This is a genomic window from Klebsiella sp. 4_1_44FAA (genome assembly GCF_000238715.1).
Lineage (GTDB): Bacteria > Pseudomonadota > Gammaproteobacteria > Enterobacterales > Enterobacteriaceae > Klebsiella > Klebsiella pneumoniae.
In genome coordinates this window covers 1-40,778 of the sequence record NZ_JH414806.1, presented here as the reverse complement: position 1 = coordinate 40,778, position 40,778 = coordinate 1, and the positions used below count along the sequence as shown (strand labels likewise).

The 40,778-nt window shown below is 55.4% G+C and carries 34 protein-coding genes, 1 tRNA gene, 3 rRNA genes and 4 pseudogenes; 17 read left to right on the top strand and 25 right to left on the bottom strand.

All coding sequences use genetic code 11. The features are described from left to right. Positions 1-113: 113 nt before the first annotated feature. The 7 genes and pseudogenes from HMPREF1024_RS0127480 to mdh form a co-directional block, all read right to left on the bottom strand. Positions 114-364 (bottom strand): annotated as a pseudogene (locus HMPREF1024_RS0127480) (oxaloacetate decarboxylase subunit gamma). 141 nt (positions 365-505) lie between these two features. Then, positions 506-1,123, bottom strand: a complete 618-nt coding sequence (ttdB, locus tag HMPREF1024_RS04000) for a L(+)-tartrate dehydratase subunit beta (protein ID WP_004181426.1) — start codon at positions 1,121-1,123, stop codon at positions 506-508. Continuing rightward, a complete protein-coding gene (ttdA, locus tag HMPREF1024_RS04005) occupies positions 1,123-2,022 on the bottom strand; it encodes a L(+)-tartrate dehydratase subunit alpha (protein ID WP_004181427.1) in 900 nt (299 codons plus the stop codon). The genes ttdB and ttdA overlap by 1 nt, the downstream gene beginning before the upstream one ends. Positions 2,023-2,054: 32 nt before the next feature. Further along, the gene (locus HMPREF1024_RS04010) at positions 2,055-3,323 is read right to left on the bottom strand and encodes an SLC13 family permease (RefSeq protein WP_004181428.1); all 1,269 of its coding nucleotides are present in this window, start codon (positions 3,321-3,323) and stop codon (positions 2,055-2,057) included. Between the two features lie 211 nt (positions 3,324-3,534). Then, positions 3,535-4,200 carry a GntR family transcriptional regulator gene (locus HMPREF1024_RS04015; RefSeq protein ID WP_009309621.1) on the bottom strand — a complete coding sequence of 222 codons (666 nt, stop codon included), beginning with the start codon at positions 4,198-4,200 and terminating at the stop codon, positions 3,535-3,537. Next, positions 4,187-4,816 (bottom strand): GntR family transcriptional regulator, encoded by a 630-nt coding sequence (locus HMPREF1024_RS04020; protein WP_009309620.1) that lies wholly within the window; start codon positions 4,814-4,816, stop codon positions 4,187-4,189. The genes HMPREF1024_RS04015 and HMPREF1024_RS04020 overlap by 14 nt, the downstream gene beginning before the upstream one ends. 130 nt (positions 4,817-4,946) lie before the next feature. Then, the gene (mdh, locus tag HMPREF1024_RS04025; RefSeq protein WP_002918570.1) at positions 4,947-5,885 is read right to left on the bottom strand and encodes a malate dehydrogenase; all 939 of its coding nucleotides are present in this window, start codon (positions 5,883-5,885) and stop codon (positions 4,947-4,949) included. A gap of 414 nt (positions 5,886-6,299) precedes the next feature. Between mdh and argR the strand changes: the two genes are divergently transcribed. The 3 genes from argR (at position 6,300) to yhcN-B (ending at position 7,774) form a co-directional block, all read left to right on the top strand. Next, positions 6,300-6,770 carry a transcriptional regulator ArgR gene (gene argR, locus HMPREF1024_RS04030; protein WP_002918625.1) on the top strand — a complete coding sequence of 157 codons (471 nt, stop codon included), beginning with the start codon at positions 6,300-6,302 and terminating at the stop codon, positions 6,768-6,770. Between the two features lie 375 nt (positions 6,771-7,145). Continuing rightward, the gene (yhcN, locus tag HMPREF1024_RS04035) at positions 7,146-7,409 is read left to right on the top strand and encodes a peroxide/acid stress response protein YhcN (protein WP_002918626.1); all 264 of its coding nucleotides are present in this window, start codon (positions 7,146-7,148) and stop codon (positions 7,407-7,409) included. A gap of 98 nt (positions 7,410-7,507) precedes the next feature. Further along, positions 7,508-7,774, top strand: coding sequence for a DUF1471 family stress response protein YhcN-B (yhcN-B, locus tag HMPREF1024_RS04040; RefSeq protein WP_002918627.1), 267 nt, complete (start codon positions 7,508-7,510; stop codon positions 7,772-7,774). A gap of 50 nt (positions 7,775-7,824) precedes the next feature. Here yhcN-B and HMPREF1024_RS04045 read toward each other — a convergent pair whose 3' ends face one another. The 4 genes from HMPREF1024_RS04045 to aaeX form a co-directional block, all read right to left on the bottom strand. After that, positions 7,825-8,100: a barstar family protein gene (locus tag HMPREF1024_RS04045; RefSeq protein WP_002918629.1), complete on the bottom strand. Its 276-nt coding sequence runs from the start codon at positions 8,098-8,100 to the stop codon at positions 7,825-7,827. Positions 8,101-8,179: 79 nt separating this feature from the next. Continuing rightward, positions 8,180-10,147 carry a p-hydroxybenzoic acid efflux pump subunit AaeB gene (gene aaeB, locus HMPREF1024_RS04050; protein ID WP_002918632.1) on the bottom strand — a complete coding sequence of 656 codons (1,968 nt, stop codon included), beginning with the start codon at positions 10,145-10,147 and terminating at the stop codon, positions 8,180-8,182. A 5-nt stretch (positions 10,148-10,152) separates the two neighbouring features. Next, positions 10,153-11,085, bottom strand: coding sequence for a p-hydroxybenzoic acid efflux pump subunit AaeA (gene aaeA, locus HMPREF1024_RS04055; RefSeq protein ID WP_002918639.1), 933 nt, complete (start codon positions 11,083-11,085; stop codon positions 10,153-10,155). Positions 11,086-11,092: 7 nt separating this feature from the next. Next, entirely contained in the window at positions 11,093-11,296 is a 204-nt protein-coding gene (aaeX, locus tag HMPREF1024_RS04060; protein ID WP_002918640.1) for a p-hydroxybenzoic acid efflux pump operon protein AaeX, read from the bottom strand. 131 nt (positions 11,297-11,427) lie between these two features. On the opposite strand from aaeX, the gene aaeR reads away from it, so the two are divergent. After that, positions 11,428-12,357, top strand: a complete 930-nt coding sequence (aaeR, locus tag HMPREF1024_RS04065) for an HTH-type transcriptional activator AaeR (protein ID WP_002918641.1) — start codon at positions 11,428-11,430, stop codon at positions 12,355-12,357. Between the two features lie 35 nt (positions 12,358-12,392). Here the strand turns inward: aaeR and tldD are convergent, their stop codons facing one another. From tldD to HMPREF1024_RS0127475, 9 genes are all read right to left on the bottom strand, one after another. Then, on the bottom strand, positions 12,393-13,838 hold the full coding sequence (gene tldD, locus HMPREF1024_RS04070; RefSeq protein ID WP_004144958.1) for a metalloprotease TldD: 1,446 nt from the start codon (positions 13,836-13,838) through the stop codon (positions 12,393-12,395). A gap of 88 nt (positions 13,839-13,926) precedes the next feature. Further along, positions 13,927-17,724, bottom strand: coding sequence for an AsmA2 domain-containing protein YhdP (gene yhdP / locus HMPREF1024_RS04075; RefSeq protein WP_009309619.1), 3,798 nt, complete (start codon positions 17,722-17,724; stop codon positions 13,927-13,929). 37 nt (positions 17,725-17,761) lie between these two features. Further along, on the bottom strand, positions 17,762-19,231 hold the full coding sequence (gene rng, locus HMPREF1024_RS04080; protein WP_002918644.1) for a ribonuclease G: 1,470 nt from the start codon (positions 19,229-19,231) through the stop codon (positions 17,762-17,764). Between the two features lie 2 nt (positions 19,232-19,233). Next, positions 19,234-19,815, bottom strand: a complete 582-nt coding sequence (locus HMPREF1024_RS04085; RefSeq protein WP_002918646.1) for a nucleoside triphosphate pyrophosphatase — start codon at positions 19,813-19,815, stop codon at positions 19,234-19,236. A gap of 7 nt (positions 19,816-19,822) precedes the next feature. Beyond that, a complete protein-coding gene (gene mreD, locus HMPREF1024_RS04090; RefSeq protein WP_002918648.1) occupies positions 19,823-20,311 on the bottom strand; it encodes a rod shape-determining protein MreD in 489 nt (162 codons plus the stop codon). Next, positions 20,311-21,303: a rod shape-determining protein MreC gene (gene mreC, locus HMPREF1024_RS04095; protein ID WP_004149974.1), complete on the bottom strand. Its 993-nt coding sequence runs from the start codon at positions 21,301-21,303 to the stop codon at positions 20,311-20,313. The genes mreD and mreC overlap by 1 nt, the downstream gene beginning before the upstream one ends. Positions 21,304-21,373: 70 nt before the next feature. Next, positions 21,374-22,417, bottom strand: coding sequence for a rod shape-determining protein MreB (gene mreB / locus HMPREF1024_RS04100; RefSeq protein WP_002918653.1), 1,044 nt, complete (start codon positions 22,415-22,417; stop codon positions 21,374-21,376). A 305-nt stretch (positions 22,418-22,722) separates the two neighbouring features. Then, on the bottom strand, positions 22,723-24,663 hold the full coding sequence (csrD, locus tag HMPREF1024_RS04105) for an RNase E specificity factor CsrD (RefSeq protein WP_009309618.1): 1,941 nt from the start codon (positions 24,661-24,663) through the stop codon (positions 22,723-22,725). Positions 24,664-24,742: 79 nt separating this feature from the next. Continuing rightward, the gene (locus tag HMPREF1024_RS0127475) at positions 24,743-24,934 is read right to left on the bottom strand and encodes a hypothetical protein (RefSeq protein ID WP_004144963.1); all 192 of its coding nucleotides are present in this window, start codon (positions 24,932-24,934) and stop codon (positions 24,743-24,745) included. A gap of 228 nt (positions 24,935-25,162) precedes the next feature. On the opposite strand from HMPREF1024_RS0127475, the gene msrP reads away from it, so the two are divergent. From msrP to fis, 10 genes and pseudogenes are all read left to right on the top strand, one after another. Continuing rightward, complete coding sequence (msrP, locus tag HMPREF1024_RS04110; protein ID WP_009309617.1) at positions 25,163-26,164, top strand: protein-methionine-sulfoxide reductase catalytic subunit MsrP; 1,002 nt, start codon at positions 25,163-25,165, stop codon at positions 26,162-26,164. Continuing rightward, complete coding sequence (msrQ, locus tag HMPREF1024_RS04115) at positions 26,164-26,772, top strand: protein-methionine-sulfoxide reductase heme-binding subunit MsrQ (RefSeq protein ID WP_004181434.1); 609 nt, start codon at positions 26,164-26,166, stop codon at positions 26,770-26,772. The genes msrP and msrQ overlap by 1 nt, the downstream gene beginning before the upstream one ends. Before the next feature lie 223 nt (positions 26,773-26,995). Next, positions 26,996-27,448, top strand: a complete 453-nt coding sequence (gene aroQ / locus HMPREF1024_RS04120; protein WP_004174104.1) for a type II 3-dehydroquinate dehydratase — start codon at positions 26,996-26,998, stop codon at positions 27,446-27,448. Positions 27,449-27,470: 22 nt separating this feature from the next. After that, entirely contained in the window at positions 27,471-27,938 is a 468-nt protein-coding gene (accB, locus tag HMPREF1024_RS04125; RefSeq protein ID WP_002918736.1) for an acetyl-CoA carboxylase biotin carboxyl carrier protein, read from the top strand. 10 nt (positions 27,939-27,948) lie between these two features. Further along, positions 27,949-29,298 (top strand): acetyl-CoA carboxylase biotin carboxylase subunit, encoded by a 1,350-nt coding sequence (accC, locus tag HMPREF1024_RS04130; RefSeq protein WP_002918738.1) that lies wholly within the window; start codon positions 27,949-27,951, stop codon positions 29,296-29,298. Positions 29,299-29,408: 110 nt separating this feature from the next. Further along, positions 29,409-29,651 carry a YhdT family protein gene (locus HMPREF1024_RS04135; RefSeq protein ID WP_002918740.1) on the top strand — a complete coding sequence of 81 codons (243 nt, stop codon included), beginning with the start codon at positions 29,409-29,411 and terminating at the stop codon, positions 29,649-29,651. Next, a pseudogene (gene panF, locus HMPREF1024_RS0127470) lies at positions 29,641-31,091 on the top strand (sodium/pantothenate symporter). The gene HMPREF1024_RS04135 and the pseudogene panF overlap by 11 nt, the downstream one beginning before the upstream one ends. A gap of 11 nt (positions 31,092-31,102) precedes the next feature. Next, positions 31,103-31,983: pseudogene (prmA, locus tag HMPREF1024_RS0127465) on the top strand (50S ribosomal protein L11 methyltransferase). A gap of 357 nt (positions 31,984-32,340) precedes the next feature. Continuing rightward, positions 32,341-33,349, top strand: a pseudogene (dusB, locus tag HMPREF1024_RS04140) (tRNA dihydrouridine synthase DusB). Beyond that, positions 33,331-33,627, top strand: a complete 297-nt coding sequence (fis, locus tag HMPREF1024_RS04145; protein WP_000462905.1) for a DNA-binding transcriptional regulator Fis — start codon at positions 33,331-33,333, stop codon at positions 33,625-33,627. Before dusB ends, fis begins: the two are co-directional and overlap by 19 nt. An 84-nt stretch (positions 33,628-33,711) precedes the next feature. On the opposite strand, the gene envR is transcribed toward fis, so the two are convergent. Then, positions 33,712-34,365, bottom strand: a complete 654-nt coding sequence (gene envR / locus HMPREF1024_RS04150; RefSeq protein WP_004185881.1) for an acrEF/envCD operon transcriptional regulator — start codon at positions 34,363-34,365, stop codon at positions 33,712-33,714. A 377-nt stretch (positions 34,366-34,742) separates the two neighbouring features. Between envR and HMPREF1024_RS04155 the strand changes: the two genes are divergently transcribed. The 3 genes from HMPREF1024_RS04155 (at position 34,743) to HMPREF1024_RS04165 (ending at position 39,519) form a co-directional block, all read left to right on the top strand. Continuing rightward, entirely contained in the window at positions 34,743-35,882 is a 1,140-nt protein-coding gene (locus HMPREF1024_RS04155) for an efflux RND transporter periplasmic adaptor subunit (RefSeq protein ID WP_002919101.1), read from the top strand. Between the two features lie 12 nt (positions 35,883-35,894). After that, positions 35,895-39,005: an efflux RND transporter permease subunit gene (locus tag HMPREF1024_RS04160; protein WP_009309612.1), complete on the top strand. Its 3,111-nt coding sequence runs from the start codon at positions 35,895-35,897 to the stop codon at positions 39,003-39,005. A gap of 292 nt (positions 39,006-39,297) precedes the next feature. After that, the gene (locus HMPREF1024_RS04165; protein WP_002919103.1) at positions 39,298-39,519 is read left to right on the top strand and encodes a membrane protein; all 222 of its coding nucleotides are present in this window, start codon (positions 39,298-39,300) and stop codon (positions 39,517-39,519) included. Between the two features lie 408 nt (positions 39,520-39,927). On the opposite strand, the gene rrf (HMPREF1024_RS04170) is transcribed toward HMPREF1024_RS04165, so the two are convergent. From rrf (HMPREF1024_RS04170) to HMPREF1024_RS0127460, 4 genes are all read right to left on the bottom strand, one after another. Further along, positions 39,928-40,043, bottom strand: a 5S ribosomal RNA gene (gene rrf / locus HMPREF1024_RS04170). Between the two features lie 38 nt (positions 40,044-40,081). Then, positions 40,082-40,157 (bottom strand) — tRNA-Thr (locus HMPREF1024_RS04175). Between the two features lie 14 nt (positions 40,158-40,171). Further along, positions 40,172-40,287 (bottom strand): 5S ribosomal RNA (gene rrf / locus HMPREF1024_RS04180). A 96-nt stretch (positions 40,288-40,383) separates the two neighbouring features. Continuing rightward, positions 40,384-40,778, bottom strand: a 23S ribosomal RNA gene (locus HMPREF1024_RS0127460); the annotation flags it as partial.

Here is a 40,778-nt window from a genome sequence, read left to right as displayed (position 1 = left end):
GAGCGGCAACGGGGCAGCATATCGTCGAGACGCAGACGGGTGGCGAACAGGGACTGGTGGGCGTCGCGCAGGACGACATCGGTAATGGCAACGGTCATGAATTCCTCCGTGAATTAAGGGTGAAGACGGCGATGGTGGTGAATGGCGGCGACAATCGCCGGCTTCAGGCGGGCGAAATCGTCGGCGGGCGCGACGGCGGCCGGCGCCGGTTTGGGGGCGCGGGCGGCTCGGGAAACAGGCGGTTGACGGCGAGGGACATTCCCCGGATGGCAAAGATGAGCAGCAGCAGGAACACCAGCACAAAGCCCATGCCGAGAAACATCAGGGTGAAGCCTTCGCCTAACAGGACGGCATTGTCAGTCATAAAATGGCCTTTGGGGGGCGCGCAATAATGGCTTACGGTAGCCCACGTCAGCAGAGTGGATTTCCCCGGACCGCCTGGTCAGAAGCCTCGGTTTAGCAGTCAGCTGCCGCTGCCATTACTGCGCGATATATTCAATCGGGGTTATTTAATAAAGCTCACGTGTTTGCAGATTTCATCGGCGACAATTTCTTTGCGCTGATTAAAGATCACTTTATTCTGCTCAAACAGGTTATTGCCGTGAGTATCGATCGATACAATTAACGGCCCGAACTCTTTCACCCGGCAAACCCATAACGTTTCTGGCATGCCTAAATCACGCCATTGCGCATCTTCAATCTCTTCCACACAGACCGCGGCGACTACCGCGCAGCCGGCAGGGAACACACAGTGCAAGGCTTTATGTTCCATACAGCCCTCTTCGGTTCCTTTGCCCATACCGCCTTTGCCGACGATTAATTTCACACCGGTCTTAGCAATAAATTCTTTTTCAAATTTTTCCATGCGCATACTGGTGGTTGGCCCAACGGAGACCATTTCAAATTTATCTTCCGTACCTTTAATCGGGCGCACAATGGGCCCGGCATGTAATATCGCGCCACCAGCAACGTTTACCGGTAATTCACGTCCGCCCTCAATTAAGCGACGATGAGCCACATCACGGCAGGTCACAATATGGCCGTTGAGATAAATAATATCGCCCGCTTTAATATCCGCTAAATCTTCATCTTTAATGGGCGTAGTGAGTATTTTTTTAGCCATCAGAATGCCACTCCTGTGTGAGACGTAATGGTGTAGTTCAGGTCTTTATCGAAAACGATATGCCCTTTACGGTGCGACCAGCAGCCGACGTTGACCGCCACGCCAATAGTGGAAGGGTGGCGTGCGGTATTTTCGATATTGACGCCCATCACGGAGGTATTGCCGGACATTCCCTGCGGGCCAAGGCCAATTTTGTTGATGCCGTCTTCGAGCATTTTTTCCAGCAATGCCGCACGTTCGTTGTCATTGTGCGAACCAATCGGACGCATCAACGCTTTCTTCGACAGCAGCGCCGCGGTTTCTACAGACGTCGCCACCCCAACGCCAACCAGCAGCGGCGGGCAGGCATTCAGGCCATAGCTGGTCATCACATCCAGCACGAAGCGAGTCACCCCTTCATAGCCAGCGCCCGGCATCAATACCATCGCTTTACCCGGCAGCGAGCAGCCGCCGCCAGCCATATAGGTGTAGATGCTGCACTGGTCGGAATTCGGAACGATCTCCCAGAATACCGTCGGCGTCCCTTTGCCGACGTTTTTGCCGGTGTTGTATTCATCAAAGGTCTCCACGCTGTTATGACGCAGCGGGGAGTCGATGGTAGCTTTGATTACCGATTCGCGCAGCAGCGCTTCCAGCTCGCCGATCAGCGGGAAGTTGGCGCCGCACTCCACTAGAAACTGGATCACGCCGGTGTCCTGGCAGGAAGGACGATCCAGTTCTTTCGCCAGACGTTGGTTTTCAATCATGGTGGTGAAGATCACGTCGGCCAGTTGACTGGTCTCTTTCTTATGCAGATCTTGCAGCTTTGCCGTGACGTCATCAGGCAATACTTTGCCGGTATATCCCACGAACCTGGCCATAATGTCGGTCATGCGGGATATCTGTTCACTTTTGCTCATAAAGGCTCCTTAGTCAGAACAGCGTCCGTAAATTACGGATGAAAAGGGAAAAGGATTGGCAGCAGGATCAGGCTGACAATGGTAGAAACGATAATTAGAGGAATGCCGGATTTGGCGTAATCGACGAACTTATAGCCCCCGGCCGACAGCACCATCATGTTGGCAGGCATACCGATCGGCGTCGCATAGGCGCAGGAGCTACCGATTACCGTCGCCATCAGTACCGCACGCGGATCGGCGCCCATACCGGCGGCAATCGACAAACTCACCGGCACCAGCAACGCGACGGTGGCGGTATTAGACATAAAGTTGGTCATCACCACGGAGAGGGCAAAGACCACTACCAGCAGCATAAACGGTGAGGAGTTATTACCCAGCAGGCCGATAACCTGATCGGCAACCAGCTTACCCGCACCGGTCATTTCCAGCGCTTTAGCCAGCGCCAGGGTGCCGCCGAAGATAAAAATAGTTTGCGAATCAATGGCTTTATAAGCCTGTTTTTCCGTCAACACGCCGGTGATGACCAGCACCAGGGCACCAATGCAGCCGGCTACCGTCAGACTAATACCGGTCTGTTTTTCGAAAATCATGCCGAGGATCGTGGCGATCAGCACCACCAGGGACAGGATCTGCTTCCAGCGCGGAACGTGGCTGTAATCCCGCTGTTCGCCAATGCTGCCCACCTCACTACTGTTCGAGTTATTAGGCAGAAACTTATAGCCGATGGTTAGGAAATAGAGGATGCCGCAGACCAGCATCGGCAGGCCCACTTTCGCATACTCAAAGAAACCGAAGCCGCTGCCGATATTCTGCAAGGCCGATTGCGCGATCAAATTACCGGGGGCGCCAATCAGCGACAGGTTGCCGCCAAGCGCGGCAGCAAACACCAGCGGCATCAGCAGACGCGAACGGGTGAATCCCGATTTGGCGGCTACACCGATAACGACCGGGATCAAAACGGCTGCCGTACCGGTATTGGAGAGAAAACCGGACATTACGCCAACCACCACCATAATGATGAAGATCAGCTGCTTCTCCGTTTTGGCGAAGTGGGTGATCACGCCACCGACTTTGTTTGCCATCCCGGTTTCAAATAACGCCCCGCCAACGATGAACATGGCGACAAAAAGAATGACGTTGCTGTCGATAAAACCGGCAAACGCCTGCTTGAGATCCAATACACCGGTGAGCACTAACGCCACACAAACCACCATGGAAGTCACTGCCAGTGGCACTTTCTCCCAGACAAACATGATGATAGCGAACACCAGCAAACATAGGGTGATGGTAATAGGTTCCATACTTATAATTTTTCCTATCAATGATATATGATATTGTATCCAATATTGACGAAGGAGAAATTATTCCCATGCAAAAAGTAAGTCAATGCGTTTTTGCGGAATGATCGCGCAATGAGATCTGCATCAAGATCCTGTGCAGATCGTCACGAAAAGTAACTAATAGCGCAGATAAATGTAAGAAAAGCCAGCCTGTCGCTGGCGGAGGAGCCCTTCAGGTGGTGGTATCGGGCAGGTATCGAGTGAGCATATTTTCCATCGAGCGAATAATATGTTCATGCATTCGCTGGCGGGCCAGTGCTTCGTTATGTTGCTCAAGCGCTTGTAAAATCGCTTTATGTTCGCGAATTGAGATAACGGCATACTCTTCTTCGGTGACTTTATGTCCCATCGACAGGCCGTTCCACATGTTGCAGAGTAGCATCTTCATTTTTTCATTGCCCGCCGCGCTCCAGATCTCCATATGGAAAGCCTGGTTCAGGTCAGAATATTCAGCAGAATTATTGTCTGCCAGCGCCTTCTCTGCGGCATAGTGTACATGGGCGATGCGTGAAATATCGGTCCCTGGACGAGAAGCTTTCGCCACGGCTTCACTTTCCAGTACGGCGCGAATTTCATAATGTTCGCGGATGGTCTGCTCATTAATCCCCAGCACCACCGCGCCTTTATTCGGCCGCACTTGAATCAGACCGTCGGCGGCTAAAATTTGAAACGCTTCGCGTACCGGCATGCTGGAAACGCCAACCAGTCGGGCAATCCCTTCAAGGGTAATCTCCTGCCCTTCCACTAAATCCCGCGACAGGATCGCTTTACGCAACACCGCCGCCACCTGCTCCTTCGCGGAAAGAAGCTTAATTTTCCCTAATTTAGGCTTCTGCACTTTCCCAATCCTTCATATGTTGACGCATAATTTCCGCAAGCATAAGGAAATAACGCTGCGTTGTCTGGGCAATTTTTCCGCCTTCGCCATTGCCGATGGCGTTGGCCAGTTCGCTCAGTATCAGAGCCGATTCCTGGCCATTCTCTTTCAGATAAAGAATGACATAAGAAATATAACCGTCCAAAAATTGCTGATACGCCTTCGCCAAATAGCGATTATCAAGATAGGAAATCAGCAGCTGATGGAACGCCAGTTCGCGCGTATTCTCTCCCGGACGCGCCAGCTCCTGCGCGCGTGCGCGCAGCACTTCCCCCTGATTCGCCGGCACAAGGGCAAAGAGTTCGGCGGCCATCACCGCAATAACGCGAAAAATATGGCTCACATCCTCCACGGCCAAGGTGGAGACCTGCATATGCCGGTTAGGCAAGCGCACCAGAAACCCTTCCTGCTCAAGAGATTGCAGCGCTTCCCTAACCGGCATACGTGAAAGTCCCAGCTGTTCCGCGATGCTCTCTTGCGTCAGCTCATCCCCAGCCTTCATCGCACCGGAAAGGATCTGGTAGCGAATCATCTGCGCGATTTGGTCCCGGGTCTGCTTTCTTTCAATCTTTTTCACGCTGTCCTCATGGCTGGTGGCTTAAAACGCGGGGATTTTAGCAGATTTGCCCGGCAGCAGGCGCATTGGGGCGAAAAGTGAGGTAATAAAAAGCCGGAACAGCGGTTCCGGCTCTTCTGTTAGGGCGAGATTACTTGTTGACGAAGTCTTCGCCGAGCGCGATATCTTTCTTCAGGGTGTCCAGCATGCCCTCCAGCGCCTGCTGTTCAAAGGCGCTGAGTTTGCCGATAGACTGTCGCTCTTCCACGCCGTTTTTCCCCAGCAGCAGCGGCTGGGAGAAGAAACGCGCATAGTGGCCGTCGCCTTCCACGTAGGCGCACTCCACCACGCCTTTTTCCCCCTGCATGGCGCGAACCAGAGAGAGACCAAAACGGGCAGCCGCCTGGCCCATCGACAAGGTCGCCGACCCGCCGCCCGCTTTCGCTTCCACGACTTCGGTACCGGCGTTCTGAATACGTTTAGTCAGGTCGGCAATTTCCTGATCGCTAAAGCTGACGCCGGGGATCTGCGACAGTAAAGGCAGAATGGTGACCCCGGAGTGACCACCAATGACCGGGACTTCCACCTCGGTTGCCGATTTACCTTTCAGCTCCGCCACAAAGGTATTGGAACGGATGATGTCCAGCGTGGTAACGCCGAACAGTTTGTTTTTATCGTACACGCCGGCTTTTTTCAGTACTTCGGCGGCGATAGCCACGGTGGTATTCACCGGGTTGGTGATAATGCCGATGCAGGCCTGCGGGCAGGTTTTGGCAATCTGCTGCACGAGGTTCTTCACGATACCCGCATTCACATTAAACAGGTCGGAACGATCCATGCCGGGCTTACGCGCCACGCCCGCGGAGATCAGCACTACATCCGCGCCTTCCAGCGCCGGAGTAGCGTCTTCACCGGAAAATCCTTTAATTTTTACATCTGTGGGGATATGACTTAGATCTACCGCCACGCCCGGCGTAACCGGAGCGATGTCGTACAACGAGAGCTCTGAACCTGAAGGCAGTTGGGTCTTAAGTAGTAGGGCAAGCGCCTGGCCGATACCACCGGCAGCGCCAAGGACTGCAACTTTCATCCTAAACTCCTTATTATGGTTAATTTAGTCTTTCGTTATTCCGTCGCCTGGACCTTAATTCACAAGATGAACAATTACAATGATTATGGCTGAAGAATGCATTATTGTGCGTAGCAATAGAACAGCGGCGCACTTTATGCTTCCTGACTGACCATCCAGCAAAGCGAAGTACCGGATCGACTATTGGTTACAATACACCCAGCCAGTTGCGCAAAACAACACCAACTCAATAACATTTCATTTACTTTTACATGGCTTTAAGCGTTGTGATGAGAACATGTTCCTTATACGGTTTTTTTGCTAAAATATGCCCCCTTCATAACATTATTGACCTATCCTTTCGCGGATTATTTGCATAAAAATTCATGGTTATGCATAATGATGTTGATTTTACCACCATAATCTGGGTGACTTATGCGAAGTTCGGCAAAACAAGAAGAACTGGTTAAAGCGTTTAAAGCGCTGCTTAAAGAAGAGAAATTCAGCTCGCAGGGAGAGATCGTCCAGGCGCTGCAGGAAGAGGGCTTCGAGAATATCAACCAATCGAAGGTTTCCCGCATGCTCACCAAATTTGGCGCGGTACGTACCCGTAACGCCAAAATGGAAATGGTCTATTGCTTGCCTGCCGAGCTTGGGGTACCGACCACCTCCAGCCCGCTGAAGAATTTGGTGCTGGATATCGACTATAACGATGCCGTAGTGGTGATTCATACCAGCCCCGGCGCCGCGCAGCTGATCGCCCGTCTTCTCGACTCGCTGGGCAAAGCGGAAGGCATTCTTGGCAGTATCGCCGGGGATGACACCATCTTTACCACGCCTGCGCGCGGTTTTACGGTGAAAGATCTGCACGACGCCATTCTGGTTCTGTTTGAGCAGGAACTCTGAGTAATTCCCCTCTGGCTACCGTCAGAGGGCGACTCCCTTTTCTTTTGCCTCTCCCCCCTTCCGGCACAACAACTATTTAACACTTAGTGTCATTTACGCCGTCTATACGTTCTTTTACTAACGCGAAAATCGTAAAACGCACAAAAGATCAAATTCGTATACCTTTATGAATTTATTAGAAATAAATCTTATCGCTGTCGCTAACGTGTCATTTTTAATTCTTATCCGTTATAAAAAGCGCAATCTATTGTAACTATTAACGCACAAAACAATTAGCATGGTATTAATATTTTTGGTGATTAGTGTATACTTGGTTTTGTGATGAGGGTCACGAAACAAAGACCCCCAACAAAAAGATTCGACGAGGTGAACATCATGAAAATCAAAACCACTGTAGCTGCTATCAGCATCCTGTCCGTCGTGTCGTTTGGCGCTTTCGCCGCTGATATTATCAACAGCGAGCAGGCCCAGGGCCGCGAGGCCATCGGCACGGTTTCCGTCGGCGCGGTAGCATCTTCCCCGATGGATATGCATGAAATGCTGAACAAAAAAGCGCAGGAAGAAGGGGCTTCTTCTTACCGCATTATTGAAGCCCGCACTGGCGACCACTGGCATGCCACTGCTGAGCTGTATAAATAAGTTTTAGACGTCAACGATTAACCTGACAAAAATTCTCTACCGCGGCCCGGCGACATACATCGCCCCGCCGCGGCAAAACAAAGACTGGAGTAAAGATTATGAAACGCGCAATGATCATCGCATCCCTTGGCCTGGCTTCCCTTCTCTCTTTCGGTGCCAGCGCGGCTGTCCAGCAAGTGAACGCAGAGCAAGCCCAAAATCTGCAATCCATGGGCACCATCTCCGTATCCCAGGTAGGTAGTGCGCCAATGGACATGCGTCAGGAACTGGCGGCTAAAGCCGAGAAAGAAGGCGCCAGCAGCTACCGTATTATTGAAGCACGTACCGGCGATAGCTGGCACGCCACCGCTGAGCTGTACAAATAAACCCTCGTCGTCTTATTTCGACGACTTGCCCCCGCCTGCCGGGGGCTTTTTTATGCTTGTCGGGCATTAAAACGCAACTCCCCCTCCAGCTCTTCCTCTGCTTCATCAAACAATAAAATCAATGCGCCAAAGCGCCGGCGCTGCTTGTCATTTAAATGGATGAACTCAATATCCAGCGGCAGCGGTAGCAGGCCACCGGTCACTGCGTCCCATAGCGAATCCAGGTTGTTGACCTTATCCTGAGCCAGCTCGAAGGTTCGGGAAAACTCCCGGTAGAAATCCTGTTGTTCGGCGATTTCGTCAAAATCAAACGTATAGGTGGTCATGACAGCCCCTCCCGCTTCTCTTTCTGTCGCCGTTAAGTATAGCGATAAAAAAACCGACGCCTGGGCGTCGGTTTATGGGTTAGCTGCTGGTCAGCACATGCTGGTACTTATGCAACATCTCAACCAGTCGCCGTACCGGCTCGGTAACCTGCGGCGAGGCCTCCCAGACCCGCAGCTTCTCCTGATAGACATCAAGCTCCGCCAGTAGCTGGGTAAAATAGCGCCGACGCTTATCATCGCTGCCGGCGGAGATCACATGGTCCGCGGTACGTCGCAGCTGACGATGGAAGGCGGAGAGATCGTCGTTCACCGGCACGGGCGCATCGCGCAAGCGCTGATGGGCGATGATTAACGTCAACGCCAGACGGAAACGGGCGACGTCACCCGGGAATTTATTGAGTAATAAAAACAGCTGCTGATAGAGCGCGGGCAGATGATTCTCTTTGCGACGCGCCGAGTTGGTGGTCAGCGAAGAGACCGCCGCGGAGACAAACTGGTTCAGCAGCACCCGACCGGTTCTGGCCCGGGAGTTATCCCTGACAATGAGAATAACCATCAGAGCGAGGAAACAGCCGACGATCTGCCCCAGCGCGCTATCGAGGAACTGGCTGAACTGGAACTGCATCGGGTTATCCAGCACCAGAATGTTGATGGTGCTCGCCAGCGCCCCCAGCGATCCGAGACGCCTTTTTTGCACTTCGATCCCGATAAAGAACGCCATTGCCGCCAGGCTGATGCAAAGCAACAGCATGCTCTGCTGCGTCGCCGGCATGATCACCAGGAAGTACAAGGTGCCCAACGGTAACGCCGCCAGGGTGCCATAGAGGAAGTCTATCGCCACCATACGCGGGTTTGGCAGGCGCATCGCCAGCGCGGTAACCACGGCGATCATTACCATCGCGCCGCTGCCTGAGGTCCAGCCCGTCCACAGCCAGAATAGCGTTCCGAGAATACAGGAGACGGAGGTGCGCCAGAAGTTCACCATCGCGTGATGACGTTCGGCGGACTCCACTTTAACCACCGTTTCGCCGCGCAACACGCCATCCTCGATACGGCTGATTTTAGTATTCCCCACCACGCCGCGCTTAAGCAGCAGGTAACGCGTGGCGGCGCCCACCCAGCTATATATCGTGACCGGGGTATTATGCTCGCCTTTCCAGGTCAGGAAGCGGCGCATGCGCTTCAGCTGCTGGTGAACATCCTGCACCGTCTCAACCGGCTCGGCGAACAGCTCGCGATAGTCGTCCGTGACCATTTCCGGGCGTGAGTTCTGAATCAGATAGGTTTCGCAAGCCTGGGTGATAAGGGTTAGCGAAAGGGTGTTGATCGCCTTCAGGCGCTGATTCGCCTTTGCCCAGCGTGAGGATTCCATAATCAGGTTACTACGCATACCTTCCAGCGCCGTAGTGCGGCGTACCAGCGCTCCCCAGGCTTGATCCACTTCCTCTTTTTCACCGTGCGCGACGCATAACTGCATCAGCTTATACTGTGCAATCAGCAGGTTATCGAGCTCGAGGTCGATCTCTTTTTTAATCGAACGCGGCGAAAACAGGAGATCGGCGACGATGGCGCTGACAATACCGATGACAATTTCGCTGCAGCGTTCGACAGCAAACTGCGGCGCCAGCATCGGATTGGTATGGATGGTAATAATGATAATCAGCGCGGTGTACCCGGCCAGCCCCCAGGCATAGGAGTTTTCGACCTTAACCAGCGACGAAACCCAGGTACAAAACCCGGCCCACAGACAGCAGACCAGCATCATCAGCAGAGGCGCGCGGATCATCAGGATGATGATAACCAGCGCCGCAATACAGCCAATAAAGGTCCCGGCAATACGCAACATACCGCGATAGCGGATCGCGCCGGAGTACGGTTCGCCGCCAGCAGCAAAGGCCGGCCCGGCGGCGACGATCGCTGCCGTCAGTACCGCCCAGCGCGGCGTTTCGAGCTGAAAATGGAAACCGACAAACAGCGCCAGCACCACCGCGCATGCAAGCTTAATGGCAAAGCGGAGATGCCGGGGAGCAATGGTATATGTCCCCATAGCGATTAACCAAATTCGCGCAGGCGCATAGCCAGTTTCTGGAAGAAGTTGGCCTGGCTGGTATCACGATCTTCTTGACCGGTGATCACTACCGTCGCCGTGGTGCCCGATGGCCACAGATTCCCCTGCTGGTGATCGAGGCGAATACGAACCGGCACACGCTGCGCCAGACGCACCCACTCAAGGTTGGAGTCGACCGAGGCCATCCCTTTCGAGTCGCTGCTGCTGCTGGCGTTGGTCACCCCCGCAGCGATACTGTCCACCGTCCCTTTAATGGTTTTGCTGCTGCCCAGCGGGGTAATCTCCGCACGATAGCCTGGACGGACGCCCTCCAGTTTGGTCTCTTCCAGATAGGCCATGACGTAAAACGTATTCTCTTTCACCAGCGCCACCGCCGTGGAGCCACGGGTGATAAATTCCCCAGTGTAGACGTTAAGGTTAGTCACCCAGCCATCCGCAGGGGCGCGAATGACCGTCCGCTCCAGATCTAGCCTGGCCAGGTCGCGACTAGCCACCGCTTTCGCCAGCTGATGTTCAACGGTTTGCAGTACGTTGTTCGCCTGATCAATCTCTTCCCGCGACATCGCCTGTACGCCAAGCTTATTACGCCGACCGGCTTCGACGCGTTTTTCCTGAGCTAACGTCTGATAATAGGCGACATCAGCTTCCGCCTGCGCCAGCGCTTTTTGGTAACGAGGTTGGTCAATAACGAACAATACCTGGTCTTTCTTAACCAGTTGGTTATCCTTGACGTTTACCTGAGAAATCAGCCCGGAGACGTCGGGGGCAATCGCCACAATATCGGCGCTAAAGCGCGCATCACGCGTCCACGGCGAGGCGGTGTAATAAACCCAGGCGCGGAAAATCGCCACGAAGGCCAGAATGACCAGTATCACGGTAATGGCAGTACGGAGGATATTTCTTGTTAGTGTTTTCACATCAACCTCAAACGAACAAGCGCGATATCAAATAAAAAAGGCAGCAATAGAGCGCCGTATTAAACAGTGCTGGGTGCCAGACAAAATCGTAAATGCCGGTCGGAACCAGCAGTCGGTGCACCAGCCAAAAGATAGCCAGCGACAAAAGCAACTCGAAGAAGATCGGCGGAAACGATAAGCCGAAAATCACGATGACAGGAAACAGACTCATGATGACCTTGAATAAGAAGCGTACAGGTAGTGAGCAGATGCGTTTATTATGTAGCTAACAATATATTAACGTAACGATTGCCGCATTATCTACAATGTGTGATCTAAATCACTTTTAAGCCAGAGTGAATAATGGAACGATTAAAACGCATGTCCGTTTTCGCCAAAGTGGTCGAATTAGGTTCATTCACCGCAGCGGCCCGCCAGCTTCAGATGAGCGTTTCCTCGATCAGTCAGACCGTCGCCAAACTGGAAGATGAGCTGCAGGTAAAGCTGCTCAACCGCAGCACCCGCAGCCTTGGCTTAACTGAAGCAGGTAAAATCTATTACCAGGGCTGCCGTAGGATGCTGTTTGAAGCGCAGGATGTCCATGAGCAATTATACGCATTTAACAATACCCCCATCGGGACGCTGCGCATCGGCTGCTCTTCAACTATGGCACAGAATGTTCTGGCGCGCATAACGGCGAAAATGCTCAAAGAATACCCCGGGCTCTCTGTTAATCTGGTCACCGGCATACCTGCGCCAGACCTGATCGCCGACGGCCTTGACGTGGTGATCCGCGTGGGCGCCCTGCAGGATTCCAGCCTTTTTTCCCGCCGTCTGGGCTCAATGCCGATGGTATTATGCGCCGCTAAAAGCTATCTGGCGCAGGCTGGCAATCCAGAGAAACCGGCCGACCTTGCCGGACATGCCTGGCTGGAATATAGCGTGCGGCCGGACAATGAGTTTGTCATTATCGCGCCGGAAGGGATCTCGACCCGCCTGACCCCGCAGGGGCGCTTCGTGACCAACGACCCTATGACGCTGGTGCGCTGGCTGACCGCCGGGGTGGGTATCGCCTATGTACCCTTAATGTGGGCGATCGAAGAGATCAACCGCGGTGAACTTGAGATCCTGCTGCCCAGCTATCAGTCCGATCCGCGACCGGTCTACGCCCTGTATACGGAAAAGGATAAACTGCCGCTGAAAGTGCAGGTCTGTATCAACTATCTGACGGAGTATTTTGTCGACGTGGCGAAGATCTATCAGGGCATGCACGGGCGCGGGATCGCCCGGTGAAGCGGTTCCCGGCAGCGCCGGGAACCAGGTCAGGATCAGGCGGTGCCGCCGACGGTAAGGTTATCGACCTTCAGGGTCGGCTGGCCGACGCCCACCGGCACGCTCTGGCCCTCTTTGCCACAGACGCCGACGCCGTTATCCAGGCGCAGGTCGTTGCCCACCATCGAAATCTGCTGCATGGTCTCAATGCCGGAGCCAATCAGCGTGGCCCCTTTCACCGCCTTCGTGACCTTCCCTTTTTCGATCAGATAGGCCTCGGAAGTGGAAAAGACGAATTTACCGGAGGTGATATCCACCTGCCCGCCGCCGAAGTTAGGCGCAAAGATACCGTAGTCGACCGATTCGATAATCTCCTGTGGCGTCGACTGGCCCGCCAGCATATAGGTGTTGGTCATACGCGGCATCGGCAGATGGGCATACGACTCACGTCGGCCATTGCCTGTCGGTGCGACGCCCATCAGGCGCGCGTTGAGTTTATCCTGCATATAGCCTTTCAGAATGCCGTTTTCGATCAGCACGTTGTATTGCCCCGGCGTCCCTTCGTCATCAATGGCCACCGAGCCACGGCGATCGGCGATGGTGCCGTCATCCACTACGGTGCACAGCTCAGAGGCGACTAATTCCCCCATATGGCCGCTAAAGACCGAGGTGCCACGCCGGTTGAAATCGCCTTCCAGCCCATGGCCGACCGCTTCATGCAGCAGGACGCCAGGCCAGCCGGCGCCGAGCACCACCGGCAGCATCCCCGCAGGGGCGGCGACCGCCGAGAGGTTGACCAGCGCCATGCGCACCGCTTCTTTCGCCCAGGCATCAGCCCGCACGTCGCCCTCCTGGGAGGCGAGGAAATAGTCATAACCAAAACGCCCGCCACCGCCGCTGCTGCCGCGCTCACGCTTGCCATCCTCTTCCACCAGCACGCTGACGGAAAGACGAACCAGCGGACGAACGTCGGCGGCCAGAGTGCCATCGGTGGCGGCGACCAGGATCAGCTCATACACCCCGCTCAGGCTGGCTGAAACCTCCTGCACCCGCTGGTCCGCCGCCCGGGCGACTTTGTCTACCCGGCGCAGAATATCCAGCTTCTCTTCCCGGGTCATACTCTGCAGCGGGTCGATGCTGGTGTACAGGGCACGATGCTCTACGGCGCCGAGGGTCTGCACTTTGCCATTGCCGGTGTCGCGCACAATGGTCCGCGCCGCCTGGGCGCTCTGCTCCAGCGCCAGTTTGCTGATCTGATCGGCGTAGGCAAAGCCCGTTTTTTCGCCGCTGACGGCGCGCACGCCTACGCCCTGGTCGATATTGTACGACCCATCTTTAATGATGCTGTCTTCCAGAACCCAGGATTCGTGATAGCTCGACTGAAAATAGAGATCGCCGTAATCGAGGCGGCGCTCGGTCAGTTGACCAAGAATGGCAAACAGGTCCTGATGATTCAGGCCATTTGCCGACAGTAATTGTTCACTTACCAGGTTCAGACTCATCGTTATGCTACTCGTTTGTTGCCGCCTGACAGGCGGAAATACAGAAGGCTATCTATTGAGATTGCGGCAATTCCCGGCAATCGTCAAATCATTGCTTTTTATTGCTGCGCGCCTGGCGCAGCACTTCATTGATCTGCGGCTGGTCAATCGGGCCGGTGATGCGGTAGCGCAGAATCGAAACTTTATTCCACAGCGGACCCAGCACTTTGCTGGCGGCAAATACCGCCGCGCCGACGATGGGGTTGACGGCAAAGGCCGCCGCCACGCCGACGGTCGCGGAGATCTCCGGCGCCACCACCGCCTGCAGATCCAGCTGGCGACGCACCAGATCGACCGACCCTTTCATAGCAATATCCGCTTCAAGGCCATCTACCAGCGTATCATCGGTATGCAGTACGCCATCCTTAATCCATGCCGTACTGTTAATCGAATCGAAGTAAAAGCCTTCGCTGAAGGTATCGCTGAAATCGAAACGCAGTTTACGCAGCAGGGCATCCACACTCAGCAGACGCAGCAGCTGGCCAGCGTGCCCGGTACTCAGGTCGGTAAACTGCCCCTTGCCCAGGTGGCTTTTAATGATGCCATTGAGCGACGCGACATCGGGTGACCAGGGCGGCGCGCGCCAGTGCAGATCGTAGTCGATATCAAACGGCGAATCCTTCACCGGCGTGGAGACGCCAAAGAAATCCGCAAATGCATCCGTCTTATTGCCGTGCAGTCTGCCTTTCAGCGAGGTTCGAACCCCTGAAGGGGCGTTCACCCACACGCCGTTGGTCGTCAGCCGGCCAAACCCGGTATCCACCAGGCCGTTGGAGAGCGTTAAGGTATCCCCTTTGATCGCCACATCCCCATCGATGCGGCCATATTTTTGTCCCCACAGCCAGCATTCCGCGCAGCGTAGCTGCAGATCGGGCCAGCCATGGAAATCCAGCCGCGTCACCGTCTGGGGGGCCACATTCTCTGTTGCGTTCTGGCCGCTGGCGCTGGCCGGATTGAAATAGAGATAACGCACATTTGCCAGCCACGGAGCATTGTCGCGCATCGTCAATGTGGCATTGATCTCACGCCCCTGCGCCTCAACCTGCGAGCCGCCGGCGACCGGCTGGGACATCAGACTGACGTTGTTCCACTGTTGACCCGCGAGGGCCAGCGACGGTGTACGCAGCACAATGCGCGGTGGAAAGAGCACGTTGCTGCTCACTTCATTTGCCGTGCCGTTCTCGAAGAGCGCCAGCCACTGCGCGCCATCCATCGGCGGCAGATTGAGCTCGATACCGGGCTGATCGGGCAGCGGAGAGTACCCTTTGCTGTCAGTGGTAAGGATCGCTCTATCCAGCGTCAGCTTATGATTGAGTAACCAGCGGCTGTTAATATGATTCTTCGCCCCGATGGAGCCGGTCAGGTCGAAGCTGCTCAGGCCGCCGGCGACGTTAATTTTGACCGGAAGGGGTTCGCCGGCGGGCTTACTGACTGGCGAAGGTAAGCGACTGCTCACATTCTTCAGATCGCCGTTGATATCGACCTTATAGCTGGCATTGCCATGGTACGGCAGTTCGATGGCGACCTTGCCATCCCACGGGACGCTACCGCTCAACGCCTCACTCACGGCTTTCGGCAGCAGCCCGGTGCGCGACGGCTGCCAGTTGGCATTCATCCCGACATCCACCAGAAACGCTTTTTCACCTTCGCGGGTGGAAAAATTGAGGTTCAGCGGCTGATTAAACCAGGTCGCGCTCAACGTTTGACTATTGAGATCGCCATTCACAAAGCTGAAATTACCGCTCAGGTTCTGCAGCGTAGTATCTAACGGTTTGATAAACAGGCTATTATTCTGCAGGCGCACATCGCCTTTCGCGGTGGTCATCTCGCCGTCGAGGGGGATATTAAGATGTAAGCGAGCGCTCACATCCCCATCCAGCTGCAGGGAATCCAGCGCCGCCCCGAGCGACTCTTTCAGCGGCGTAGTATTAAAGTAAGGTCCAACCTCTTTGCCCGGGCCTTTGATATCGGCATCAATCAGCAGTTTTTCCTGCGCATAGTCCGGGATTGCGGCATCGAGATTGCTGGCGGTCACGTTGCCAAGCATCGCTTTATCCGCCCGCATCCACAGGCCGTTGTTGATAAAATTGAGGTCGATGTTCAGCCCGGTTAGCGCCGGCCAGTCCGGTTGGAAGGCAAAAGTGGCGTTCTTCAGCGGAACATAAACCTGGAACTGGCCTTCATTATGCGGATAAGGGAATAGATGCGGATTGCCGCCATACACCAGCGTCGCATCGCTGGCTTGCCCCGCTTTAATCGCGCCGCTCAGATAGTCCACCAGCGCTTTGCCCATCAGATTTTCCGGGAAATAACGCCATGCCTGGCCACCGTCATTGGTGCTGATGCCCGCCAGAATGCCCAGCCAGGGATCGTCCCCCTGCGGTTGCAGATAGCGGAAGCCGCCGCGGGCGCGTACGCCTGTCGCCTGCACGTCTATATCGCGGCCATCAAGCATAAACCCTTTGTCGTTTTTCACCCAACTGAGCGTGGCTTCGCCAGCGGCTATCTCCAGCGGCGCGCGGAAGACGCCGGCATACGGCATCAGCGCCTTCGCCATATGGGCGCGTAATTCCCCGTGCTCAACGCTGCCATTCAGACTGCCGGAGAAGTGCTCTGCCCCAGGCAGGAGTTTCCACTGCTTCCACGCCAGATCGCTCCACTGCGCCTGAAAACGCGTTTTCTCCGTCGCCTGCAGGGGGATATCGAGAGCCAGCAAATTGATTTTGCCGCCAGGCTGCGTGGTACGCCAGAGTTCGCCCAGAGAAGGCGCCAGCTTATCAGCAAACGGCTGTAACCCGCTCAGGCCGCTGAGGGCCAAATTGCTGGCGCGAATACGTAACTCATCGCTACGCTGACGATCGTCGCCACCAACGTCCTGCGCCGGGATCCATGCCATCGCCAGGGCTCCGCTTGGCCAGGGTTTATCATCGATAGCGATCCGCGTATCGGGAATATAAAAGGCCCAGCTTTGCTTATCATGGGAGAGATGCGCCGTCAGGTTATCCACCGACAAATGATGGACTTCGTTATCGCCCTGCCAGCTGGCGCCCCCTTTTTTCAGCCATACGTCGCCGCTGGCCACATCGCCTTTTTCAATGGTCATCCAGCCTTCGAGGCTGAAGCGGGCGCTTTTCAGGGCGATATTGTCCTGCATCCAGCGTCCCAGCCACGGTTTGACGTCGATATCATCCGCCTGCAGCCAGACCCGGCCTTTATTCAGCAGGCCATCCTCATCGCGAAGATCCATCCGCACCTGCATGACGCCATGCTGGCCGGTGAGGCTGGAGAGGCTGAGCTGCCCCTCGGCGCGATGACGGTTCCTGCCGTTAAGCCATGTCAGCTGCGGAACCGCCAGCTCCGCCCGCTGACCGGAAAGGGTCAGGAAGCTCAGATGGCTGTCGCGCAGAGTAAAGTGATCGAACTGACGTAAAAAGAGATCGCTGATACGGTCGGTTTTCAGGCTTTCGCCACCGTCATTGGTCTGAATAGGGGTATTGGTATGGACCTGCAGCTGCCAGAAGGTGAGGTCGCGGAACTGCCAGCGCATATGCAGCAGGCTCTGCCAGACATCCAGCGCCAGGGTTACGCGCTTGACCGCCATTGTGCCGCCATCTTTCAGCCCGACATGGATATCGCGGGCATCTAACGTCGGACCAAAAGTCTGCCAGCTGGCGGTGATCTGCGAGGCGTCCACCGGCGTACCGGTGAGGGTGGAGATCTTCTCCAGCAGCTGCGGACGCCAGGCGTCGAGCTGTGGCAACACGAGACGCAAGCCACTCACCAGCAGCGCGACGATAACAATCAATGTTGCCACGGTGAGCAATAAAATCCCGGGCAGTCGCCTCACGCCTCTCTCCTTGTCAGCCGCACAATGACGCGGTGTCTTACATCATAACCACATCGAACTGCTCTTGATTATAGAGCGGCTCAATTTGTACCTTCACCTGCTTGCCGACAAAGATTTCCACTTCCGCCAGCGCATGCGACTCTTCCCCTTTCAGGGTTTCCGCCACCGCAGGGGAAGCATAGACCAGGAAGCGATCGGAATCATAAGCATGATGTACGCGGACGATCTCACGCATAATCTCATAGCACACCGTTTCCACCGACTTTACCGTTCCACGTCCGTGGCAGGTTGGGCACTCGTTGCACAGCACATGCTCCACGCTTTCACGGGTGCGTTTACGGGTCATCTCCACCAGGCCCAGCTGGGAGAAGCCGTTAATGCTGGTCTTCACCCGATCTTTACTCAGCGCCTGCTCTAAAGAGTGCAACACCCGTCGACGGTGATCTTCATTGTTCATGTCTATGAAATCAATGATGATAATGCCGCCGAGATTACGCAAACGTAGCTGGCGGGCTATCGCCTGGGTGGCTTCGATGTTGGTATTGAAGATCGTATCGTCAAGATTGCGGTGCCCGACAAAGGCCCCGGTGTTGATATCGATGGTGGTCATCGCCTCGGTCTGGTCGATGATCAGATAGCCCCCCGATTTGAGCTCGACTTTACGCTCCAGCGCGCGCTGAATTTCGTTCTCAACGTCAAAGAGATCGAATATCGGCTGACGGCCGCTGTAGTGTTCCAGCTTGCTGGTCATTTCCGGGATATATTCGGCGGTGAATTCGAGCAACGCCTCATAGGTCAGGCGCGAGTCGACGCGAATGCGATCCAGTTGCGCATCGGCAAAATCACGCAGCACGCGTTGGGCAAGAGCCAGCTCGCCATACAGCTGATAGCGGGTCTGGTTGCGCTTTTTGCGCTCCATCACCTTGGTCCATACGCGCTTAAGATAAGCGGCATCGGCGGCCATCTCCTGCTCGTGAACGCCTTCCGCAGCGGTGCGAATGATAAACCCGCCCTGCTCATCGCAATATTCTGCGACGACCTTTTTTAGGCGCTCGCGCTCGGCTTCGCTTTCAATCCGCTGAGAGACCCCCACGTGGGAGGCGCCTGGCATAAAGACCAGATAGCGGGAAGGCAGGGTAATATCGGTGGTCAGACGCGCGCCTTTGGTACCCAGCGGATCTTTAACCACCTGGACCATCAGGTCCTGGCCCTGGCGCACCAGCTCCGAAATATCGCGCACGGTAAACTGCTTTTGCTCCTCACCGGCGACGCACTCGGTATGCGGCATGATATCGGAGGCGTGAAGGAACGCCGCCTTATCCAGACCAATATCTACAAAAGCCGCCTGCATTCCCGGCAGCACTCGGCTAACACGACCTTTGTAGATATTGCCTACTATTCCGCGTCGCGCTTCACGCTCAATATGGATTTCCTGCAGAATACCGCCATCAATATACGCAACGCGCGTTTCGGATGGCGTTACGTTAACTAATAATTCAGCCGTCATCTTTATCCCTTTCCTTTACGCAGTGAGTTAAAGTTACTGAGCAACTCATACGTTTCCACCAGCGGTAAGCCGACTACGGCGTGATAGCTGCCATTAATCTTCCTGACGAAGCAACCACCCAACCCTTGAATACCGTATGCACCTGCTTTATCTAAAGGCTCGCCGCTGGCCACATAATCGGCGATATCCTGCTCGCTGAGCCGCCGGAAGGTCACTTCCGTGACCACCAGACAGTCCAGCGTTTGCTGCTTATCCGCCAGCGCCACCGCGGTCATGACCTGATGGGTGTGGCCGGAAAGCAAACGCAGCATCGCTGCAGCGTGTTCGGCGTCGCGCGGTTTTTCCAGCACTTCGCCGTTCAAAATGACAATCGTATCCGCTCCCAGCACCGGCAAATCGCGGGTGGCCATCGCCACCCCGGCCTGCGCTTTTTCGCGCGCCAGGCGGACGACATAGTGCTGGGCGCTCTCCTGCGGCTGGCGCTGCTCCTCGATACCAGGAACCAGACGCTCGAAAGCGAGACCAAGCTGAGTCAGCAGTTCCTGCCGACGCGGGGAACCAGAAGCGAGATACAGAGTTGTCATATCAACCTTATTGCACTGCAAATTGCTGACGCACTTTACGCATCAGCAGGAAGAGCCATGGCCAGAGGATGCCGTTTACTACACTACTCCAGAATACTTCCGGACGGAAAGAGACGTTGATCACTAAAAACTCTGCCCAGAAAACAATGATATCCACGGCCAGGGATAACAGCATTACCACCAGCGCCTGCTGCCACAGCGCCAGGTTACGGAACAGCTGATACTTCAGCGCGACCAGATAGGCGACGATGCTTAAAGACAGCGCGCGAACGCCGAGCGTTGAACCGCTGATGAGATCAAGAATAGCCCCCATCACGAAACCCGTCCCCACGTTTACCCGGTGCGGCAACGCGAGGATCCAGTACAGCAGGATCAATAATACCCAGTTGGGCCGGAAAACGCTGATGTCCGCCGGCCAGGGCATAATTTGCAGCAATAGCGCGATAAGAAACGAGAGCCAGATAACCCAGCGTCCCTGGCTACGGTAACTTGCCACTATTGCCCCCCTGCAGGCTGCGACGGCTGAGGCGGCGTCAACCCGGTGGCGGGCGCCGGCATCTGCGGCCCCATCGCATCCGGCGCAGGCAGTACCTGCGGCATCATCTGCATCAGACGTTCGTTAGCCACCCGATGAACCTCTTCCGGGGTCATCGGGTTAGCGCCATTACGATCGGCGCCCCACAGCAGCAACAGATAGCGCAAGCGCTGCAGCCCGGCCGTCGGACGCGCCTGAATCACGGTATAGGCGCGCTGGGTGTCCAGTTTCACCGAGGAGACTACCCCAACCGGATACCCTTCAGGGAAACGACCGCCGAGACCGGAGGTCACCAGCACGTCGCCGACGCGAATATCGGTATTTGCCGGCAGATGCTCAAGCTGGAGATCGTCCGTGCAGCCGTTACCGGCGGCAATGACGCGAATGTCGTTACGCAGAACCTGGATCGGCAGCGCATGAGTGGCATCGCAGATCAGCAGCACCCGGCTGGTCATTTTCGCCACGGCCACGACCTGCCCCACGACGCCTTTATCGCTGATAACCGGCTGGCCTTCATAGACGCCGTTCACGCTGCCTTTGTCAATAACCACCTGATCGCTGTAAGGGTCGTTGACCGTTGAGATGACCTGCGTCACCATTTTTTGCTCGTCCTGGCGCAGCGGCGAGCCAAGCAGTTCACGCAGGCGCGCGTTCTCCTGCTTGTACTGGCCCAGCATCAGCAGATCGCTGTTTTTCAGCAACAGCTCCTGGCGCAGCGCGCGGTTTTCCAGTTCGAGCTGGTCGCGGGTAGCTAGCGTCTGCGATACGCTGTCGAGCAGTTCCCGGGGACCATTAGAGACAAAGTAGAAAGGGCTGACGGCTGTATCCATGTACGTTCTGATTTGACTGAACGTACCCAGGCGGCTGTCGGCGATAATCACGCCAAGCGCCACCAGCACCGCCAGAATAAGGCGAATCTGTAGCGAGGGGCCACGGCTAAAAATTGGCTTCATAGGCTATGCGTATTCTCGTGTCAGTAAAGACCAGGGGCAGCTCGTATGCCGCCCCGGACCTTCAGGCTGACTACTCTTCGCTAAACAGGTCGCCGCCGTGCATGTCGATCATCTCCAGCGCCTTGCCGCCGCCACGCGCTACGCAGGTCAGCGGATCTTCAGCAACCACGACTGGAATACCGGTTTCTTCCATTAACAGACGGTCCAGGTTGCGCAGCAGCGCACCACCGCCGGTGAGAACCATCCCGCGTTCAGAGATATCAGACGCCAGTTCCGGCGGGCACTGCTCAAGGGCAACCATGACCGCACTCACGATGCCGGTCAGAGGCTCCTGCAGCGCTTCAAGAATTTCGTTTGAGTTCAGGGTGAAGCCGCGTGGCACGCCTTCCGCCAGGTTACGACCGCGCACTTCAATTTCGCGCACTTCATCGCCCGGGTAAGCCGAACCGATTTCATGCTTGATACGTTCAGCGGTCGCTTCACCGATCAGGGAGCCGTAGTTACGACGCACGTAATTGATAACGGCTTCGTCGAAGCGGTCACCGCCGATACGTACAGAAGAGGAATAGACCACGCCGTTCAGGGAGATAACCGCCACCTCAGTGGTACCGCCACCGATATCCACCACCATGGAGCCGGTCGCTTCAGAAACCGGTAAGCCTGCGCCAATCGCTGCCGCCATCGGCTCTTCGATCAGGAAGACTTCACGGGCGCCTGCGCCCTGCGCGGATTCACGAATAGCGCGACGTTCGACCTGGGTTGCGCCAACCGGTACACACACCAGCACGCGCGGGCTCGGGCGCATAAAGCTGTTGCTGTGCACTTGTTTGATAAAGTGCTGCAGCATCTTTTCCGTCACGAAGAAGTCAGCGATAACGCCGTCCTTCATCGGGCGAATCGCCGCGATATTACCCGGGGTACGGCCGAGCATCTGCTTCGCTTCATGACCCACGGCGGCGACGCTTTTCGGCGATCCGGCACGATCCTGACGAATGGCCACCACGGAAGGCTCATTCAATACGATGCCTTGTCCTTTTACGTAAATAAGGGTATTCGCGGTACCCAGGTCAATGGACAGGTCATTGGAAAACATGCCACGAAATTTTTTTAACATACTAAGGGATAATCCTGAAAGCTGGGGCGGAAAACAAAATCCGCTTACTTTACCAACCACACGCAGCAGCGACAAGGCGCAAAAATCACCTGCTGCGGTGAAAATTAGTGCAGTTCATTTCCTTTGTTACAAATTTTCCCGACTCCGTTCATTGCTGAAATCTTCAGCAGCGCTCCACGCCTGAATTTGTAACCTGTCAAAGGAGGGTCACTGGCATTTACATTGCGATGATCCGGCAGGTAGACAAGCACACCCCCTTCACGATGGCGCGCGTTATTCTACGTGAAATCACGCTAAACGGCAGATCAAACCGAGTATCTTTGCGAATATTTTTTCACATTTGTGTCAAGTGGCTGTGAGGCGGCAAAAAATTCCCCCTGCCCGCCCGTGACACCGCATTGGGACAGTACCAACCACTCGCTGCGGCTGCGTACGCCCGTCGCAAAAACTTGCATAGGCATGCCTTTACAGGCTTCCACCAGGCTTTGCACCAGCAGTTGGTTCTCGCTGCGCTTTTCGATGTTGCGCGCCAGACCCGGATGCAGTTTGATCAGCTCCGCATCCAGCTGCTTGATCCAGCTGGTTCCAACCAGGGTTAACCCCGCCTGAACCACTGCCACCCGAACGCCCAGAGCGTTAACCAATCGCATAACCGGCTGCAGACGGCCGATATATTGACAAACATCTGCCTCTGCAAGTTCAAAAATAATCCGCTGACGCTGCGATTTTTCACACTGCATCAAGGCATCGCGCAGCCAGCGCTGGAAACGCGGACGGATCAGCGACTCCACCGACAGCTGGAGCGCCAAATTCTCCTCGGGCCAGAAGCCTAAAAACGGCAGCAGGCGCGTTACCTGCAGGCGGTCATACTCCTCCGCCAGGCCAAACTGCAGCACCATCGGCATGTATTCCGCTGCAATCACCTCTTCTTTACCGTCGTACATCCGCGACATCAGTTCACGATGATGTACCCGCCCGTCGCGGGTGACAGCTGGTTTTTGGTACAACCGCGGCCCGCCGCGGCTCAGCATCTGTTCGATCAGCGTTCGCCAGCGAACGTTGCCGCGACCTTTCTCCGGAAGGGTGTCATCATAGACCGACCAGCTGTTGCTGCCCTGCAGCACCGCGTTGCGCGTCGCCGCTTCCGCATGTTCCATCACCTGCGCCGCCGATTGCCCGCTGCGGAACGAACAGATGCCGATATGCATCATATCGTCGCGATCGAGGATACGCGTTGGAGGCAGCGCATCCATCGCCTTCAGCAACAGGCCGGCGATACTATCCGCCTCTTTCAACGTACGGTGCGGCAGCAGCACGGCGAAGTCGCTACGGTGATAGCGCGCCAACAGCGCGCCGGGGTAACGCATAATAAAGGTAGAGAGCAGGTTGATAAGCGTAAAGTAATGTTCTTCGGCCGCCGCCCGTCCCCAGTTGTCCCGTAGCAGATCAAACTCCGGCAGACGGATCATCATCACGATGCCGTAGGTTCCCACCTTCTCCTGGTCTTCCAGCAGCGTGGCCAGCTGATTGTCAAAAAACAGGCGGTTATTCAGTCCGGTTTTCGAATCCTGCGCCGCGTAGGAGCGAATAAGCGTATCCATCCGGCTGCGCTGATCGCTGGCGAACTGCAGCTCCGACAGCAGCATATCCAGCGCGCTACTGGTGCTGGCCGGCCATTCATAGACCGACCCGCGCACCTGCGGCCCGCGCTCGCCGCTCAGGATACGCGTGGAACGCAGCTCCAGCAGCTCCTGGCCGGCCAGCTGGCGGCGGATCCAGCGGACGGCGAAGAAAATAATCACCACCATGAAGCCAATGGAGATCGACAGCGGGGCAGTGATCGACAGCGAACGGAAATAGTTCACCATCGGGTCAACGTAGACCAGATGCAGCGTAATACCAGGATGTTTAAGCGACTGAACCGTGATCTCACGGAATTGCTCATGGCTGCCGAGCGGGCGATAGCTATCGGGTCGGGAATGGCTGTAGAGCGGTTTGCCGTTGAGCATGAAATCGATATGCACGATCTCGATCGGCGTCATCAGCTCATCCAACTGCGGTTCAAGCTTATCGAAAGAGGTGGTGATGAGCCGGTTATCCAGCATGGTCGCCACCGCCTGAACGCGGTTTTCGACCTTGTTCTCAATGCCGTTATAAAAACTCAGCGAAGCGCCAATCAGCGTGACAAAGATGGTCAGGCTAGTTAGCAGCGTAATAAAGGCTGAGAACTTCGTCGTTAATCGCATCCCTGTGTTAACTCCGCGAGTGAATGACTACCCGATGAACCATCAGGCTCCCGTGCCGGCGCGCGCCTTGCCGCAAGCATTAACCTTTTAAAGCGCGACGCATACTATCAAAGATGGCGAGTCTGGCAATGGAATGCGTATTATCGGTAAAAGTATGCCGATAGCGAGTATAGTTTGCAGAAAAAATTTGCCAATCGTCGCCCGCCTGCGGCCTGCGCCAGAAGCGCTTTAATTTTAGACGCAGGATGACAAACCCGCGCCGGCGGCGCAAATTATTACCGCTATACCGTCTGGCCAGCTTACCGCCCCCTTTTCCCTGCTAAAGATGCCGGGTCATGCGCGGCAAAGGAAACGTCTTGCGCCACTTTCCGATGATTCCTGGACGACCGCGCCTCTGCTTCGGCGGCGGCTCCTCATCCTAATGTGCAATTTTTCGTGACATATTCGCCATTCATCGCCGTCTCCGTCATGCTTAGGAAAACGCATGACGGAGGACACCATGAAAAGAAAAAAACTGACGGAAGCCGACGTCACGGCCGAATCCGTTTTTATGCTCAAGCGGCGCCAGATGCTGAAAATGCTGGGCATCAGCGCGACCGCGCTTTCCCTTCCCGCCGCCGCGCAGGCCGACCTGCTGGACTGGTTTAAAGGCCACGACCGCCCACCAGCGCCAGCGGGCAAGGCCCTGGAGTTTGCTAAACCCGCCGAGTGGCAGGCTAATTTGACGCTTACCCCGGAAGATAAGGTCGCCGGTTACAATAATTTTTATGAATTCGGCCTCGATAAAGCCGATCCGGCGGCGAACGCGGGTAGCCTGCGCACCGATCCCTGGACGCTCACCATCGGTGGCGAAGTGGCGAAACCTCTGACCCTTGACCATGACGATCTGACCAAACGCTTCCCGCTGGAAGAGCGCATTTATCGTATGCGCTGTGTGGAAGCCTGGTCGATGGTGGTCCCCTGGGTCGGCTTCCCGCTGCATAAACTGCTGGCGCTGGTGGAGCCCACCAGCAGCGCGCGCTATGTGGCCTTCAAAACCCTCTATGCTCCGGATCAAATGCCCGGCCAGAAAGACCGGTTTATCGGCGGGGGGCTCGCTTACCCTTACGTGGAGGGGCTACGGCTGGATGAAGCGATGCACCCGCTGACGCTACTCACCGTCGGGGTGTATGGCAAAGCGCTGCCGCCGCAAAACGGCGCGCCGGTCCGCCTGACCGTGCCGTGGAAGTACGGTTTTAAAGGCATAAAATCCATTGTTAGTATCGAGCTGACCCGCGAGCAGCCGCCAACCACCTGGAACCTGGCGGCGCCGGACGAATACGGCTTCTTCGCCAACGTCAATCCGCACGTCGATCACCCCCGCTGGTCACAGGCTAGCGAGCGGTTTATCGGCGCCGGCGGCGTGCTCGATGTGAAGCGTCAACCGACGTTGCTGTTTAATGGCTATGCCGACGAAGTGGCGTCGCTGTATCGCGGCATGAATCTGCGGGAGAACTTCTAGTGCGTTTCACCGTCAAACAGATCGTCTGGCTGAAGGTTTTACTTCACCTTGCGGGGTTTTTGCCGCTGGTCTGGTTATTCTGGGCCGGGCACCAGGGCTACTTGAGCGCCGATCCAGCCAAGGATATCCAGCACTTTACCGGCAGAATGGCGCTTAAGTTTCTGCTGGCGACGCTGCTGGTCTCTCCGCTGGCGCGCTATGCGAAGCAGCCATTATTGATTCGCGTTCGTCGGCTGTTAGGTTTATGGTGTTTTGCCTGGGCGACGCTGCACCTGACCAGCTATACCCTACTGGAGCTGGGCATTAACAATCTGGCGCTGCTGGGCTCGGAGATTATCACCCGCCCCTATCTGACATTGGGCATGATCAGTTGGGCGATTCTGCTGGCGCTGGCGGTGACCTCCACGCAAGCGATGCAGCGAAAACTGGGGCGTCGCTGGCAACTTTTACACAACTTCGTCTATCTGGTGGCGATCCTCGCGCCGATACACTACCTGTGGTCAGTGAAGATCGTCTCGCCGCAGCCCGTTATATATGCCCTGCTGGCAGCGGGGCTATTGACATGGCGTTACAAGAAGTTCCGCCAGTGGTGGCGCGCAATCCGGTAATGTGCAGTTTCCCGCAGATCCTTTATCAACCGCGACTCTTTTTCAGATAGCGGTTGATAATCTTCCCTGATAAGACCAGTATTTAGCTGCCAATTGCTACGAAATCGTTATAATGTGCGACTTTGGTTTTCCTGACGGGGTTTTCTGACCCTGAAAAGGTGACAAGGGCGCATTGAAGGTATATGTTGTTTTTTACCCGAAAATGGCAGGAGATCGCCACACAATGGCAGTGAAGTTTCACATTTTGCTTTTGAATGGTCCAAACATTAACATGCTCGGTACCCGCGAGCCTGAGAAGTATGGCCCTCTCACGCTGGCTGAAATTGTTAACCGTTTAACATCTGAAGCGGCGGCGCTGAATGTGAGTCTGGATCACCTGCAGTCCAACGCGGAGCATGCGTTAATCGACCGAATTCATCAGGCTAAAGACAACGTGGACTATATCCTGATTAATCCGGCCGCGTTCACGCATACCAGCGTAGCAATCCGTGACGCTTTGCTCGCCGTGAACATCCCGTTTATCGAGATTCACCTGAGCAATGTGCATGCACGCGAACCCTTCCGCCAGCACTCGTATCTGTCAGATGTCGCCGCTGGCGTCATTTGCGGGCTGGGGGCGGATGGTTATTCATACGCTTTACAGACGGCGGTAAAACGCCTGTCACAATCACACTAAACAAAGAGTACGGAACCCACTCATGGATATTCGTAAGATTAAAAAACTGATCGAGCTGGTTGAAGAATCAGGTATCTCCGAACTGGAAATTTCTGAAGGCGAAGAGTCTGTTCGCATCAGCCGCTCTGCACCGGCCGCAAGCTATCCGGTTATGCAGCAGGCTTATGCTGCGCCGATGATGCAGCCTCAGGCGCCTGCCGCCGCGACTGCCGCACCAGCTGCTGCGGCTGAAGCGCCGGCGAAAGCGGAAATCAGTGGTCACATCGTACGTTCCCCGATGGTTGGTACTTTCTATCGTACGCCGAGCCCGGACGCGAAAGCGTTTGTGGAAGTTGGCCAGAAAGTTAACGTGGGCGACACCCTGTGCATCGTCGAAGCGATGAAAATGATGAACCAGATCGAAGCCGACAAAGCCGGCGTGGTGAAAGCCATTCTGATCGAAAGCGGCCAACCGGTAGAATTCGACGAGCCGCTGGTAGTTATCGAGTAACGAGGCGAACATGCTGGATAAAATTGTCATCGCTAACCGTGGCGAGATCGCACTGCGCATCCTGCGTGCCTGTAAAGAATTGGGCATCAAGACTGTCGCTGTGCACTCCACTGCGGATCGCGATCTAAAACACGTATTGTTAGCGGATGAGACGGTCTGCATCGGTCCGGCTCCGTCCGTAAAAAGCTATCTGAACATTCCGGCCATTATCAGCGCCGCTGAGATCACTGGCGCGGTAGCGATTCACCCGGGTTATGGCTTCCTCTCTGAGAACGCTAATTTTGCTGAGCAGGTTGAGCGCTCCGGTTTCATCTTCATCGGCCCGAAAGCCGACACTATCCGCCTGATGGGCGACAAAGTGTCCGCCATCACCGCCATGAAGAAAGCCGGCGTTCCGACCGTTCCAGGTTCTGATGGCCCGCTGGGCGACGACATGGACGCTAACCGCGCGCATGCCAAACGCATCGGCTACCCGGTTATCATCAAAGCCTCCGGCGGCGGCGGCGGTCGCGGTATGCGCGTTGTACGTAGCGACGCTGAACTGGCGCAATCCATCTCCATGACCAAAGCGGAAGCCAAAGCGGCTTTCAACAACGACATGGTCTACATGGAGAAATACCTGGAAAACCCACGCCACATTGAAATTCAGGTGCTGGCGGATGGTCAGGGTAACGCTATCTATCTGGCTGAACGTGACTGCTCCATGCAGCGCCGTCATCAGAAAGTGGTCGAAGAAGCGCCGGCGCCGGGCATCACCCCGGAACTGCGTCGCTACATCGGCGAGCGTTGCGCGAAAGCCTGTGTGGATATCGGCTACCGCGGGGCGGGTACCTTTGAGTTCCTGTTCGAAAACGGCGAGTTCTACTTCATTGAAATGAACACCCGTATCCAGGTAGAGCATCCGGTAACTGAAATGATCACCGGCGTTGACCTGATCAAAGAGCAGCTGCGTATCGCAGCCGGCCAGCCGCTGTCCATCAAGCAGGATGAAGTGGTAGTTCGCGGCCATGCGGTGGAATGCCGTATCAACGCCGAAGACCCGAACACCTTCCTGCCGAGCCCGGGCAAAATCACCCGTTTCCACGCGCCGGGTGGCTTTGGCGTGCGCTGGGAGTCACATATTTACGCCGGTTACACCGTACCGCCGTACTATGACTCCATGATCGGTAAACTGATCTGCTACGGCGAAAGCCGTGACGTGGCGATTGCCCGCATGAAGAATGCGCTGCAGGAGCTGATCATCGATGGCATCAAAACCAACGTCGATCTGCAGATGCGCATTATGAGCGACGAGAATTTCCAGCATGGTGGCACCAATATCCACTATCTGGAGAAAAAACTCGGCTTGCAGGAAAAATAATTCTGCTCTCTCAGCAAAAGGCCGGGTAAACCGGCCTTTTTTCTTTTTCTCTCTCCTCATCTATACCATGCGGTACAATCCCCGCTTTCTTCATCCTCAAGGGACAAAAAATGGACAAACGCTTTGTTCAGGCCCACAAAGAAGCGCGCTGGGCGCTGTGGCTGACCCTTCTCTACCTTGCCGCCTGGCTGGCCGCCGCCTATCTGCCGGGGGTGGCTATTGGCTTTACCGGCCTGCCACACTGGTTTGAAATGGCCTGCCTGCTGGTACCGCTGCTGTTCATTCTGCTGTGCTGGGCGATGGTCAAACTGATTTTCCGCGATATTTCTCTGGAGGACGATGATGCAGTTTGAGGTCATTATTCCCCTGATCGCCTACCTGGTGGTGGTGTTCGGTTTATCCCTCTACGCCATGAGAAAACGCGCCTCAGGTAGCTTTCTTAATGAGTACTTTCTCGGCAGCCGCTCGATGGGCGGCTTCGTGCTGGCCATGACGCTAACCGCCACCTATATCAGCGCCAGCTCATTTATCGGCGGACCCGGCGCCGCCTATAAATACGGCCTGGGCTGGGTGCTGCTGGCGATGATCCAGCTCCCCGCCATCTGGCTGTCGCTGGGCGTGCTGGGGAAAAAATTCGCCATCCTTGCGCGTCGCTATAATGCTGTCACCCTCAATGACATGCTGTTTGCGCGCTATCAGAGTCGCCTGCTGGTCTGGCTGGCCAGCCTGAGTCTGCTGGTGGCCTTTGTCGGCGCCATGACCGTCCAGTTTATCGGCGGCGCCCGCCTGCTGGAGACGGCTGCCGGTATTCCTTACGATACCGGCCTGCTGATCTTCGGGGTCAGCATCGCGCTGTATACCGCCTATGGCGGCTTTCGCGCCAGCGTGCTCAACGACACGATGCAGGGCATGGTAATGCTGATCGGCACGATCGTGCTGCTGGTGGGCGTGATCCACGCCGCCGGGGGGGTTGCCATGCGGTAGAGACGCTGCAGTCGATCGACGTCAAGCTGGTGTCCCCGCAGGGCGCGGAGGATATCCTCTCGCCAACCTTTATGGCCTCGTTTTGGGTGCTGGTCTGCTTCGGCGTTATTGGTCTGCCACATACCGCAGTGCGCTGTATCTCCTACAAAGACAGCAAAGCCGTGCATCGCGGCATCATTATCGGCACCATCGTGGTGGCGATCCTGATGTTTGGCATGCATCTGGCTGGGGCATTAGGCCGGGCGGTGATCCCCGATTTAACCGTGCCGGATCTGGTGATCCCGACGCTGATGGTTAAAGTGCTTCCGCCCTTTGCCGCCGGGATCTTCCTTGCCGCGCCGATGGCGGCGATTATGTCGACGATCAATGCCCAACTTCTGCAAAGTTCCGCTACGATCATCAAAGATCTGTACCTGAACTGGCGGCCGGATCAGGCGACTAACGAAAAGCGGCTTAAACGCATGTCCGCCGGCATCACGCTCCTGCTGGGGGTCTTGTTGCTGCTCGCGGCCTGGCGGCCGCCGGAGATGATAATCTGGCTGAACCTGCTGGCCTTCGGCGGCCTGGAAGCCGTCTTCCTGTGGCCGCTGGTGCTGGGCCTTTACTGGGAACGCGCCAACGCGGCTGGCGCGCTGAGCGCGATGATCGTAGGCGGCGTCCTGTATGCCGTACTGGCCACGCTGAAAGTGCAGTTTCTGGGCTTTCACCCGATCGTTCCCGCGCTGCTGCTGAGTTTGCTGGCGTTTGTGGCGGGGAACCGTTTCGGTCGTCCCGCCCCACAGCCCCCCATTTTGACTACTGATAAATAAAGAGTTTTGCTATGCCATGGATCCAACTGAAACTAAATACCACCGGCGCGAACGCTGAAGATCTTAGCGATGCGCTGATGGAGGCCGGAGCGGTCTCGATCACCTTCCAGGATACGCACGATACGCCGGTATTTGAGCCATTGCCCGGGGAAACCCGCCTGTGGGGGGATACCGACGTAATCGGCCTGTTCGATGCTGAAACCGATATGAAAGCGGTCGTTGCCCAACTGGAGCAGCATCCGCTGCTGGGCGCCGGGTTCGCGCATAAGATCGAGCAGCTGGAAGATAAAGACTGGGAACGGGAATGGATGGATAACTTCCACCCCATGCGCTTCGGGGAGCGGCTATGGATCTGCCCAAGCTGGCGCGATGTTCCGGATGAAAATGCCGTCAACGTGATGCTCGATCCGGGTCTGGCCTTTGGCACCGGTACGCATCCGACGACATCCCTGTGCCTGCAGTGGCTGGATGGACTCGACCTCAACGGAAAAACGGTGATTGATTTCGGCTGCGGCTCCGGCATCCTGGCGATTGCCGCACTGAAGCTGGGGGCGCAAAAGCAATCGGGATTGATATCGACCCGCAGGCTATTCAGGCCAGTCGTGATAACGCGCAGCGTAACGGCGTTTCTGAACGCCTGGAGCTCTATCTTCCTCAGGACCAACCGGAGTCGATGAAAGCCGACGTGGTGGTCGCGAATATCCTGGCAGGCCCGCTGCGTGAGCTGGCGCCATTAATCAGCGTCCTGCCCGTTTCAGGCGGTTTGCTGGGGCTTTCCGGCATCCTTGCCAGCCAGGCGGAGAGCGTCTGTGAAGCCTACGCCGATCTCTTCACCCTTGACCCGGTGGTCGAGAAGGAAGAGTGGTGCCGGATTACCGGCCGGAAAAACTAAGCGCGATGCGGCCTACGGGCCGCATTTTTGTTTCCAGTAGCCACCAAATAATGCCAGGAAATGAGAGGCAGATCGCACTACAGAGCACTTTTTTGGCTACAAAAACAGCGTTTTATATCGCCATGCGGCCAGTTTATCCAAGAAAAATCGAGAAGTTTTATGATTTTATAAATGGACACAAATTATCCATCATCCATTAAATCAATGATTAATATAAGTATTTATTCATCCCTTTTACGCTAGTCCCGGATTCATTGATCTGCAACAGAGGATTGCTCAAAGTTTGGCCTTTCATCTCGTGCAAAAAATGCGTAATATACGCCGCCTTGCAGTCACAGTATGGTCATTTCTTAACTCATGCGCATCGGACACCACCAGCTCAGAAATCGCCTGATCGCAGCGCCCATGGCTGGCATTACTGACAGACCATTCCGGACGCTGTGCTACGAGATGGGAGCGGGTTTAACCGTTTCCGAGATGATGTCTTCTAACCCACAGGTGTGGGAGAGCGACAAGTCCCGTTTACGGATGGTGCATATCGATGAGCCCGGTATTCGTACCGTGCAAATCGCCGGTAGCGTGCCGGAAGAGATGGCTGCCGCCGCGCGGATTAACGTGGAAAGTGGCGCCCAGATTATTGATATCAATATGGGATGCCCGGCGAAAAAGGTGAATCGCAAGCTTGCAGGTTCAGCCCTCTTGCAGTACCCCGACCAGGTGAAGTCGATCCTGACGGCGGTCGTTAACGCGGTGGACGTTCCTGTGACTCTCAAGATTCGCACCGGTTGGGAACCGGAACACCGTAACTGCGTAGAGATTGCCCAACTGGCCGAAGAGTGTGGCATTCAGGCTCTGACTATTCACGGACGCACCCGCGCCTGCTTGTTTAACGGAGACGCTGAGTACGACAGTATTCGGGCAGTTAAGCAGAAAGTTTCCATTCCGATTATCGCGAATGGCGACATTACTGACCCGCTTAAAGCCAGAGCTGTGCTCGACTATACAGGGGCTGATGCCCTGATGATAGGCCGTGCAGCTCAGGGAAGACCCTGGATCTTTCGGGAAATCCAGCATTATCTGGACACTGGAGAGCTGCTGCCCCCGCTGCCGCTGGCAGAGGTGAAGCGCTTGCTTTGTGCGCACGTTCGGGAGTTGCATGACTTTTATGGTCAGGCAAAAGGGTACCGAATCGCGCGTAAACACGTCTCCTGGTATCTTCAGGAACATGCTCCAGATGACCAGTTTCGGCGCACATTCAACGCCATTGAGGATGCCAGCGAACAGCTGGAGGCGTTGGAGGCATACTTCGAAAATTTTGCGTAATAGAAATAAAGAGCTGACAGAACTATGTTCGAACAACGCGTAAATTCTGACGTACTGACCGTTTCTACCGTTAACTCTCAGGATCAGGTAACTCAAAAGCCCCTGCGTGACTCGGTTAAACAGGCACTGAAGAACTATTTTGCTCAACTGAACGGTCAGGATGTGAATGACCTGTATGAGCTGGTACTGGCTGAAGTTGAACAGCCCCTGTTGGACATGGTGATGCAATACACCCGTGGTAACCAGACCCGCGCTGCTCTGATGATGGGCATCAACCGCGGTACGCTGCGTAAAAAACTGAAAAAATACGGCATGAACTGATACTAGTCAGTTGCTTGCTTGATATAAAAGGCGCTCTTCGGCATGGGGAAGCGCCTTTTTTATTATCTGCGCCAACAGAACTCATTACTGATTCACCAGCCGTAGCGCAGGCCCTCCCGATAAACGCGCAGCACAGACCACCGCCATTATATTATCCACCAGCGCAGGCGCCTGCTGATAAAGATCGAAGCGTTGCGGATCGAGCAGCCAGTTTTTAATCAGCCCGGAAAAAGCACTGTGTAAAACAATTAATATCATCTCAATGTTTGTTTCGGCTGGCAATATATTGTTACGCACGCAGCACTGCAGGATGCCGCCAATGAGTGAATAATTAAAACCAATACGTTGGCGAATTTCGTATTCCGAAAGCATATCACTGGAAAACTCACAGCGCTGATAAAGAATTTGCATCAGAGCGCGCTGTCGAGGATTCGCAGCAATATAGCGCAGGCCTGCAATAAACCGCTCGCGTAAAGCATTTAACGGCTCCTGTTCGTACTCTATGGCCTGACTGGGCTGAATCAAATCTCTAAGCGGCGGCTGCTGCTGCCACATTTCATTAAACAGCTCCGTCTTACTGGCAAAATGCCAGTACACCGCGCCGCGAGTCACTCCCGCCGCATCGGCGATATCCGTCAGGGTGGTGTTGGTTACTCCGCGCAGGGCGAACTGCTGGATTGCGGACTCAATCAGGAGCTGCCGCGTGCGCTGCGCCTCTTCTTTTGTTTTTCTTGCCATACAAGGCCCACTTCCCGATAAGCAGATAATATAGGATATTCTTAATTAGAATTAATCTAGCATTTGCCATGAAGTATTATTTAGCAAAAATGCAGACAAGTTAATCCTGATGCGAAAAGAGAATTAATTATTCAAGTGAATATCACCGGAAAATACATTCACTGAAATAATGTCTATTTATCAACTTTTACAATTGCGATAAATCGCAATACTACAGTGACCATTTTTTTGTTTTTGCGTGCCTTGCTGATTGCTTAAAAATAAGTATCTCTTACATCCAACGGCGTTTATTTGTAGGATGGCAAACTGCTTTTTGATTCCCTCTTTCTTTCACAGATTCGCCGCCTGATTGGGTACGTAATCTATAAGGAACCGCCATGACGACTCACGCCAGAGTGACACTTTTATCCGGTTTAATTATCTCGGCCTTATTGCTAACCGGTTGCGATAATTCTGACAACCAGCAACCCCATGCGCAGGCGCCGCAGGTGACGGTCCATGTCGTGAACAGCGCGCCGCTATCAGTCACCACCGAACTGCCGGGCCGAACCTCTGCTTTTCGCGTAGCGGAAGTCCGCCCCCAGGTGAGCGGTATCATTCTGAAGCGTAACTTTGTTGAAGGAAGTGATGTCGAAGCAGGCCAGTCGCTCTATCAGATCGATCCGGCGACCTACCAGGCGGCGTGGAACAGCGCCAAAGGCGATGAGGCCAAAGCCGAAGCCGCGGCCGCTATCGCCCATTTGACGGTGAAACGCTACGTTCCACTGCTGGGTACTAAATATATCAGCCAGCAGGAATACGATCAGGCAGTGGCCACCGCCCGCCAGGCCGATGCCGATGTCATCGCCACCAAAGCTGCCGTAGAAACGGCCCGTATCAACCTGGCCTACACCAAAGTAACCTCCCCCATTAGCGGGCGCATCGGTAAATCGAGCGTCACCGAAGGGGCGCTGGTCACCAACGGCCAGTCGGATGCCCTGGCTACCGTCCAGCAGCTCGATCCCATCTATGTTGACGTGACGGAGTCCAGTAATGACTTCATGCGCCTTAAGCAGGAAAGCCTGCAGCGCGGCGGTGATACCAAAAGCGTTGAGCTGGTCATGGAGAACGGCCAGGCCTATCCGCTCAAAGGTTCACTGCAGTTTTCTGACGTCACTGTTGATGAAAGTACGGGCTCAATTACTCTGCGCGCTATCTTCCCTAACCCGCAGCATGTCCTGCTGCCGGGGATGTTCGTCCGCGCCCGCATAGACGAAGGCGTCGATCCGCAGGCTATCCTGGTACCGCAGCAAGGGGTGACCCGCACGCCGCGTGGTGATGCCTCTGTGATGCTGGTGAATGACAAAAACCAGGTTGAAACCCGGGAAGTGGTCGCGACTCAGGCCGTTGGCGATAAGTGGCTTATCACCAGTGGGCTGAAGCCGGGCGATAAAGTGATTGTCAGCGGCTTACAGAAAGTCCGTCCAGGCGTCACTGTCAAAGCGGAAGCGGAGCGTGCGGCGCCGGCCGTGCAATAAGGATACCCAGCCATGTCTAAGTTTTTTATTCATCGACCGGTCTTCGCCTGGGTGCTGGCTATCATTATGATGATTGCCGGCGGCCTGGCCATCCTGCAGCTGCCGATAGCTCAGTACCCGACAATCGCCCCTCCTGCGGTAGCGATCTCCGCCACCTACCCCGGTGCAGATGCCCAGACCGTACAGGATACGGTAACCCAGGTTATCGAGCAGAATATGAACGGCATCGACAATCTGATGTATATGTCGTCGACCAGCGACTCTGCCGGTTCGGTAACCATTACGCTCACCTTTAAATCGGGTACCGATCCCGATATTGCCCAGGTACAGGTGCAAAACAAACTGCAGCTGGCCACGCCGCTGCTGCCCCAGGAAGTACAGCAGCAGGGGATTAGCGTCGAGAAATCCAGTAGCAGCTTCCTGTTGGTCGCCGGCTTTATCTCTGATAACCCGACCACCACCCAGGACGATATTTCTGACTATGTTGCCTCCAATGTCAAAGATCCTATTAGCCGCCTCAACGGCGTGGGCGATGTGCAGCTGTTCGGCGCGCAGTACGCCATGCGCGTCTGGCTGGATGGCAACCTGCTGAATAAATACAACCTGACGCCGGTGGACGTCATCAATGCGCTGCAGGTCCAGAACGATCAGATCGCCGCGGGTCAGCTCGGCGGTACGCCAGCGCTGAAAGGCCAGCAGTTGAACGCGTCAATCATCGCTCAGACGCGGCTCAAAGATCCGCAGGAGTTTGGCAAGGTCACGCTGCGGGTCAATGCCGATGGCTCTGTCGTCCATCTGAAAGACGTCGCCCGCATTGAGCTAGGGGGAGAGAACTATAACGTTGTCGCCAGAATTAACGGTAAACCTGCCTCTGGTCTGGGTATTAAGCTTGCGACCGGCGCCAACGCCCTGGATACCGCCACCGCGATTAAAGCGAAGCTGGCCGAGCTGCAGCCCTACTTCCCTCAGGGGATGAAGGTGGTCTATCCGTATGATACGACCCCTTTCGTCAAAATCTCCATTCACGAAGTGGTCAAAACGCTTTTTGAAGCAATTATTCTCGTATTTCTTGTCATGTATCTGTTCCTGCAGAACATGCGCGCAACGCTCATTCCAACCATTGCCGTACCCGTGGTGCTGTTGGGCACCTTCGCGGTATTGTCGATGTTTGGCTACTCCATCAACACGCTGACGATGTTTGGCATGGTGTTGGCGATAGGTCTGCTGGTCGATGACGCTATCGTAGTAGTGGAAAACGTCGAACGTGTGATGGTTGAGGAGAAGCTCTCGCCAAAAGAAGCGACGGAAAAATCTATGTCGCAGATCCAGGGAGCGCTGGTGGGTATCGCCATGGTGCTCTCCGCAGTATTTGTCCCGATGGCCTTTTTCGGCGGCTCAACCGGCGCGATTTATCGTCAGTTTTCAATCACCATCGTCTCCGCCATGGCGCTCTCCGTGCTGGTTGCGCTGGTACTGACTCCGGCGCTCTGCGCCACGTTGTTGAAGCCAGCCTCAGCTGAACACCATGAGAAAAAAGGATTTTTCGGCTGGTTTAACGCCCGCTTCGACCAGAGCGTTAACCACTATACCAACAGCGTCAGCGGTATTTTACGTGGAACTGGCCGTTATCTGGTGATCTACCTGCTGATCGTCGTGGGGATGGCCGTGCTGTTCATGCGCTTGCCCACGTCCTTTCTGCCCGACGAAGACCAGGGCGTCTTCCTGACCATGATCCAGCTGCCGTCCGGTGCTACCCAGGAGCGCACGCAGAAGGTCCTGGATACGGTGACAGACTACTACCTGCATAACGAGAAGGCCAACGTCGAAAGCGTCTTTACCGTTAACGGCTTCAGCTTCAGCGGCCAGGGACAAAACTCCGGTATGGCGTTTGTCAGCCTGAAGCCCTGGGAAGCGCGCAGCGGCGATGAAAACAGCGTGGAGTCCATCATCAAGCGGGCCACCGTAGCCTTTAGCCAGATCAAAGACGCCATGGTTTTCCCGTTCAACATGCCAGCCATTATTGAGCTGGGTACCGCCACCGGCTTCGACTTTGAACTGATCGACCAGGGCGGACTCGGTCATACCGCTCTGACCCAGGCGCGCAATCAACTGCTGGGCATGGTGAAACAGCATCCGGATCAGCTGGTTCGGGTACGCCCTAATGGGCTGGAAGATACCCCTCAGTTCAAACTGGATGTCGATCAGGAAAAAGCGCAGGCGCTGGGCGTATCGCTCTCCGATATCAATGAAACGATATCAGCCGCGCTGGGCGGATACTACGTCAATGACTTTATTGACCGCGGCCGCGTGAAAAAAGTGTACGTTCAGGCTGATGCCCACTTCCGTATGCTGCCGAGCGACATTACCAACATGTATGTTCGTAGCGCCAACGGCGAAATGGTGCCGTTCTCCGCCTTTGTCACTTCACGCTGGATATATGGCTCGCCGCGCCTGGAGCGCTACAACGGGTTGCCATCTATGGAGATCCTCGGCGAAGCTTCGCCAGGCAAAAGTACCGGGGAAGCCATGGCGCTGATGGAAACGCTGGCCAGTAAACTGCCGAGCGGCATCGGTTATGACTGGACCGGGATGTCTTACCAGGAACGGCTCTCCGGCAACCAGGCGCCTGCGCTCTATGCCATCTCGCTGATCGTCGTCTTCCTGTGTCTGGCGGCGCTGTATGAGAGCTGGTCGATCCCCTTCTCAGTCATGTTAGTGGTTCCGCTGGGGGTCATTGGCGCGCTGTTAGCCGCCACGCTGCGTGGGCTGAATAATGACGTTTACTTCCAGGTCGGACTCTTGACCACGATCGGTTTGTCGGCCAAGAATGCGATCCTGATCGTCGAGTTCGCCAAGGATCTGATGGAGAAAGAAGGGAAAGGGATCATTGAGGCCACGCTGGAGGCATCGCGGATGCGCCTGCGGCCTATTCTGATGACCTCTCTGGCCTTTATTCTCGGGGTCATGCCGCTGGTGATTAGCCATGGTGCCGGCAGCGGGGCGCAGAATGCGGTTGGCACCGGCGTGATGGGCGGGATGCTGACCGCGACGCTGCTGGCGATCTTCTTTGTTCCGGTGTTCTTCGTAGTCGTTAGACGACGCTTTACCCGGCACGCTGAATAACTCGGCTATGTCTTGAAGGCGCCCCTTGCGGGCGCTTTTTTTCGCATGCAATATTGGCAGCCAGCTAAACGCGCCGCAGTCTGGCAACCGCCATTGCACGCAGCATCGCTGAATCACAATCTTTCTCTCCATCTTTTCTGCATATTCCCGGGCTTATCTTCACGATATTTACGCGGCTCATATATTGAGATGATTTCGGCCTCCGGCCCGGACAATCCGCGGTGATAAAATAAGCCATTCCGTTCTGCACTGGCTTTCAGTACAACCCAGCGGATTATCCAGAGGTAATATCATGAAAAAGTATTTAATCGTGGCGCTGCTGGCCTCTCTACTGGCAGGCTGTGCCCATGACTCTCCCTGCGTACCGGTTTATGACTCGCAAGGCCGCTTAGTCCATACCAATACCTGTATGAAAGGCACAACAGAAGACAACTGGGAAACCGCAGGCGCAATCGCCGGGGGTGCGGCCGCGGTAGCCGGCCTCACGTTAGGGATCGTTGCTCTGACCCGCTAGATCGCTTCCCCAACCGCAGATACAGGTATATCCCCTGTATCTGCTCCACTCCATTCCCCAAAGTAAGCGATCATTCAGGCTCTTCCTGACGATAGTTCGCCAGCTTTCTTAGCCGTTGTTGTTGCCAGAGACCGCTGGCAATGAGTCGTCCATCGCTATCGGCAAACTTTTCAGATTCAGGGTTCAGAACCAACAAACACCAAAGGCCCGGTCGAAGAGCGGGCCTTTACTCTGATGGTGAGCAATGATGGCGAACGTCCTTTCCCTCTCTCCGGGCCGTTGCTGCGCAATGTTCATTTCGATGCCAGTTAGATTTTCCCTGGGCAGCAAAGAAGCTCATCGGCAAACAACAGATAACACAAAAGCAAAAGGCCCAGTCTTTCGACTGGGCCTTTTGCTTTATTTGATGCCTGGCGATTCCCTACTCTCACATGGGGAGACCCCACACTACCATCGGCGCTACGACGTTTCACTTCTGAGTTCGGCATGGGGTCAGGTGGGACCGCCGCGCTATTGTCGCCAGGCAAATTCTTTACAACGTGCCGAACTTTAACCTAAAAAGTGGTGCTGATACCCAGAGTCGAACTGGGGACCTCACCCTTACCAAGGGTGCGCTCTACCAACTGAGCCATATCAGCACGCTAAATTTGATGCCTGGCAGTTCCCTACTCTCACATGGGGAGACCCCACACTACCATCGGCGCTACGGCGTTTCACTTCTGAGTTCGGCATGGGGTCAGGTGGGACCACCGCGCTAGTGCCGCCAGGCAAATTCTGTTTTATCAACACGTCTCACCGACGTATCGATTAATCTGTATCAGAGCTGAAAATTCTCTCAAATCGCCAAAACATCTTCGGCGTTGTAAGGTTAAGCCTCACGGTTCATTAGTACCGGTTAGCTCAACGCATCGCTGCGCTTACACACCCGGCCTATCAACGTCATCGTCTTTAACGTTCCTTCAGGAGACTTAAAGTCTCAGGGAGAACTCATCTCGGGGCAAGTTTCGTGCTTAGATGCTTTCAGCACTTATCTCTTCCGCATTTAGCTACCGGGCAGTGCCATTGGCATGACAACCCGAACACCAGTGATGCGTCCACTCCGGTCCTCTCGTACTAGGAGCACGCCCCCCTNAATTCTCCAGCGCCCACGGCAGATAGGGACCGAACTGTCTCACGACGTTCTAAACCCAGCTCGCGTACCACTTAAATGGACGAACAGCCATACCCTTGGGACCTACTTCACGCCCCAGGACTGTGAT

Coding starts and splice junctions, on each gene's coding strand:
- mdh (WP_002918570.1), bottom strand. CDS start 5,885: ATGAAAGTTGCAGTCCTTGGCGCTGCCGGTGGTATCGGCCAGGCGCTT.
- argR (WP_002918625.1), top strand. CDS start 6,300: ATGCGAAGTTCGGCAAAACAAGAAGAACTGGTTAAAGCGTTTAAAGCG.
- HMPREF1024_RS04160 (WP_009309612.1), top strand. CDS start 35,895: ATGTCTAAGTTTTTTATTCATCGACCGGTCTTCGCCTGGGTGCTGGCT.
- HMPREF1024_RS04165 (WP_002919103.1), top strand. CDS start 39,298: ATGAAAAAGTATTTAATCGTGGCGCTGCTGGCCTCTCTACTGGCAGGC.
- HMPREF1024_RS04085 (WP_002918646.1), bottom strand. CDS start 19,815: ATGACAACTCTGTATCTCGCTTCTGGTTCCCCGCGTCGGCAGGAACTG.
- csrD (WP_009309618.1), bottom strand. CDS start 24,663: ATGCGATTAACGACGAAGTTCTCAGCCTTTATTACGCTGCTAACTAGC.
- HMPREF1024_RS04045 (WP_002918629.1), bottom strand. CDS start 8,100: ATGACCACCTATACGTTTGATTTTGACGAAATCGCCGAACAACAGGAT.
- mreC (WP_004149974.1), bottom strand. CDS start 21,303: ATGAAGCCAATTTTTAGCCGTGGCCCCTCGCTACAGATTCGCCTTATT.
- aaeB (WP_002918632.1), bottom strand. CDS start 10,147: ATGGGGACATATACCATTGCTCCCCGGCATCTCCGCTTTGCCATTAAG.
- envR (WP_004185881.1), bottom strand. CDS start 34,365: ATGGCAAGAAAAACAAAAGAAGAGGCGCAGCGCACGCGGCAGCTCCTG.
- aroQ (WP_004174104.1), top strand. CDS start 26,996: ATGGCAGTGAAGTTTCACATTTTGCTTTTGAATGGTCCAAACATTAAC.
- accC (WP_002918738.1), top strand. CDS start 27,949: ATGCTGGATAAAATTGTCATCGCTAACCGTGGCGAGATCGCACTGCGC.
- HMPREF1024_RS04155 (WP_002919101.1), top strand. CDS start 34,743: ATGACGACTCACGCCAGAGTGACACTTTTATCCGGTTTAATTATCTCG.
- aaeR (WP_002918641.1), top strand. CDS start 11,428: ATGGAACGATTAAAACGCATGTCCGTTTTCGCCAAAGTGGTCGAATTA.
- accB (WP_002918736.1), top strand. CDS start 27,471: ATGGATATTCGTAAGATTAAAAAACTGATCGAGCTGGTTGAAGAATCA.
- yhcN-B (WP_002918627.1), top strand. CDS start 7,508: ATGAAACGCGCAATGATCATCGCATCCCTTGGCCTGGCTTCCCTTCTC.
- msrP (WP_009309617.1), top strand. CDS start 25,163: ATGAAAAGAAAAAAACTGACGGAAGCCGACGTCACGGCCGAATCCGTT.
- HMPREF1024_RS04010 (WP_004181428.1), bottom strand. CDS start 3,323: ATGGAACCTATTACCATCACCCTATGTTTGCTGGTGTTCGCTATCATC.
- aaeX (WP_002918640.1), bottom strand. CDS start 11,296: ATGAGTCTGTTTCCTGTCATCGTGATTTTCGGCTTATCGTTTCCGCCG.
- mreB (WP_002918653.1), bottom strand. CDS start 22,417: ATGTTAAAAAAATTTCGTGGCATGTTTTCCAATGACCTGTCCATTGAC.
- HMPREF1024_RS04135 (WP_002918740.1), top strand. CDS start 29,409: ATGGACAAACGCTTTGTTCAGGCCCACAAAGAAGCGCGCTGGGCGCTG.
- rng (WP_002918644.1), bottom strand. CDS start 19,231: ATGACGGCTGAATTATTAGTTAACGTAACGCCATCCGAAACGCGCGTT.
- ttdB (WP_004181426.1), bottom strand. CDS start 1,123: ATGGCTAAAAAAATACTCACTACGCCCATTAAAGATGAAGATTTAGCG.
- fis (WP_000462905.1), top strand. CDS start 33,331: ATGTTCGAACAACGCGTAAATTCTGACGTACTGACCGTTTCTACCGTT.
- yhcN (WP_002918626.1), top strand. CDS start 7,146: ATGAAAATCAAAACCACTGTAGCTGCTATCAGCATCCTGTCCGTCGTG.
- tldD (WP_004144958.1), bottom strand. CDS start 13,838: ATGAGTCTGAACCTGGTAAGTGAACAATTACTGTCGGCAAATGGCCTG.
- ttdA (WP_004181427.1), bottom strand. CDS start 2,022: ATGAGCAAAAGTGAACAGATATCCCGCATGACCGACATTATGGCCAGG.